This window comes from Holzapfeliella sp. JNUCC 72, from assembly GCF_053668685.1.
The window spans coordinates 692,057-749,727 of sequence record NZ_CM132220.1; the positions used below are offsets into that span (position 1 = coordinate 692,057).

Annotated in this window: 58 protein-coding genes, 2 tRNA genes and 1 other annotated feature (2 of these 61 running past the window's edge); of the genes, 8 read left to right on the forward strand and 52 right to left on the reverse strand. The window is 35.6% G+C overall.

Translation table 11 applies throughout. The features are described 5' to 3' along the window. From ileS to rsmH, 14 genes are all read right to left on the reverse strand, one after another. Positions 1 to 2,013, reverse strand: partial view of an isoleucine--tRNA ligase gene (gene ileS, locus JNUCC72_RS03375; RefSeq protein ID WP_454142895.1) — the 5' portion only. The gene continues 768 nt to the left of window position 1, outside the view; 2,013 of the gene's 2,781 nt are visible here — the first part of the coding sequence; its start codon is at positions 2,011 to 2,013; its stop codon lies off the left edge, out of view. Positions 2,014 to 2,247: 234 nt separating this feature from the next. Continuing rightward, positions 2,248 to 2,937, reverse strand: a complete 690-nt coding sequence (locus JNUCC72_RS03380) for a DivIVA domain-containing protein (RefSeq protein WP_454142897.1) — start codon at positions 2,935 to 2,937, stop codon at positions 2,248 to 2,250. A gap of 7 nt (positions 2,938 to 2,944) precedes the next feature. Next, a complete protein-coding gene (locus tag JNUCC72_RS03385) occupies positions 2,945 to 3,775 on the reverse strand; it encodes a YlmH family RNA-binding protein (protein ID WP_454142899.1) in 831 nt (276 codons plus the stop codon). After that, complete coding sequence (locus tag JNUCC72_RS03390) at positions 3,775 to 4,065, reverse strand: YggT family protein (RefSeq protein WP_454142901.1); 291 nt, start codon at positions 4,063 to 4,065, stop codon at positions 3,775 to 3,777. Before JNUCC72_RS03390 ends, JNUCC72_RS03385 begins: the two co-directional genes overlap by 1 nt. Beyond that, a complete protein-coding gene (locus JNUCC72_RS03395; RefSeq protein WP_056974918.1) occupies positions 4,065 to 4,496 on the reverse strand; it encodes a cell division protein SepF in 432 nt (143 codons plus the stop codon). Before JNUCC72_RS03395 ends, JNUCC72_RS03390 begins: the two co-directional genes overlap by 1 nt. 35 nt (positions 4,497 to 4,531) lie before the next feature. Continuing rightward, positions 4,532 to 5,890 carry a cell division protein FtsZ gene (gene ftsZ, locus JNUCC72_RS03400; protein WP_454142903.1) on the reverse strand — a complete coding sequence of 453 codons (1,359 nt, stop codon included), beginning with the start codon at positions 5,888 to 5,890 and terminating at the stop codon, positions 4,532 to 4,534. Positions 5,891 to 5,910: 20 nt separating this feature from the next. Beyond that, a complete protein-coding gene (gene ftsA, locus JNUCC72_RS03405) occupies positions 5,911 to 7,311 on the reverse strand; it encodes a cell division protein FtsA (RefSeq protein WP_454142905.1) in 1,401 nt (466 codons plus the stop codon). A gap of 78 nt (positions 7,312 to 7,389) precedes the next feature. Next, on the reverse strand, positions 7,390 to 8,265 hold the full coding sequence (locus JNUCC72_RS03410) for a cell division protein FtsQ/DivIB (protein WP_454142907.1): 876 nt from the start codon (positions 8,263 to 8,265) through the stop codon (positions 7,390 to 7,392). Between the two features lie 29 nt (positions 8,266 to 8,294). After that, on the reverse strand, positions 8,295 to 9,395 hold the full coding sequence (gene murG, locus JNUCC72_RS03415) for an undecaprenyldiphospho-muramoylpentapeptide beta-N-acetylglucosaminyltransferase (RefSeq protein WP_454142909.1): 1,101 nt from the start codon (positions 9,393 to 9,395) through the stop codon (positions 8,295 to 8,297). Continuing rightward, positions 9,396 to 10,769, reverse strand: a complete 1,374-nt coding sequence (gene murD, locus JNUCC72_RS03420; protein WP_454144708.1) for a UDP-N-acetylmuramoyl-L-alanine--D-glutamate ligase — start codon at positions 10,767 to 10,769, stop codon at positions 9,396 to 9,398. Continuing rightward, the gene (gene mraY / locus JNUCC72_RS03425; RefSeq protein WP_454142911.1) at positions 10,770 to 11,738 is read right to left on the reverse strand and encodes a phospho-N-acetylmuramoyl-pentapeptide-transferase; all 969 of its coding nucleotides are present in this window, start codon (positions 11,736 to 11,738) and stop codon (positions 10,770 to 10,772) included. It abuts the gene before it with no gap. Between the two features lie 20 nt (positions 11,739 to 11,758). Next, positions 11,759 to 13,927: a penicillin-binding protein gene (locus JNUCC72_RS03430; protein ID WP_454142913.1), complete on the reverse strand. Its 2,169-nt coding sequence runs from the start codon at positions 13,925 to 13,927 to the stop codon at positions 11,759 to 11,761. Continuing rightward, the gene (gene ftsL, locus JNUCC72_RS03435; RefSeq protein WP_454142915.1) at positions 13,924 to 14,310 is read right to left on the reverse strand and encodes a cell division protein FtsL; all 387 of its coding nucleotides are present in this window, start codon (positions 14,308 to 14,310) and stop codon (positions 13,924 to 13,926) included. The genes JNUCC72_RS03430 and ftsL overlap by 4 nt, the downstream gene beginning before the upstream one ends. A 21-nt stretch (positions 14,311 to 14,331) precedes the next feature. Continuing rightward, a complete protein-coding gene (rsmH, locus tag JNUCC72_RS03440) occupies positions 14,332 to 15,285 on the reverse strand; it encodes a 16S rRNA (cytosine(1402)-N(4))-methyltransferase RsmH (RefSeq protein WP_454142917.1) in 954 nt (317 codons plus the stop codon). A gap of 620 nt (positions 15,286 to 15,905) precedes the next feature. Between rsmH and JNUCC72_RS03445 the strand changes: the two genes are divergently transcribed. Continuing rightward, complete coding sequence (locus tag JNUCC72_RS03445) at positions 15,906 to 16,019, forward strand: DUF4044 domain-containing protein (RefSeq protein ID WP_454142919.1); 114 nt, start codon at positions 15,906 to 15,908, stop codon at positions 16,017 to 16,019. Between the two features lie 44 nt (positions 16,020 to 16,063). Here JNUCC72_RS03445 and mreD read toward each other — a convergent pair whose 3' ends face one another. The 10 genes from mreD to JNUCC72_RS03495 form a co-directional block, all read right to left on the reverse strand. Then, entirely contained in the window at positions 16,064 to 16,591 is a 528-nt protein-coding gene (gene mreD, locus JNUCC72_RS03450) for a rod shape-determining protein MreD (protein ID WP_454142921.1), read from the reverse strand. Position 16,592: 1 nt separating this feature from the next. Next, complete coding sequence (gene mreC, locus JNUCC72_RS03455; RefSeq protein WP_454142923.1) at positions 16,593 to 17,453, reverse strand: rod shape-determining protein MreC; 861 nt, start codon at positions 17,451 to 17,453, stop codon at positions 16,593 to 16,595. A gap of 43 nt (positions 17,454 to 17,496) precedes the next feature. After that, positions 17,497 to 18,495 (reverse strand): rod shape-determining protein, encoded by a 999-nt coding sequence (locus tag JNUCC72_RS03460; RefSeq protein WP_454142925.1) that lies wholly within the window; start codon positions 18,493 to 18,495, stop codon positions 17,497 to 17,499. Between the two features lie 91 nt (positions 18,496 to 18,586). After that, the gene (locus JNUCC72_RS03465; protein WP_454142927.1) at positions 18,587 to 19,168 is read right to left on the reverse strand and encodes a JAB domain-containing protein; all 582 of its coding nucleotides are present in this window, start codon (positions 19,166 to 19,168) and stop codon (positions 18,587 to 18,589) included. 53 nt (positions 19,169 to 19,221) lie between these two features. Then, positions 19,222 to 19,878, reverse strand: coding sequence for an HAD family hydrolase (locus JNUCC72_RS03470; RefSeq protein WP_454142929.1), 657 nt, complete (start codon positions 19,876 to 19,878; stop codon positions 19,222 to 19,224). A gap of 12 nt (positions 19,879 to 19,890) precedes the next feature. Beyond that, on the reverse strand, positions 19,891 to 21,153 hold the full coding sequence (locus JNUCC72_RS03475; RefSeq protein ID WP_454142931.1) for a bifunctional folylpolyglutamate synthase/dihydrofolate synthase: 1,263 nt from the start codon (positions 21,151 to 21,153) through the stop codon (positions 19,891 to 19,893). A gap of 1 nt (position 21,154) precedes the next feature. After that, on the reverse strand, positions 21,155 to 23,797 hold the full coding sequence (locus tag JNUCC72_RS03480) for a valine--tRNA ligase (RefSeq protein ID WP_454142933.1): 2,643 nt from the start codon (positions 23,795 to 23,797) through the stop codon (positions 21,155 to 21,157). Between the two features lie 39 nt (positions 23,798 to 23,836). Then, positions 23,837 to 24,058: a binding site (T-box leader), on the reverse strand. Between the two features lie 28 nt (positions 24,059 to 24,086). Then, positions 24,087 to 25,307 carry a tRNA uracil 4-sulfurtransferase ThiI gene (thiI, locus tag JNUCC72_RS03485; protein WP_454142935.1) on the reverse strand — a complete coding sequence of 407 codons (1,221 nt, stop codon included), beginning with the start codon at positions 25,305 to 25,307 and terminating at the stop codon, positions 24,087 to 24,089. A 15-nt stretch (positions 25,308 to 25,322) separates the two neighbouring features. Further along, on the reverse strand, positions 25,323 to 26,471 hold the full coding sequence (locus JNUCC72_RS03490) for a cysteine desulfurase family protein (RefSeq protein WP_454142937.1): 1,149 nt from the start codon (positions 26,469 to 26,471) through the stop codon (positions 25,323 to 25,325). 112 nt (positions 26,472 to 26,583) lie between these two features. Continuing rightward, the gene (locus JNUCC72_RS03495) at positions 26,584 to 28,290 is read right to left on the reverse strand and encodes a septation ring formation regulator EzrA (protein WP_454142939.1); all 1,707 of its coding nucleotides are present in this window, start codon (positions 28,288 to 28,290) and stop codon (positions 26,584 to 26,586) included. Between the two features lie 291 nt (positions 28,291 to 28,581). Between JNUCC72_RS03495 and rpsD the strand changes: the two genes are divergently transcribed. The 4 genes from rpsD (at position 28,582) to JNUCC72_RS03515 (ending at position 31,332) form a co-directional block, all read left to right on the forward strand. Next, a complete protein-coding gene (gene rpsD / locus JNUCC72_RS03500) occupies positions 28,582 to 29,196 on the forward strand; it encodes a 30S ribosomal protein S4 (protein ID WP_339969357.1) in 615 nt (204 codons plus the stop codon). Positions 29,197 to 29,283: 87 nt separating this feature from the next. Beyond that, positions 29,284 to 29,748, forward strand: a complete 465-nt coding sequence (locus JNUCC72_RS03505; protein WP_454142942.1) for a DUF1694 domain-containing protein — start codon at positions 29,284 to 29,286, stop codon at positions 29,746 to 29,748. 2 nt (positions 29,749 to 29,750) lie between these two features. Continuing rightward, complete coding sequence (locus JNUCC72_RS03510) at positions 29,751 to 31,034, forward strand: replication-associated recombination protein A (protein WP_454142944.1); 1,284 nt, start codon at positions 29,751 to 29,753, stop codon at positions 31,032 to 31,034. Positions 31,035 to 31,038: 4 nt separating this feature from the next. Then, entirely contained in the window at positions 31,039 to 31,332 is a 294-nt protein-coding gene (locus JNUCC72_RS03515; RefSeq protein ID WP_454142946.1) for a hypothetical protein, read from the forward strand. A 26-nt stretch (positions 31,333 to 31,358) separates the two neighbouring features. Here the strand turns inward: JNUCC72_RS03515 and JNUCC72_RS03520 are convergent, their stop codons facing one another. The 19 genes from JNUCC72_RS03520 to JNUCC72_RS03610 form a co-directional block, all read right to left on the reverse strand. Further along, positions 31,359 to 32,321: a DUF2785 domain-containing protein gene (locus JNUCC72_RS03520; protein WP_454142948.1), complete on the reverse strand. Its 963-nt coding sequence runs from the start codon at positions 32,319 to 32,321 to the stop codon at positions 31,359 to 31,361. Between the two features lie 26 nt (positions 32,322 to 32,347). Then, positions 32,348 to 33,526, reverse strand: a complete 1,179-nt coding sequence (locus JNUCC72_RS03525; RefSeq protein ID WP_454142950.1) for an FtsW/RodA/SpoVE family cell cycle protein — start codon at positions 33,524 to 33,526, stop codon at positions 32,348 to 32,350. Between the two features lie 33 nt (positions 33,527 to 33,559). Beyond that, a complete protein-coding gene (locus JNUCC72_RS03530) occupies positions 33,560 to 33,790 on the reverse strand; it encodes a DUF2969 family protein (protein WP_454142952.1) in 231 nt (76 codons plus the stop codon). Positions 33,791 to 33,798: 8 nt separating this feature from the next. Beyond that, positions 33,799 to 34,089, reverse strand: coding sequence for a membrane protein insertion efficiency factor YidD (yidD, locus tag JNUCC72_RS03535; RefSeq protein WP_454142954.1), 291 nt, complete (start codon positions 34,087 to 34,089; stop codon positions 33,799 to 33,801). Next, the gene (locus tag JNUCC72_RS03540) at positions 34,089 to 35,072 is read right to left on the reverse strand and encodes a rod shape-determining protein (protein ID WP_454142956.1); all 984 of its coding nucleotides are present in this window, start codon (positions 35,070 to 35,072) and stop codon (positions 34,089 to 34,091) included. The genes yidD and JNUCC72_RS03540 overlap by 1 nt, the downstream gene beginning before the upstream one ends. Positions 35,073 to 35,275: 203 nt before the next feature. Further along, the gene (locus tag JNUCC72_RS03545) at positions 35,276 to 35,701 is read right to left on the reverse strand and encodes a F0F1 ATP synthase subunit epsilon (RefSeq protein WP_454142958.1); all 426 of its coding nucleotides are present in this window, start codon (positions 35,699 to 35,701) and stop codon (positions 35,276 to 35,278) included. An 11-nt stretch (positions 35,702 to 35,712) separates the two neighbouring features. Then, positions 35,713 to 37,149, reverse strand: coding sequence for a F0F1 ATP synthase subunit beta (gene atpD / locus JNUCC72_RS03550; protein ID WP_454142960.1), 1,437 nt, complete (start codon positions 37,147 to 37,149; stop codon positions 35,713 to 35,715). 16 nt (positions 37,150 to 37,165) lie between these two features. Then, on the reverse strand, positions 37,166 to 38,116 hold the full coding sequence (locus JNUCC72_RS03555; RefSeq protein ID WP_454142962.1) for a F0F1 ATP synthase subunit gamma: 951 nt from the start codon (positions 38,114 to 38,116) through the stop codon (positions 37,166 to 37,168). A 15-nt stretch (positions 38,117 to 38,131) separates the two neighbouring features. Beyond that, positions 38,132 to 39,640, reverse strand: a complete 1,509-nt coding sequence (atpA, locus tag JNUCC72_RS03560; protein WP_454142964.1) for a F0F1 ATP synthase subunit alpha — start codon at positions 39,638 to 39,640, stop codon at positions 38,132 to 38,134. Positions 39,641 to 39,661: 21 nt separating this feature from the next. Further along, the gene (atpH, locus tag JNUCC72_RS03565) at positions 39,662 to 40,204 is read right to left on the reverse strand and encodes an ATP synthase F1 subunit delta (protein ID WP_454142966.1); all 543 of its coding nucleotides are present in this window, start codon (positions 40,202 to 40,204) and stop codon (positions 39,662 to 39,664) included. Then, positions 40,204 to 40,716 carry a F0F1 ATP synthase subunit B gene (atpF, locus tag JNUCC72_RS03570; protein WP_454142968.1) on the reverse strand — a complete coding sequence of 171 codons (513 nt, stop codon included), beginning with the start codon at positions 40,714 to 40,716 and terminating at the stop codon, positions 40,204 to 40,206. The genes atpH and atpF overlap by 1 nt, the downstream gene beginning before the upstream one ends. 46 nt (positions 40,717 to 40,762) lie before the next feature. Continuing rightward, a complete protein-coding gene (gene atpE, locus JNUCC72_RS03575) occupies positions 40,763 to 40,984 on the reverse strand; it encodes a F0F1 ATP synthase subunit C (RefSeq protein ID WP_056974883.1) in 222 nt (73 codons plus the stop codon). 39 nt (positions 40,985 to 41,023) lie between these two features. Further along, a complete protein-coding gene (gene atpB / locus JNUCC72_RS03580) occupies positions 41,024 to 41,734 on the reverse strand; it encodes a F0F1 ATP synthase subunit A (protein ID WP_454142970.1) in 711 nt (236 codons plus the stop codon). Positions 41,735 to 41,914: 180 nt separating this feature from the next. Further along, a complete protein-coding gene (upp, locus tag JNUCC72_RS03585) occupies positions 41,915 to 42,544 on the reverse strand; it encodes a uracil phosphoribosyltransferase (RefSeq protein ID WP_454142972.1) in 630 nt (209 codons plus the stop codon). A 33-nt stretch (positions 42,545 to 42,577) separates the two neighbouring features. After that, positions 42,578 to 43,816 carry a serine hydroxymethyltransferase gene (gene glyA, locus JNUCC72_RS03590; protein ID WP_454142974.1) on the reverse strand — a complete coding sequence of 413 codons (1,239 nt, stop codon included), beginning with the start codon at positions 43,814 to 43,816 and terminating at the stop codon, positions 42,578 to 42,580. Positions 43,817 to 43,850: 34 nt separating this feature from the next. After that, positions 43,851 to 44,864, reverse strand: coding sequence for an L-threonylcarbamoyladenylate synthase (locus JNUCC72_RS03595; protein ID WP_454142976.1), 1,014 nt, complete (start codon positions 44,862 to 44,864; stop codon positions 43,851 to 43,853). Between the two features lies 1 nt (position 44,865). Continuing rightward, on the reverse strand, positions 44,866 to 45,711 hold the full coding sequence (gene prmC / locus JNUCC72_RS03600) for a peptide chain release factor N(5)-glutamine methyltransferase (protein WP_454142978.1): 846 nt from the start codon (positions 45,709 to 45,711) through the stop codon (positions 44,866 to 44,868). Next, a complete protein-coding gene (gene prfA / locus JNUCC72_RS03605; protein WP_454142980.1) occupies positions 45,704 to 46,786 on the reverse strand; it encodes a peptide chain release factor 1 in 1,083 nt (360 codons plus the stop codon). The genes prmC and prfA overlap by 8 nt, the downstream gene beginning before the upstream one ends. Before the next feature lie 13 nt (positions 46,787 to 46,799). Beyond that, positions 46,800 to 47,369, reverse strand: a complete 570-nt coding sequence (locus JNUCC72_RS03610) for a thymidine kinase (RefSeq protein WP_454142982.1) — start codon at positions 47,367 to 47,369, stop codon at positions 46,800 to 46,802. A 147-nt stretch (positions 47,370 to 47,516) separates the two neighbouring features. Between JNUCC72_RS03610 and JNUCC72_RS03615 the strand changes: the two genes are divergently transcribed. Continuing rightward, positions 47,517 to 48,869 (forward strand): MurT ligase domain-containing protein, encoded by a 1,353-nt coding sequence (locus JNUCC72_RS03615; protein ID WP_454142984.1) that lies wholly within the window; start codon positions 47,517 to 47,519, stop codon positions 48,867 to 48,869. A 12-nt stretch (positions 48,870 to 48,881) separates the two neighbouring features. Here the strand turns inward: JNUCC72_RS03615 and JNUCC72_RS03620 are convergent, their stop codons facing one another. Together JNUCC72_RS03620 and JNUCC72_RS03625 are read right to left on the reverse strand one after the other, a co-directional pair. Further along, positions 48,882 to 49,889, reverse strand: coding sequence for a serine hydrolase domain-containing protein (locus JNUCC72_RS03620; protein WP_454142986.1), 1,008 nt, complete (start codon positions 49,887 to 49,889; stop codon positions 48,882 to 48,884). Then, entirely contained in the window at positions 49,889 to 50,563 is a 675-nt protein-coding gene (locus JNUCC72_RS03625) for a histidine phosphatase family protein (RefSeq protein WP_454142988.1), read from the reverse strand. Before JNUCC72_RS03625 ends, JNUCC72_RS03620 begins: the two co-directional genes overlap by 1 nt. Before the next feature lie 168 nt (positions 50,564 to 50,731). Between JNUCC72_RS03625 and JNUCC72_RS03630 the strand changes: the two genes are divergently transcribed. Then, positions 50,732 to 50,803: transfer RNA gene (locus JNUCC72_RS03630), tRNA-Glu, on the forward strand. Positions 50,804 to 50,807: 4 nt separating this feature from the next. Further along, positions 50,808 to 50,880, forward strand: a tRNA-Gln gene (locus JNUCC72_RS03635). Between the two features lie 36 nt (positions 50,881 to 50,916). On the opposite strand, the gene JNUCC72_RS03640 is transcribed toward JNUCC72_RS03635, so the two are convergent. The 7 genes in view from JNUCC72_RS03640 to lysA are tightly spaced (at most 26 nt apart) and all read right to left on the reverse strand, a layout consistent with a single transcriptional unit that may run on beyond the window. After that, positions 50,917 to 51,975: an aspartate-semialdehyde dehydrogenase gene (locus JNUCC72_RS03640; protein WP_454142990.1), complete on the reverse strand. Its 1,059-nt coding sequence runs from the start codon at positions 51,973 to 51,975 to the stop codon at positions 50,917 to 50,919. 2 nt (positions 51,976 to 51,977) lie between these two features. After that, complete coding sequence (locus JNUCC72_RS03645) at positions 51,978 to 53,162, reverse strand: aminotransferase class I/II-fold pyridoxal phosphate-dependent enzyme (protein ID WP_454142992.1); 1,185 nt, start codon at positions 53,160 to 53,162, stop codon at positions 51,978 to 51,980. A 19-nt stretch (positions 53,163 to 53,181) separates the two neighbouring features. Continuing rightward, on the reverse strand, positions 53,182 to 53,961 hold the full coding sequence (gene dapB / locus JNUCC72_RS03650) for a 4-hydroxy-tetrahydrodipicolinate reductase (RefSeq protein WP_454142994.1): 780 nt from the start codon (positions 53,959 to 53,961) through the stop codon (positions 53,182 to 53,184). Continuing rightward, positions 53,954 to 54,871, reverse strand: a complete 918-nt coding sequence (gene dapA / locus JNUCC72_RS03655; RefSeq protein ID WP_454142996.1) for a 4-hydroxy-tetrahydrodipicolinate synthase — start codon at positions 54,869 to 54,871, stop codon at positions 53,954 to 53,956. Before dapA ends, dapB begins: the two co-directional genes overlap by 8 nt. A gap of 26 nt (positions 54,872 to 54,897) precedes the next feature. Beyond that, entirely contained in the window at positions 54,898 to 56,043 is a 1,146-nt protein-coding gene (locus tag JNUCC72_RS03660) for an N-acetyldiaminopimelate deacetylase (protein WP_454142998.1), read from the reverse strand. A gap of 23 nt (positions 56,044 to 56,066) precedes the next feature. Further along, positions 56,067 to 56,777, reverse strand: a complete 711-nt coding sequence (dapD, locus tag JNUCC72_RS03665) for a 2,3,4,5-tetrahydropyridine-2,6-dicarboxylate N-acetyltransferase (protein ID WP_454143000.1) — start codon at positions 56,775 to 56,777, stop codon at positions 56,067 to 56,069. Positions 56,778 to 56,799: 22 nt separating this feature from the next. Beyond that, positions 56,800 to 57,671, reverse strand: partial view of a diaminopimelate decarboxylase gene (gene lysA / locus JNUCC72_RS03670; protein WP_454143002.1) — the 3' portion only. Its footprint extends 433 nt past the window's final position; 872 of the gene's 1,305 nt are visible here — the last part of the coding sequence; its start codon lies off the right edge, out of view; it ends in the stop codon at positions 56,800 to 56,802.

Sequence of the window (57,671 nt, forward strand, 5' to 3'; positions counted from 1 at the left end):
ATCTTCAAATGCAACACGATTTTCTTTTGGATCAAAGTCAGTTGTATTTGATAACATGTAACGCATTGTATTACGGATTTTACGGTAAACTTCAGATACTTGTTGCAAGATTTCCATTGAAACAGCAACGTCAGCACTTGAGTCAACTGATGATACCCACAAACGAATAATTTCAGCACCCATTTGTTTAATCACTTTATTTGGTTCAATAACGTTACCCAGAGATTTACTCATCTTACGTCCTTGACCGTCTAGTACAAAACCTTGTGAAAGTAGTGATTTGTATGGTGCTTGTCCATGAACAGCAACACTAGTAATAATACTTGAGTTGAACCAACCACGGTATTGATCTGATCCTTCTAAGTAAAGATCAGCAGGATAACTCACTTCAGGACGTGCTTGTAAAACAGCAGTGTGTGATGAACCTGAGTCAAACCAAACGTCCATGATGTCGTTTTCTTTAGTAAATTCTCCGTTTGGACTACCTTCATGAGTAAAGCCTTCAGGTAACAATTCTTTAGCTGTTCTCTTATACCAAACGTTTGATCCTTCTTTAGCAAACAAGTCTGCTACATGGCTAATTGTTTCTTTTGTAATAATAGCATCGCCATTTTCAGCGTAAAAAATTGGTAAAGGAACACCCCATGCACGTTGACGAGAAATTACCCAATCACCACGGTCACGAATCATGTTATAAAGTCTTGTCTTACCCCATTCAGGTAGGAAACTTACTTTTTCAATTTCATCTAAAATGTTTTGTCTAAATGGTTCAATTGATGCAAACCATTGTGTTGTTGCACGGAAAATAACTGGTTTTTTAGTTCTCCAGTCATGAGGATAACTGTGAGTAAAGAATGATAATTTTAGTAATGAACCATTTTCTTTCAACTTATCAGTTACCATCTTGTTACCGTCATCGTAAAATACGCCTTCAAAACCAGGTGCTTCGTCAGTGTAATGACCAGATTCATCGATTGGTGATAATACAGGAAGATTGTATTTCATACCTGCGATAAAGTCATCAGCCCCATGTCCTGGTGCAGTATGAACAAGTCCTGTACCGCTATCTAGTGTTACGTGATCACCTAAAATCACAAGTGATTCACGATCGTATAGTGGGTGTTTTGCTTTAACATATTCTAAATCTTGACCTTTAACCGTTTTTAGTACTTTTACATCTTCAAATCCTAAAGTTTCACTAACCGTTTCAAGTAGGTCTTGTGCGATTACATATTTGTTACCGTCAGCTTCAACAACCGCATAATCAAAACGAGGATTTACAGCAATAGCTAAGTTTGATGGAATTGTCCATGGTGTTGTGGTCCAAATAATTAATTTAGCATCTTCATCTAAAATACCCTTACCATCAAGTAAATCAAAAGCAACATACATAGAAGGTGACTTAACATCTTTGTATTCGATTTCTGCTTCCGCAAGTGTTGATTCAGAAGATGGTGACCAGTAAACAGGTTTTTTACCTTTGTAAATGTATCCATTTTCATACATTTGACCAAACACTTTAACTTCTTCAGCTTCATATTCAGGTTGTAATGTGATATATGGATGATCCCAATCAGCAGCTACCCCTAAGCGTTTGAAGTCTTCACGTTGCTTGTTAACTTCGTTCATTGCAAAGTCACGACACATGTCACGATATTCTGAAAGTGAAATTTCCTTACGGTTAACACCTTTTTTAGCAAGTTGTTGTTCAATAGGTAATCCATGAGTATCCCAACCTGGAATAAATGGTGTTGAGTAACCTGTCATTGATTTGTAACGGACAACAAAATCTTTACTAATTTTGTTTAACGCATGTCCCATGTGGATATTACCGTTAGCAAATGGAGGGCCATCATGCAAGATGAATTGAGGTTTACCTTCATTTAATTCTAAACGTTTTTCATATAATTTATTTTCGCGCCATTCTTCTTGCCATTGACCTTCACGGTTTGGAAGATTTCCACGCATTGGAAATTTAGTTTTACCTAAGTTTAAAGTATCTTTTAATTTCATGTTAGTTCCCCCTTTAAAATAAAAAAGCTTTCATCCTACATAGGACGAAAGCTTCGCGTTACCACCTAAATTGCATAAAATTATTTTGAAAATCTCATGCCACTTAATTGATATGTATCGTATATCTGTACGCTAAAATGTTACAAACAGCTGATGGACTCTTTAAATCTTTGATTGTTGGACTTTCACCATCACCAACTCGCTTTGCTCGATTCTAAGCCGCTACTGTTCATTTTAGTTGTGTTTCTTATAATCATCAGGAAATACGATTACAGGACCGTCATCGTTCAACTGTTGTGTAGGCGCATCTTCTGATGGTTGATTAGTATGTTCAGATTGTACCCCTTGATTATCATCTGTGTCAAGGTCATTTACCGAAATAGGCTCTTCATCGTTATTTGCTGGATAAATACGTTGACGACCAAAGTATCTATCCAAAAAGTATTGCCAGTCATCACTTTGAAACTCTTCAAGTTGCGTCTGCAACAACTGTCCGTAATTTTGACGTGTTTCAAGTATTCTTTGTTTAAGTAATTCATAATCGTTACTTAATGACTTAATTTTTGATTTTGCTTGTGCTTCTTGTTGTTGCAACCTTTGACTAGTTTCTTCTTTTAGTGATTCAACGTATTGTTTAGCCTCGGAAACAAGCTTATTAGAGTCTGCTTGTGCTTGGTTCTTGATTTGTGTTGCTACTTCTTGCGCACTAATAATAGAGTCATTTAAAGAATTCTTTTTGTGGTCATATTCATCAAGTTGTTGATGCATGATTTGGCGTTCCTGCTTCAACTGCTCAACCTCTTTCAGTAAATCGCCATAATCAACGATAACTTGATCTAAAAACTCGTCTACTTGATCAGGATCATAACCCCACATTTTTCTTTGGAAATCTTTTTCATGAATATCTTTTGGTGTTAACTTCATTTATTTTCTATCCCCTTTTCTTGGTCCTCCATAATTTAATCATTAAGCGATGCTTCCCACGTTTCGTTTCGCCACTTTCACCAATAAATTGGAATCGGCCAAAATGACGAACACTAATATAATCATTCAACGCTACTGACTGCGAAAGTTGTTTAGTTGTCAACGGCACCCAATTACGCTTAACCGCGGATGATTCGACTAGTTGTTTCACAGAAGAGCGACTTTGATTCGTAGCTGAAGCGATTAAATTATCAATTCTTTTTGAGGTTGTTAGAATTGAAACTTCTTCATAACTTTGCTCAGGTATAACAACATCTTTTAATGGTACACTTATTAGTTTGATTTTTACCTTGAAAATTGAATTTAATTCTTGTTTCACGTAGTTTGCTATCGTTTGATCGACGAAAAACTGCCAAACACTACCTTGATTAATAATATCGCCAAACAAGTGAAATTCAACCCCTAATTGGTGAAGTGCTGCATATATTTTACTATGAGACAATTCATTAAATTTGCTATTATAGCTAATTTCAAGTGCGCTTATCTCAAATGAAGCATCATCAATAAAAGTCCGCTCATCGCTGAATAGCAATGCCCTTTTTCGCTCTGCTTCTTCCTCAGAATTTTCATATCCGCCAAAGAAACTAACATGGCATGACGATTTTGAAATTTGCAACAGCTGATTTAAAATAAACTGTTCTCTTAGTGTTAAAAAAGGTGTGAGAACTTCGCCACTATATGAAAAGTGAGTTTGATTAATCAAACCCACTAAATAGTTTATTGTTTTATGTTCATTTGCTTCAAAAAAGCCATAAAAGCTACTTGCTTGTAATTTCATTAACCTAATAACCTTACGATTAATAAAAAGAAGTTAGGCAGAATATAGTTTTGTGCCAAGTATAGTAAAAACAAACCAATAACTGGTGCAAAACTGATACCACCAATTGCTGGAACAAATCGTTCGATAGCACCAATATAAGGATCTACTACTTTACCAAGCAAACGACCAGCAGCACCATTTTTCAGAGCCGGAACCCAACTCAAAAGTGCATCTACCACAATAAGAATGGAATAAATATACAGTACAAATTTTATTATTTGATAAAGAAAAATAATAAAACTAGCCATTAATCTAAGTCATCCTTATTTTGTTCCATCATTTTTGTGATTTTACCATCGATTTCAAATTTAGGAGGAGTAGCTAGAAAAATTTTGTCGCCAACACGTTCAATTTTACCGTTTAATGAGTAAACTGTACCTGTTAAAAAGTCAACAACTCTTTTTGCTTGGTCGTCTTCCATTCTTGAAAAGTTAATAATGCATGCACCATTGTTCAAAACTTGTTCTGCTACATTTTTAGCATCTGAATAAACTCTAGGTTCGAACAAGAAGATCTTGTTTGAAGGTTTTTTATCAGAATTCAAAGGGACTACATTGTCTCTTTTAGTATTGTTAGTTTCGTTTTGATGGTAATCATTTTCTTTTTCATAATCATAAGTTTCTTGTTCAATATCTTCGTCTCCAAAACCAAAGAATTTTTCAAATTTTTCAAAAGCCATAATGATTCCTCCTAAATATTTTCAATCATAATTTATTAAAATTTGTTTTTACGGCGTCTAAAGAATGGTGGTAAGTTATTATCATCATCTTGATGTGTTTCAATATCAGTATTCACTGTATTATCTTGTTTTTCAGTTCTAAAGCTTCCAAAAGGATCACTTTCTTTATCATCGTCTAGATGAACATCGAAAGATTTTGGTTCTTGACTTTCTTTCCAATCAGATGTCGGATCAAAAGTACTTCTTTCTTTATTTTCTTCGTGTCCTGTGTCAAAAGTGAATTCTTTTTTAGGTGCAGGTTTCACTTCAGCTTCAGTTTCTTTTTGCAATTCTTGTTGTGAATATGCGGCATGAGTTTCTGATTGGCTATTTGAGCTTTGAGTTGGTTGTGGACGGGTATTTAGTGATTCTTTCGTCATAGAAGGCTTAACACTATCGCCGTTTTCAATACCTGTAGCAATTACAGTTACCACAACTTCATCGCCTAGGCTTTCATTGATTGATGTACCGAAGATAATGTTGATATCATCACCAGCTGACTGGCTCACAATACTTGAAGCATCTTGTGCTTCAAATAAGGTTAAGTCAGGACCACCTGTAATGTTTAACAACACTTGTTTAGCTCCATCAATTGAAACTTCAAGTAATGGAGATGAGATAGCTTTCTTAGTTGCTTCTACTGTACGGTTTTCTCCTGTTGCATATCCAATTCCCATTAAAGCAGAGCCTTGGTTTTGCATAACAGTTTTAACATCAGCAAAGTCCAAGTTAACATAGTCAGTTGATGTAATTAGGTCTGAAATTCCTTGAACACCTTGGCGTAAGACATTATCTGCTTCTTTGAATGCTTCGAGCATTGGTGTCTTTTTATCAACGATTTCAAGTAGTCGATTATTAGCAATAATTACCAAAGTATCAACAAATTCTTTCATGTTTGAAATACCTTGGGCAGCGTTTTTGCTTCTCTTTGGTCCTTCAAATAAGAAAGGTCTTGTCACAACTCCAACAGTTAAAGCACCTGTTTCTTTAGCAATTTTAGCAACAACTGGTGCAGCTCCTGTACCAGTTCCGCCTCCCATTCCTGCTGTTACAAAAATCATGTCAGCGCCTTTTAATTCATCTTCAATAGCTTGGGCACTTTCTTCAGCAGCGCTTTCTCCAACTTCTGGATTAGAACCGGCACCAAGTCCACGTGTCAATTTAGGTCCTAATTGAATTTTAGTTTCAGCTTTTGAACTTTCTAATGCTTGAACATCAGTATTTGCAACGATGAATTGTACGCCTTGTACATCTTCATCAATCATTCGGTTAACTGCATTTCCTCCAGCACCCCCGACACCAATCACCTTGATGATGGCGTTATTTGTATCTTGTGAATCAAATGAAAAATCCATAAAATATGTGCCTCCAATTATTAGTCAAAAAATTTACTCCAGAAATTTTTGAGTCTTTGTTTTCCTTGCTTAGGTTGTTTCTTGTTTGAATTCTGTTGTTTAGATGAAGAATTATTTTCTGATGACTGATCAGAATTATTATTTACTTGCTCTTGTTCATCGTTAGAATTGCTAGAAGAGTTAGGTTTATTGAACTTACTAAATAAGTTATTATTTCTTTTATCAGAATTTGCACTAACACCTTTATTATCTATATTAACACTAATTAGGTGATTAATTAAACGGTCAATGTCCTTTATTTGAGACATATAATGAATAATGCCATAGACGTTTGTATATTCCGGATGTCTCATACCCATTTGATCTGGACTATAGATACGCGTTTGAATGCCATAAAAGTTTTGAACAAATTCTTCTAGCCCTGCTAGTTCAGCACTTCCACCCGATATAACAATTCCGCCAGGAGCTTCTAGCAAATCGTTTCGGTATAAAGCTGAACCCACGTTATCTAAAATCTGATCGACACGCGCACTGATAATTTGAGATAAATATCTTTCATCTACAATATCGAGATTTTTTTGACCAATCTTTTCGACTGAAAAAGTATCTTCAGGACGAGTTTGTGATTCCATCGCATTACCAAAATCAACTTTTATTTGTTCTGCTGAATTCTTAGAAGTGTTCAAAACAACTGCAATATCATTTGTAATATCGCTACCTGCTTCTAAATCTACGAACGCATATCGCAATTGATTATGTTGGATAACAGAAGCGGTTGTTTGTCCGCCACCAATATCCAAAAGAATTGTGCCGAATTCTTTTTCATCATCAGTTAAAGCTACAGATGAAAAAGCAAGTGGTGCTGCCACAAAACTTTGACTTTGGTAACCCGCCGTCTCTATCGCCTTTTTCAAATTATGCATCAAATATTTAGGTGCCGTCATCATTGTTCCTTTGACAGTAAGGACTTGTCCCATCATACGTCGTGGATCGCCGACATTACCTAATCCGTTAACCTTAAAATATAAAGGCGTAAAGCTAACGACAGCTCTATCTGTTTCAAGATGCAGTTGAAAAGCTTGATTTAAAGCACGTTCAACGTCTTGATTATCAATTTCTCTAGCTTCTTGGTCAATTTGGTATTCTGTTTCAATAACTTTCAACTGAAGCATATTAGCAGGAATAGCGGTAACTACCTGCTTGACATTGTGTGTTCCAGCTTTTTCTTCAACATTACTTAATACTTGTTTAATTGCTTCTGCTGTTTGATTAATATCAACAATATTGCCTTTATCTAGTCCCTGAGTTTTAACAGAGGAAACTCCAATGATACGAATATCATTAGAAGAAATATCAGCAATTGTTGCTTTGACATTTCTGGTTCCGATGTCTAAACCAACAACTAACTTTTGATTACTCAAAATTTATCCCCCTATACCTTAGCGTGGATGCTTAGTCTAAACTAAATTTTATCATAATTTAGAATTATTATGATACTGCTAAATCGAATTATTATAGTTTTTTTCTGTTTCATCAGATAATGGCTGTGCAAAATAGCCTACTTCTAAATCAATTAGGTATTTTTTGCTTTCAAGCTTTTCTTTCATCTTATCGTAATAGCTCATTTTATCAACAATTGTGTCTTGATTTCCTAACACAATATTATTGTCTTTCATTACCAACACGATTTGGTTTTGCTTAAGTCCATCTACTCTTACTTTAGCTAACTGTGATTTAATTTTATCTGGTAATTGATTAACTAGTTTAATAGTTTGAGAGAGTCTTTCTTGTTGATTATCTCCTTGAAAACCGTAGTAAATGGTATGGTCTTTGGGCTCTTTTATATACTCTGGAGAAATTCTACCATCTGAAACAATTCGTTGATAACCGTTAGCATTTTGAAAATAACCAATGACTTCTGCCGGAACAGCAGTCATTTGTAATTCATTATAATTTGTTATCTTTAAATCTAGTCTAGCAATAGATGGGTAAGTTTCATTAACCTTATGGCTTAATGTTCCCTGGTTAATGTAGGCAACTAACACTTTATCGTTTGGATTAAAAACAATTAGCTTTTCAAGTTCTTCTTTCGACACGATATTTTCAGAATTCACTTCAACTTTATTAACATTAGATATCGGTGACATGTAGTAAAGACTTGCTAGTATAACGACTATCGCAATTGTGAAAATTAATAGCAGCTTTTTAATTAAAGAACGTCTTCTTTGAACTTTTAACTGTGTTAATCGATGGCTTGCTTTTTCTGGTTTATTTTTAACATCTTGCTTTTTTTGATTGATCCAACCATCTAGTTCTTGTCTCGGATCTTTTTTTGTGAATTTCTTAGAGTTATCTTTCTTTTTATGACGTCCCATAATTAATCACCACCTTTTTTCACTTGATTTTATTTCGTAATATCGTGCATTAATTCAATTAATCTATCACTTGCATCATTAATACCATGTTTTTTAGCAGCCAATGACATTTTTTTAGCATAAGAAGCATCCAGTAAAATATGATCAATTGAGCTAACAAAGTTGTAATCATTCAAATCACTTTCAGCTAAAACAACTGCTGCCCCTGTTTTTTCTAAATCCTGTGCATTTTTAGTTTGATGATCATGCGTTACGTTAGGACTTGGAATCAAAATAGATGGTGTGCCAACGGCTGTTAATTCAGCTATTGTTGTTGCACCTGAACGTGAAACAACGGCTGTTATCTCTGGTAAAATCGCTGTCATATTATCAATGTATGGCATAATCACAATATTATCTTGAACATCTAATTGTTCTTTAGCTATTGTTTCTTTCACTTCATTATAGTAATGACGACCTGTCACAAACATGACTTGATAAGGCTTTTGATTCAAAACATCAAGCGTGTCTAAAACTTTGTCATTAATAGCTTTAGATCCTTGTGATCCACCAAAAACTAAAACAGTTGGGACATCGTTTTCTAAACCAAAGTCTGTCAACCGAGCAAATTCTGTCATTTCAGCAACTTCTTGTGAACGAGGATTACCTGTTTTGACTAGTTTTTTCTTTTGTGAGAATTGAGAAGCTGCACCGTCAAAAACATACGCTATCTTAGTTGCAAAATGGGATAAAAATTTATTAGTAATCCCCACAACTGAATTTTGTTCATGAATAATAGTAGGGACTTTGAGTCTTGAAGCAGCATAAACCACAGCGCCACTCACATACCCCCCGCTTCCAATCACAACATCAGGCTTGAAATCTTTAATTATTTTCTTTGCTTCGCGTACGCTCTTAAAGAAAAGATTCAATGTTTTAAAATTATCTAAAGTCAATTTACGCTTGAATCCCTGAATTTCTAATGACTTGAAGTCTATGCCTTCTTTTGGAACTAAGTCACTTTCTAATCCTCTTTGACTACCTACAAAAAGAACATCTTCTAATTCGCCGCGTTCTTTCATTCTTTTTATCAAAGCTAGCATTGGATAGATATGACCACCGGTTCCGCCACCAGTAACTAATACTCGCATTTAATTTACCACCAAACTCTTAACATATTTTATAAAACAATCGCCACGTTCTTCAAAACTCTTGAACTGATCCCAGCTTGCTGCAGCTGGTGAAAATAAAATAACTTCCCCAGGAGCACTCTTTTCAAATGCTAGCGGTACAGCTTGCTCTAAAGTATCAACGATACTAATATCAGACAACCCAGCTTGCTTAGCAGCTTTTGCCATTAATTCTTTGGTTTCACCATACAAAACAATCTTGCTGACATGTTCTTTTAACGCTGTAACCAAATCATCAAATTCAAATCCGCGATCTAATCCACCTGCTATCAATACTTCGGGCTTAGCAAATGAATTAATAGCAACTAATGCAGCTTCGATATTAGTAGCCTTTGAGTCATTATAAACTTTTCGGCCGTCAATTTCATCAACATATTGAAGTCGATGTTTAACCCCTGTAAAACTAGTTAAAGTTTTTTGAATAGCTGAGTTTTCGATACTCATTAACTTAGCTATTGCCACTGCAAAACTGATGTTTTGTAAGTTGTGTTGCCCAGGTAATTTGATTTCATCAATATCAATAACCGGTTCACCTCTGTACTGCAAACAATTATCTTCAATTGAAATTGCAGATTGTAACTTACCTTCCAAACTAATTGGTACTAGTGTCGCTTGACTACGTTCTTCTTCAATTTTTAAAATATCGGATTGATCTTGATTAACTAAAAGGAACTGTTCTGCAGATTGATTCTTAGTAATAGACAGTTTAGCATTTACGTAATTATCAAAGGTTTTATGATAATCCAAATGTGTTGGGTAAACATCAATAATTGCTGCAATATCAGGTTTAACTGATGGCATTCCCATCAATTGAAAACTTGATAGCTCTGTCACCAAAACATCATCTTCTGTTGCTTTTTGAACAATATCACAAACAGGTACACCAATATTTCCTACAGCATAAGCATGCCCTTTTTCAAGACCATTGTTTAACATATCCGCAACTAGTGTCGTTGTTGTCGTTTTACCGTTAGATCCTGTTATACCAATAATCTTAGCTTTACAAATAGAAAATCCTATTTCTGGTTCCGTGATAATTGTAATAGCTCGCTTTAATCCTTCTTCTACCATAGGATTATCATATGAAATTCCTGGGCTTTTCACGATAACTTCAAAGCCATAGTTATCATACCAATCAAGCGCTAACTCCCTCGAACGAATGTTTACACCTCTTGCTTGTAACTTTTTGGCATCAACATCATTCGATAAATCTTTTGATTCATTCAAAAAGACCTTACAACCTAAGTCTAACAAGACATTAGCAGCAGAGTAACCACTTTTACCCATGCCTAAAACTAAAACGGTTTTGTTTTTGTAATCTGCATTTTCCAAAATTTAAATTCCCCCAAAAATCAAATAACAAATTGAAGCAACTAGACCAACTGCCCAGAACAAACCATCAACTTGCCATTCATTCATACCTAGCATTTCAAAATGATGATGGATAGGCGACATTTTAAATAGTCTCTTACGAGTCATTTTGAAATAAGAAACTTGTAAAATCACACTTAATGTTTCCAAAACAAATACGATTCCGATGATTAGCAATGACCATGGACGATCTAATAAAATCGAGACTGTCGCTAAAATTCCACCTAATGCTAATGAGCCAACATCACCCATGAATATTTTAGCAGGTTTCTTGTTGAAGACCATAAACCCAATTAAAGCAGCAATTAAAGTCATAATAAAAATAAAGACACTTAAATTGTTTTGATTATAAGCAATAACAGCGTATGTACCAAAGGCGATAATACTCAAACCTGTTGCTAGCCCGTCTAGCCCATCAGAAAGATTCACCGCATTTGAAAAACCAACAATCCAAATTGTATAGAAAACAAATAGAACAACAAGTGATGAAACTGACCCAATGATTGGTAATTGTAAGTTAGGTAAAATTCCAGTAGATGTCGCAATAGTCAAACTAATGACCGCTGCTAAAACTTGTAATGCAAATTTTTGGTAGGCTTTTAATCCTAAATTTTGTTTTTTGAAAACTTTGATAAAGTCATCAAAAAATCCAATTAGACCGTAAACCAATAAAATCACGAGCAAAACATAAAAAGCACTCGTCACTGTATGAAATAGACTTAGATAAACAAAAGAAAAAACAGCCGTAACAACTAAGAAGACTAATCCCCCCATTGTCGGTGTTCCTGCTTTTTTCTCGTGCCATTTAGGCCCTTCTTCTCTAATTTGTTGTCCCTCTTTGTGTCTTCTTAAGTAACTGATATAAGATGGCATAATCACACACATACCTAAGATGGTAAGTATGATTAAGAAAGCCACACTAGCATTAAACATTTAAATCCCCAACCTATCTTTTATTTTAGTGTTACAGTTATTTGACCATTATCTGTTAAAGCTTGCCCTTTAGCGACTGATTGCGCTGTGACAGAACCATTTGAACTTTGACTATTAAAGTTAATCTTTTGTCCTGTAAGTGTTGCAAATTCATCAACAGTATCTTTATCCCATCCAGTCATGTCAGGCATTGTTAACGCACCATTAGTTAATAGCAACAATTTCTTAGACGTTGAAACCATTGTTGAAGGTTGTAAACTTTGACGAACAATTTGTTGACCATCACCTAATACAACAGGCGTAACATTAGCTGTCTTACTCAAGCTAGCAGCTTCCGCTATTGTCTTACCCGTGAAATCAGGAACACTTACGGAAGTGGGTGCTGTATTCGTTGAGCTCAATACACGTGTCATCAGTGGTTTGAAAACATTTGACATTATTGTTTCAGCAGCTGCCGTCATTTTCTGTGGTTGCTTAACAGTGATATACAAGGTGTATTTTGGATCATCAGCAGGTGCCATTCCAACAACTGAGAAAATATAGTTATTACTTCCAGTTAGGTAGCCTCCGCCATTAGGATTCGCAATTTGTGCGGTCCCTGTTTTAGCAGCAATATCAAATCCAGGAACTTTGTATGCTGTCCCTGTTCCATAATTTTGATAAACAACATCCTTCATAGCTGACAGAACTTGACTAGCTGTTTGTTCAGAAATAACGGGTTCACCAACATTTTGAACTTGGTATTGGCTACTGTTCTCGCCCGTATTAGGATTTGTAACGTGATCAATTATTTGTGGTTTAACCATTTGACCCTTGTTTGCAATTGCACTAAATGCTTGCATCATTTGAACAGCTGTTACATTAATACCTTGTCCAAAGGAATTAATCGCAAAATCTAAGTCTGTCTTGGATTGACGACTTCCGACAACCTCACCAGGTAGCGTAATACCAGTTTTTTGATTAATTTGAAATTTTTTCAGATAATCATTAAACACAGTACTTCCCATTTGCTGTTCAAGTTTGACCATTCCGACGTTACTTGACCTTGGAAAAGCTTGCGATAGTGGGATACTCCCCCAACCAGACCAGTTCCAGTCACGGATAACAGAACCATTCACATTAACTGCACCAGATTGATAATATTCATTTGGATTATACGTTCCATTTTGAATAGCCGCCGCTAATGTCAATATCTTCATAACAGAACCCGGCTCATATCCGTCTTCAACCAATGTATTACGCCACGAGTTGTTCAGATTATCTTTCGTTGTAGGATTAAAAGTAGGCCTTTGAGACGCCGCAAGAATTTTACCGGTTTTGGATTCCATCAAAATTGCATTCATTCCTAAAGGCTCATACTTGTTTTGTGTATCCGTTAATAGCTCTTCTAAGTAACTTTGAAGTCGGCTATCAATTGTCAAATGAACATCGCTTCCGTTGGATACTTTTTGAATTTCTTGTTGACTACCTGGCATTTCATATCCTCTTGCATCAACTAGTGCTTTTTTAACACCATCAATTCCTTTTAAAGTATCATTCATGAATTGTTCAATGCCCATGTTCCCCGTTAAATACTGACTGTTATTTTCATTCGTATTAAGTTGAGTTAAGCCAACAATATTAGAAGCAAAAATACCATTGGGATAAAGTCTTGACGGTGTTTCTGTAAAATTAATTCCCGGTAGTTGCAATTCTTCAATTTGCTTTTTCATTTGTAAAGATAGATTCATACCGGCTACACCAAAACTGACTTGAAATGCGTTTTTTGTGTTTAAATAATTAAGCAACTGTTCTTTTGAAGCGGGTAACACTTTACTTAATTTTTCAGCGGTTTCTTCTTTATTCACAACATATAGAGGTGTTTTTTTATCTATTGAAACTTGCGTTTCACTTAAAACTGCATAAATAGAATATAATCTTGAATCAGTCGCGATAACCTGATTATTGTTATCATAAATAGTTCCTCTATTTGCTTTTTCAGTCAACGTTCTATCATAGGCATTTTTAATCAATTGTCCTAAATTCTGACCGTCGACTTTTCCGACAGTTGTAATATAAACAAATCTTAACGCAAAAATGACGAAAACTAAAAAAACAACCAGCTCTAAAAAGATTCCCATAGCTCTACTGTATTTCTTAGCTTTCGTACTTTCTGTTGATGATTTGTTTTTATTAGGTTTCATGCTCATTTTTGAATATTCCTTATATTACCTTCAATTAATTGAAGTTGATTTTGTTGGGCAACACTAGCCAATTTTTGATTATTAGTTAGTTCACCGATATCTTGCTGTAAATCGATATTCTTATTTTGCGCCTGTGTGATTGAACTGTTCACACTTTGTAAGTGTTGCTGTGCTTGTGTACTGAGCACACTCGTAAAGACCAAAGCAATCATTGCAACAAAACCTGTGATTCCTAATCCTAGTAGCATCATTTTTTCGCTGGCAGTATGTTTTACTGACTGTTTTTTATTGGTTTGATTTGGCTGGCTTTGAGTTTTCATTTTGAAATTAGCAGGCTGTTTAGCACGATCATAATCATAGCTATGTTCTCTTAGTGGACTATCTGCCATAATATCCAATTCCTCTCCTTATTACATCTTTTCGGCAACACGTAACTTAGCACTGTGCGCACGATTATTACTTTGAAGTTCAGTTTCAGTTGCAGTAATCGGCTTTCGAGTCACTAGTTTTAATTCCGGCTTAAGATGATCAGGTATAATCGGCATATTGCCTGGAACATCAACTTCTGAGTGTTCTTTAAATATATTTTTAACAATGCGGTCCTCTAAAGAGTGGAACGATATTACACTAATCCTTCCACCTGGTTTAAGCAGTGAAATGGCATCTTCTAATGATTTTTCTAAGGCTTCGAGTTCGTGATTAACCGCAATTCTAATTGCTTGAAAGCTTTTCTTAGCTGGATGACCACCATGTCTTCTAGCAAAAGCTGGAATAGATTCCTTGATAATCTCGCTCAGTTGCGTTGTAGTTTCAATTGGCGCAATTTCTCTTTGCTTTTCGATATTTCTGGCAATGTTTTTAGCAAATTTTTCATCACCATAACGTCTTAAAATGCGATTTAAATCTTGAAACTTCCAAAAGTTAACAACTTGATAAGCATCTAATTCTTGTGTTTGATCCATTCTCATATCTAATCTAGCTTCATATCTGTAGCTGAAGCCTCTCTCAGGAATATCAAATTGAGGAGACGAAACACCTAAGTCATAGTAAATACCATCAACCTGCTCAACGCCTCTTTGATTAAGCTGTTCTTTAACATTTTCAAAATTAGAGTGAATCAAATTTAATTGAGACCCTTGTTCGTTGGTATCCACATCTAAATAATTGTCGTAAACCTGTTTAGCCTTGTCTAAAGCCATTAAATCTTGATCAAAGCCATACACTGATGCCTCTTGTATTTGCGATAATAAGTATTTAGTATGACCACCACCACCAAAAGTACAATCGACATAGATTCCCTTGTTTTTAGGCTTAAGTTGATCAATTGTTTCGTGTAATAATACTGTTGTGTGATTAAATGTCATAGTTTTTAATTCCAAATCTCTTTAGTTTAATTGAGTTTCATCTTTACATCAAATTAAAGTCACCAAATTTGTTTGCAAAAATACTCTCTAATACCTCAAATTTACCATAAATTAAGGCTTTAGACTAGTCGTTTTATACATTTGCTGTTACATTATATTGTTTCTTTAAAAAAATTTGTGAACTATAATCAAAACACTTATCAATAGTAAACAAATTATTGATAAAAATGACTGAAATCGACAAAATTTAGATAAAAAGACTTTCATATAAATGTTCCGATTGACGACCGCTGTATAAACAGCGTAAACGCATAGTGAAGCTGCCAACACGATTAAAATAATCGGCACAGCATGAATAAAATTGTTTTCAAATGATAAATTAATAGTTGCAGTCCAAGCAAAAACCGAAAAAATATCATAACCACTAAAATAATGATTGTTCTTTAACATCATTTCTGCAAAATACGAAACTATTAATCCTGTTACAATAATAATAAAAACCAAAAAAATTCTCCCCCCTCACTTTTTTATTTTTTGTTAGTTCTGTTCACTATTCTTGCAACGGATTGCAATTCATTATTTCATAAGTTACAATTTCAATTAATAAAGGAGTTTTTCATATGAATAAAAAAAAGAGTCCGTTCCAGAAAGTAACGATTGTTGTTGCTATTTTCATGGCATTGCTAATGTTAGCTGGAATAATTATTCCTATCTTTTCTCAAATTTTTAGATAGCATATAAAAAGCAAGTATCCGAATGCACGTAGGATACTTGCTTTTTATGTTGGTTTGATAAACGGATATTTTTTTATATATGAAACAAATAATTTGTCAAAAATTAAAAACAAGATAACTGTTAATACTGCTGTTTTTAAAATCATAGGCAAGCCGTGTACAAAGCCCGACTTAGTTTGTATTCTAAAAACAACCATCATGATACCAAGTGCAATTTGGTACCCTAAAGAACTCAATAGCACAATAAAACCTCTAGCCAACTTGATATCTGGAAACCTTTTAGCATTAATTTGAACAATGTAAAAAATAACAGTATATAAACAAGCATTAATCCCAAGTAAGCCAAAATAAAATATGTCACTAATAAATCCCATAGCAATCATAATGTATATCCAATAATTATTGTTTGTATTATAAAAAGCAATTAGCGATTGGAAAACTAGAAAAAACTGTGTTGAAACAATAATTGTATTGTCTCCTAACAAAGGCGCTAAAGATTTTGATAGCACACCATCTAATATCAAGAAAAGCAAAAGTAACAACGGCAAGGTCCATTTTTTTAACATTTCCATACTATCGGTCCACACTTCTTAACACCACCGAAACTATTGAAAAATTATTAATATTAGCAGCCGGTTTAATTTTGATAATATTTGAAAATCCATAGTCGCCCGCATCGGATTTTTCAACTGTACCAATCAACAAACCTTTAGGTGAAGCATCACCTAACCCACTAGTGTAAACTTGTGTTCCTGGTTTAATTTCATTGCCTGAGCTAACTTGCGTCATTGATAGCGTTCCCGTCTTGGTATCATAACCAGATATCACACCGATATTACTGTCTAATCTATTATCGGTACTAGTTTGAACAGAAAACCGGTTGGACGAGCGTGATGTCGTTGAAATCAGTTCAACTTTTGAGCTGATACTGTCAACTTCTAAAACACGACCAACAACACCCTTATCTGCCATAACGGTCATTCCTTTTTCGATACCACTTCGGCTTCCTTGATCAATAATCACGAGATTCGACCAAGTCGCTGATGGTCTTGAAATAACAGATGCATTAACTAATTTGTAATCGGTTAATGTTTTTTTGAGATCTAGCGCTTCTTTTAATTCTTCGTTTTCATCCGCAACAGCTTTTGATTTTACTTTTGTCTGTGCCAAATCATCTAATTGTTTTTTTAAGTTTTCATTTTCTTGGTAAGTACTAGCTAACTGGTTTACTGTTGAAACACCAGAACTAAACCATGTCACAGGAACATTAATAACTCGCGTTACAACAGAAACACTATCATTTAAAAATGTTTGCAGAAAAAATGGTTTATCTTGTTTTTTTTGCAGACTAGCAGAAGTAACAATCAATCCGATAACTACTACAACTATTGCAAAAATAGACATTAATTTTTTATTCTTTAGTATTTTCTTCATTTGCAATTAGTCCTAAACACTAAAAAGCGACTTAAAGTCGCTTTTATTTTTTGCGCATTACATCAATGCTCTTTAAAGATTCGCCTGTTCCAATAGCTACACAATCAAGTGGTTCTTGTGCAATAAAAACTGGAACTTTAGTTGCTTCAGAAATGACTTCCGGTAAGTGATTTAAGAGTGCGCCACCACCGGTTAGAACGATACCATGATCAATAACGTCAGCTGCAATCTCTGGCGATGTTTCTTCTAACGTTTCTTTAATTGCAACAATAATTTCTTCAACCACTTCATGAATGGCTTCAGCGATATCTTTAGGGGAAATTTCAACAGATTTAGGTAGTCCTGTTAATAAATCTCGACCTCTAATTGACATATCTTCTAATTCTTCTGATTTTTCAACAGAAGCAGAAGCAATGTTAATTTTAATATCTTCGGCTGTTCGTTCACCAATTAGTAAGTTAAAGTGTTGGCGAACATGAGAAATAATTGACTCATTAAAGCGATCTCCGGCCATGCGAGTTGAACGTGAAGACACAATACCCCCTAGAGAGATTGTAGCAACATCAGTTGTCCCACCACCAATATCAACAACCATTGACCCTGTTGGTTCCATCACAGGTAAACCTGCACCAATTGCAGCTGCAAAAGGTTCTTCAAGCACATAAGCGTCACGAGCTCCAGCAACTTTAGTGGCATCAATAACCGCACGTTTTTCAACTTCTGTTACACCACTCGGTACGCAAACCATCACAAAGGGCTTGCTATTTCCGATTGTTTTCTCCATGAAATATTTCATCATTGCAGCAGTTGTATCATAATCTGCAATCACGCCATCTTTCATCGGTCTAATCGCTTTAATGCTACCTGGTGTTCTACCAATCATAGCCTTAGCTTCTGACCCAACAGCTACTATTTCTCCAGTTTTCATATTCTTTGCTACAACAGAAGGCTCTCTTAAAACGATACCCTTACCTTCCATGTAAACAATGGTATTTGCAGTTCCTAAATCAATTCCTATATTTTTTGAACCAAACCCAAACAATAAAATCGCTCCTTTTTCATGCATACATATTCTAAATCAGTATATCATAAGGACTTTACGCGAAAAAGAAATATTAAATGTTTACTAACAATTAAATAAAATCATAAGATTTCAGGCTAATATAATCGCTTTTAGAAACAATAAAATGATCTAAACAAGTAATTCCCACCAACTCACCCGCCGCTATCATTTGTTTTGAAAATTCAATATCAGACGGTGATGGTGTTAACTCTTCACTTGGATGGTTATGCGCTAAAATTATTTTTACACTTTGATTCAATATTGCTAGCTGAAAAATCTCTCTTGGGTGGACGACTGAATGTGTTAGCGTTCCCTTGAAAACGACTTTTTCACTTATGATGTAGTTTTTAACATCCAAAAAAACAACAACCAAAACTTCTTGGTTAAAACGAGCTAAAGAACCCTGAAGGTGCTCACCCATTAGTTCGTTACTAGTATACTTCAACAAGCTTTTCAAACGAACTCTTTTAAAACGATTAACAACTTCTTCAAAAACCAAACTATCTTGATTGTTCTCACTATCGATTAAAGATAACGAAGTCGCGTATTCCTGAAAATTTTTTAAATTGTCTTGGTTTAAAAATCGATCGACAAATAACTTTAATAGTTCTCTGTCTGATTGTTTGACTAGCCTAATTTTATCTTTAACCATAATACTTCTTCCTAACGTTTTTGAATGTAGTATTATTTACGCAAAAATAATCATCAACAGTCAAATTTTCCTAAAGAAGGTAACGTTAATGTAGCGAGTTGGCGTTCTTTTGTCGTTGCATCCCTCAAATTCGGAATCAATACACTAGCAATCCCCGCATATGTTGACGCTTTAACGCCTGGTCCCGAGTCTTCAAAAACAACTAATTGATTATATGGAATTGCCAACTTTTCTTGTGCAGAATCATAAATATCAGGACTAGGCTTTGGCTGGTTAACATCTTCATGGCTCAGCACAACATCGAAGAAATCACGAACGGCTAGTTTAGCCAATACATCATTAATGAATACTTTGTGATTATTTGAAGCAAGTGCCAATTTAACATGGTCTTGTTTTAATTTATTAATAAGTTCAAAAGCACCTGGCATCAAGTGTAGTCGCCCCTCTTGAATAGCCTGTTCAACATAAGTATTTGTCTGATTGATGAAATCATCAAATGTGTTTTCACTAATGTAATTTAAATAGTATTGTTTAAATTGCTCTGATGAATAGCCCTTAATAGCTAGGTAAGCATCCCTTGGAATTGGCAGATTCTCCCTTTGGGCAATCGCAATCCCTGCTTCATAATAAAGTTCCTCGCTATTAATCAAAAGACCATCCATATCAAAAATAGCACCTGTTATTTCTTTGTCTAATTGTGAACTGTACATCTTAAAGCCCCCTTAGTTCTTATTAAAAAACTTTATGACCTCAGATGCAAAGTAAAACGACCCACAAATAATTAAAGTATCACCTAAATCCGCCTGTTGACGCCATTGCTGTATAAAAGATAAATAATCTTCAACATATGTTAAGTTGGATAAATTTAATTTTTCAAAATCAGATTGTTTGGCTGCTCTTGGATTGTCTATTGTCGTAACTTTAATTTTATAGTCTTTTAATAGATTAAAGATACCTTGATAGTCTTTATCTTTCATGACAGCTGTCAAAACTGTCACTTTTTTAGAATTAGGATAATGCGTAACTAAATAATCTTTCAATTCTTTAACAGCCGCAACATTATGTGCACCATCTACTATAATATCGGGTGCTTGATTCACTAGTTGATATCTAGCTGGAATACGAACCGAATTAAGTACTTCAACGACCTCTGTCGTATGAAGTCTTTGAGATACCAGTAATTCATAAGCTTGTGTCGCTATTGCCATATCAATTTGTTCAACATAAGCAACAGGCTTTAACCCTTTATAGTTATTTTTTGATGTTCTAAAGGCGTTTTCTTCTAGCTTAAACGTTTGATTGAACCAATAGTCTTTAGCGTGCATTTCTTGAATACGTGTGAGAAGAACATCAGTTATTTCATCTGGCACATCACCCAGAACCACTGGTCGATTAGCTTTAATAATTCCTGACTTTTCTTTTGTTACATCAGCTAAAGTTGGACCAATAATTGCCTTATGATCCATCCCTATTGACGTAATAATCGAAAGCTCTGGTGTGATGACATTCGTCTTATCGTGTTCTCCTCCAATACCAACTTCAATAATAGCGTAGTCGACTTGATGATTAGCAAAGGCTAGATATCCCAACACTGTCACAAATTCAAACTCAGTTATAACAAAATCTGGTTGTTGAACACGGATTTCATTAAGTGCTGATTTGACTAGTTCAACCAATTTGACTAACTCATCGTCATTAATTGGTTGATTGTTGATTTGGATACGTTCATTGAATTGAATAATAAATGGTGAAACAAATAACCCTACTTTTTGACTTGATGCTGTCAGTAAATGACTCAAGTAATAGCAAGTTGACCCTTTACCGTTTGTCCCTGTAACATGAATGGTTTTTACCTTATTTTGTGGATTATCTAATTTATCCAGCACTAATTTAATGTTTGCCAGTGAGTTAGTGCGTTGCATTTTCGGGAGATTATGAATAAAACTGACCGCTTGATCAGCCGTCAGTTTATTGGGTGTTGCCATATTATTGATTGTCCTTCAATTCTTGAATACGTTCTAAAACGCTATCCAATTGTGATTGATAATCTGCTTTTTTCTCTTTTTGTTCGTTAACAACTTTTTCAGGTGCTTTACTTACAAACCCTTCGTTTGACAATTTCTTATCAATACGTGCGATTTCACCATTTAAGTTTTCAACTTCTTTATTTAATTTGTCAATTTCTGCTGAAATATCCACTAATTCTGCTAAAGGAACAAAAATTTGAGCACCTGTAATCACTGCATTAAGCGCTAATTTTGGTGCTTTAATGTCAGTTGCAATTGCCATTGTTTTTGGATGAACAAAGCGAGCTAAGAATTCTGCATTGTTATTCAAAATGTCAGCTTGTGCATCCCCATCTACACGGATTTGTAAATCAATTGGTGTTGAAAGTGGTGCATTGGCTTCAGCACGAATATTACGGATTGATTTAATAACATCAATCAAGAAGTCCATTTCTTCAATCGCTTGGTTATCTTCGAACTCAGCGTGTGCTGTTGGATATTCTGCAACCATTAGGCTCTTACCTTCATGAGGCATTGATTGCCAAATTTTTTCAGTTACAAATGGCATAATTGGGTGCATTAAGCGTAAAATTTGGTCAATAACGTAAACCAAGTGGTTCGCTTTAATTGCTTTGGCATCTTTATCTTCACCTGTAAAGATTGTTTTACTCATTTCGATATACCAATCAGCAACATCATTCCAAATAAAGTTATACAATGCACGACCAGCTTCACCAAATTCAAATTGATCATTTAGACGAGTAACATCTTTAACTGTCTGGTTTAGACGAGCAAAAATCCAGCGATCTGATAAATCAAAGTTTTCTGGGTTTGGTAAGTGGGCAGCTTTTGTTCCTTCAGGTAAGTTCATGATAACGAAACGGCTCATGTTCCAAATCTTGTTAATGAAGTTCCAGGCAGCATCCATCTTGTCATAGCTAAATCTTGTATCTTGTCCTGGAGTTGAACCTGTTGATAAGAACCAACGCAAGGCATCAGCACCATATTGTTCAATGATTTCCATTGGATCGATACCATTACCTAGTGATTTACTCATCTTACGTCCTTGAGCATCACGCATCAATCCGTGAATTAATGTGTATTCAAATGGACGTTCATTTGTTAGTTCCAGTCCTTGGAAGATCATACGAGCAACCCAGAAAGGAATAATATCGTAACCTGTAACTAATGTGTTGTTTGGGTAGTAACGTTTGAAGTCACTAGCTTCAACATCTGGCCAACCCATTGTTGAAAATGGCCATAGGGCACTTGAGAACCATGTGTCTAGAACATCTTCATCTTGTTCCCAGTTTTCAGCATCTTGAGGTGCTTCTTCACCAACATAGATTTCGCCAGTTTCTTTATGGTACCAAGCTGGGATACGGTGTCCCCACCATAATTGTCTTGAAATAACCCAGTCATGAATGTTTTCCATCCAACGGGTAAAGGTCCCTTCGAAGCGATCAGGAACGAAAGTGACTTTTTGGTCAGTTTCTTGGTTTTTCAATGATTCTTCAGCTAATGGTTTCATTTTAACAAACCACTGTGTTGAAAGTCTTGGTTCAACTGGAACACCTGAACGTTCTGAGTGACCAACATTATGAGCCATTTCTTCAACTTTTAACAAAGCGCCTGCTTCTTCTAAGTCTTTTACGATAGCTTTACGAACATCAAATCGGTCCATACCTTCGTATTTACCAGCATTTTCGTTCATTGTGCCATCAGGATTCATAATATTAATACGTTCCAAATCATGACGGTTACCTACTGCAAAGTCATTAGGATCATGGGCTGGTGTGATTTTTACGGCACCTGTACCAAATTCACGGTCAACGTAAGTATCAGCAATAATTGGTAATTTGCGGTCAGCTAGCGGCAAAATAACTTCTTTACCAATGTAATCTTTGTAACGATCATCATGAGGATGAACAGCAATCGCTGTATCTCCCAGTAATGTTTCAGGTCTTGTTGTTGCAATTTCAATGTAGCCTGAACCATCTACATAAGGGTATTTAATGTGGTAAAACGCCCCTTGGTCTTCTTGATGAATAACTTCAATATCTGAAAGAGCTGTTTGAAGAGCTGGATCCCAGTTAATAATATATTCATCACGATAAATTAAACCTTTGTTGTACATTTGAACGAATACTTTTTTAACCGCATCACTTAACCCATCGTCCAAGGTAAAACGTTCACGTGAATAATCAAGCGATAATCCCATCTTACCCCATTGGTCTTTGATGGTTTTAGCGTATTCATCTTTCCATTCCCAAACTTTTTCTAGGAACTTTTCACGTCCTAGTTCATGACGTGTTAGGCCTTCTTCTTCACGAATTTTACCTTCAACTTTTGCTTGGGTTGCAATACCTGCATGATCCATACCTGGCAAGTATAAAGTATCAAACCCTTGCATACGTTTTTGTCTAATAATCATATCTTGTAAAGTTGTATCCCATGCATGTCCCATATGTAACTTACCAGTAACATTTGGTGGTGGAATAACAATTGAATATGGCTTAGCTTTCTTGTCGCCACTTGGTTTAAATAGGTCTTCGTCTAACCATTTTTGGTATTGGCCTTGCTCCACTTCTTGTGGATTGAATTTTTTGGATAATTCAGTCATATTATTCCTCCTAAATAAAAAAATCCTAGACAACTTAATGTCTAGGACGAATTGATCGCGGTACCACCTAAATTGACCCTGCTTATAAATAACAAACAGAATCCACTTTAATATCAATAAAGATAACGGGGTTTACCGGTTTAATTTACTCATTTCAATTAAACAGCTCGCAAGCTACTTGTCTTTTCTGTCTTAAAATCTTTCAGCGCATCGATTTTATCTCTATCAGTCGAAAAAACATCTCTTGGTCGTTGCTATTGACTATATTCTACTAAATTTATCCCAAATGTCAAAGTAAATCTTCAAACTCATCTTGGTTATTGGTTGAAATAAAGTCTTGGTCGGGATAAATATCAGTAATTTGAATATTATCTAAAGCTTCTTGAATCATGGCTTCTGAATCGAGTGCTTTTTCATATAAAACCGCTTTTTCAGTTTTTGGTCGAGTTTTTGGTCGAGTCGGTGCAAAAATTGTACAGCAGTCTTCAAATGGCATAACAGAAAGATCAAAAGTATCAATTTTTTCAGAAATACGAATAATATCTGTCTTGTCTAAGGTAGCAACAGGACGAATAATTGGTGTATTTGTTACATCGTTAATTGCCATCATGCTCTCAAGTGTTTGTGAGGCAACTTGTCCAATTGATTCTCCGTTTGAAATGGCTAGTCCTTTGCGTTGTTCACGAATAAGATCAGTCAATTTTAGCATAAAACGACGTTGAACCGTCATTAAGTATCCTTCTGGAATGTTTTGTTTAATCTGTTCTTGAATATGTGCGAAAGGAACCGCAATAAATTTAATTTTACCTGAATAAGCAGCTAGTTTACTAGTTAAGGCTTTTGCTTTCGCAAGCGCTTTATCAGTTGTATAAGGAGGTGAATAAAAATGAACCATTTCAATTTCAATTCCACGCTTCATTGTCAAGTAAGAAGCAACTGGCGAATCAATACCACCTGAAAGCATCAACATAGCTTTACCAGCTGTTCCAACAGGCAACCCACCTGCTCCCTTAATTGTTTGATTTGATAAATAAACCGCATCATGACGAACTTCGATTCGCAAAATAACATCTGGATTTTTCATTTTAACAGCAATATCTGGTAGGGCATCCGTAACACTGCCACCGACTAGCTGATTAATTTCGTTAGTATCTAATTCATACTCATGATCACTTCGGCGTGTATTTACCTTGAACGAAAGCCCTTCATGATAGATAGCTTTCATCATTTCAACTGCAGCTTCTTGAATATCTTTAATATTTTTTGAAACCTTAACAGCGGGTGAATAAGTCTCAATTCCAAATACCTTAGATAATTTTTCGTCGACTACCTCCCAGTTTTCGCCATTTAATTTAATGTGCATTCTATCTCTTTTAGTTGAGATATCAAGGTGACTCAAATCATGTAGCGCGCGACTAACATTACCGTGCAGACGGTTAATGAATTCGCGGCGGTTCTTACCTTTAGTTGATAATTCACCGTATCTCACTAATACTTCACTGAATTGCATATATGCAGCTCCTTTTTAATAACTAATATTTTTAAAACGTTTATAAATTTCTTCAAACTTACTGATAAATTCTTTGGCTTCAGCCAGTGTATTATCCGCTGAAAAACTTAAGCGAATAGCACCTTGAGCAATGCGGTCATCAACAGCCATTGCTTTCAGTGTCCCGGATCCAGTCTCATCTTTACTGGAGCAAGCACTTGTTGTTGAAACATAAATCTCTTGTTCTTCCAACAAATGAACAAGTGTTTCACCTCTAACACCTTCTAAAGCAAATGTTAGAATATGTGGCGCAAATTCACTACTATCTGGTGAAAAAATCGAAATACCTGGTTTATCAGTTAAGTAGCTTAACACTTCTTTTTTTATTTCTGCCGTTTGTTGGACGGTTTTTTTCTGGGTTTCGATTGCAAGTCTTAATGCTTTGGCACTGGCAACTATCCCTGGGGTATTTTCGGTTCCTGAGCGCAGATTTTGCTCTTGTCCACCACCGCTTAATAGTGGTTGCAATTGACGATTAGCTTTTTTATATAAAAATCCAACTCCACGAGGACCGTTAAATTTATGCGCAGAAAAGCTCATTAAATCAATACGTGGATGGAAAACCTTGGACCATAAATTTTTCCCAATAGCCTGAACAGCATCCACATGATAGTGAATTGATGGATATGCTTTTAAGATATCGCCAATTTCAGCAATAGGCTGAATAGACCCGATTTCATTGTTAACTCCCATAACCGAAACCAGTATCGTATCTTCTGTGATTGCTTGCTTTACAGAATCAGGACTTACAATGCCCGTTTGATCAACAGGTAAATAAGTCACTTTGAATCCTAATTCTTCGAGCTGTTTCATTGAATTTAAAACCGCGGGGTGTTCAATCTGTGTGGTAATTAAATGGTTACCTAATTTTCTTTTTGAAATGGCGGTACCTTTAATTGCCCAGTTATCAGATTCTGTTCCACTGCTTGTAAAAAATATTTCGCTACCTTTCACACCGAGCAAATCGGCAATCTGTAAACGAGATTGTTCAACTAGCAAAAAACTCTTCTCACCAAATTTGTGCAAACTAGAAGGATTAGACCAATACTTTTGACTAACCGCTTGGTAAGTATTTAGCACATTAGGATTGATTAAAGTTGTTGAACTATTGTCAAAATATATCAAATTATTATCCACCTTTAAAACTAAAAAAGACCAGTAATCTGGTCTAAATTGTTTGAACGTCTAAAGTATTATAGCGGAAAACCCATTAACATTCAACTCGTTAACTTATTTTTTATAAGCCTTTATAGTAATCTTTTTCAATCTTTTGATAAGCACCTGGTTCGACTTTTTCAAGTGCACTTGCGATTGTGTCTAAGGCACCTTCATAATCAAAATCTTGGTTATAAAGTTGATAGGCCTTCTTTACCGCTTGATTAATACTTTGATTATCTTGAATATACTTATTACTATATTGAATTGCAATTTCAGTTAATTCTGAAACCGCCACAATATTTTCAGAATCTGTTGTTAATTTATTTAAATCTTGCTGAGCCAAAATCAAATCATCTGAGATTTGTTTCATATCAATTTTGACTTGATTCAGTTCGTTATAAATTTTTTCAATTTCATCTTCTACTAGTCGATAGTATTCAACAAAGCGTGGTGGGTAGCCTGGTAATTTGTAACGATCGAGTTTTCGTTTCAACATATTAAGATTCAAATTCATTTCTTGAACAGATTGTTGTGCAACCTTTTCGGCTTCAGTTAACCCTTCGATATCTTGTTCAATTTCTTGTTGTCGAATTGAGATTTCATCCAATCGTTGGTTAATTCTTAAGAAATCCGCTTTAATTTCAGAATAAACTGGTGATTCTGTTTCAATTTTTCGAATATCTAAATCAAAATCATTCTTCATTTGACTAATTTCAGAACCAATATGACCACTTTCAGTAATCTCATCATTAGTTAAAATATAGCTTTGATCGATATGAACCAGTAAATCCATCAATTCTGAATTAGCTAACGAAACCTTTTCAAATTGTTCAGACAATCTTTTTTGAAAATCAACTACAAAATTCTTAGCATTCATTTCATTTTCTAAAATCTGCTCAATTTCCATGATTTTGTTATTAATATTATCAATACCATTTTCTACTTCATCCAGCTTAATTTCGTTTAACTGCTGGTTGGTTTGATTCAAAGCAGCGTTTAGGTTATCAATTAAAGTTTGAACGTTAACATTTGAAAAACGATAGCCTTGACTGAGCAAGTGCGCATACTCATTACTTAGCTCTTTAACCTGTTGTGGCAATTTTTCACTTAATTTTTCATAACTTTTTTTGATTCTTGGTAGTTTTTGATCAAGTTGTGTTAATTGTAATTTCAAATAACTCAATACGCGATGTGTTTCGATGTGGTTCCCAACACTATTGAGCGCTCTCACATCTGTAAACTTATTTTCTAGTCCAAGTAAATAATCTTCTAAAAAGTTAATTGTTTGACCATAATTGTAAGATTTTGATAAAATATCTTTCCTTATTTCAGCATATTTATCATAAATTTGTTCAATTTCTTTTTCTGATTCACTATTAGCAACAATTAGTTGATCAAAAACTGATTCAACATCTTCAACGTCTTGTTCAGCTTCAAAAACTTCTTGTTTTAAGTCAGCTAACAGTGAATTAGCTGTCAAGAGTCTTAAGTGATTGGTCGTCTGAGCAACTTTTTGATTCTTTTGTAGCAACTCTTCTGACCTAGATTCTAATCCTAGATAGACTTTCTCCCAATTATTAAACGTTATCAAACTCGAGCCAGATAGCGTGATTTCTTTTAAATGTTGATACTTTTCAGCCAGTTCAACCGATTGAAAAGAGTCAATAACTTCGCTAATGTGACCCGTAACACGTTTGTTTTTGATGAAGTTCATTAATAATTGAATGACAACTGCAAGTATTATCAAAATACTTATTGAAAGCACAACTGTTTGTCCTACTGACATAAAAGCTTCCCCCAATATTCCATATAAGTATTATTGTATCAAAAAATTCACCCTTTGAAGAGCTTTTTTGGGAAATAAATAGACTTGATTTAAGAACACATCTCATCTATAATAATAAAAGTGTAAAATATTGCAGCAATAAGTGGCAAGAACGTCAACATTTTATGGCGCTTTAAGTGAACGAGTACCCCGCGGCTGCACGTGGTGAAAGTATCAACATAAAATGCACGAATGCCGAACTTATTTCTTATATTTTACTCCAATAATCAAATTTTATGGAGGAACATTTTTATGTCAAGATATACAGGTCCTAGTTGGAAAAAATCTCGTCGTCTTGGAATTTCTTTATCAGGTACTGGTAAAGAACTTGCACGTCGTAACTACGCACCAGGTGACCACGGTCCAAACGCTCGTCGTGGTAAACTTTCAGAATACGGTTCACAATTACGTGAAAAACAAAAACTACGTGTGATGTACGGTTTAACTGAACGTCAATTTATGAACCTTTTCGTTAAAGCTGGTAAAATTCGTGAAGGTAAACACGGTGTTAACTTCATGGTATTACTAGAACGTCGTTTAGATAACGTTGTTTACCGTTTAGGTCTAGCAACTACACGTCGTCAAGCTCGTCAATTAGTTAACCACGGTCACGTGACTGTTGATGGTCAACGCGTTGATATTCCTTCTTACGAAGTAAAACCTGACCAAGTTATCGGACTAAGAGAACGTTCACAAAACTTGGCTATCGTTAAAGAAGCAGTTGAAGCTACAGTTGCTCGCCCTGCTTTCGTTTCATTTGACGATAACAAATTAACAGGTTCATTAACTCGTCTACCAGAACGTGATGAACTTGAACCAGAAATCGACGAATCACTTGTTGTTGAATTCTACAACCAAAAACTTTAATATTTATATATTTTGTTTATTCCCCGGTATCCTTATCGGGGATTTTTTAATACACTTTTACTATAACAATCAAAGGAGGAATTTTAATTGTCAGATAAATTAAATGAACGCTTAGAACAAAATGGGTTAACCTCTACCCCACAAACCAATCCTGATGAAAGACGTCAGTATTTAGGCTCATTACGCGAACGTGTATTAGTCAGATTGTCCGTAGCTCAGCTAAAAGACAAATCCATTGTTGAAACCTTAGTTAATCATATTCAAAGCTATCAAAACTACCAAGTTTTAATTAATAACAAAGTTAACACACCAAACGCTTCACTGATTATTAGAGCTTGTTCTCAAAATAATATTAAATTTTCATTGATTAGTGATCAATCAGCACAGACCGCTGATGATAAAACGGGAGTTCTTGTTGTTTCAAGTGATGCAATCAATGAGCCCGTCATTGATATTAGTCAAAAATATCAAGAACAACCAACTGAGTCTAGCGCCAAACCAGAAAAATCATCTGTCTGGTCTAAGTTTAAAAAGTTAATTAAAGGAGATTAATAATGACTGCTCCCCTAGCCTTTCGTATGCGTCCAAAAACAATAAGTGATATTGTAGGACAACAACATTTAGTGGGACAAGATAAAATTATTTATCGCATGGTTAAGGCCAAAAAACTAACCTCCATGATTCTGTATGGCCCTCCGGGAATTGGCAAGACAAGCATTGCAAGTGCGATTGCAGGTAGTACAAAATATGCTTTTAGACAGCTAAATGCAGCTATTGATGGCAAAAAAGAATTAAAAATTGTCGCTGAAGAAGCTAAAATGAGTGGTACTGTCGTGCTATTACTTGATGAAATCCATCGACTAGATAAAACTAAACAAGATTTTTTACTGCCCATGCTTGAATCTGGTAAAATCATCTTAATCGGTGCTACAACAGAAAATCCTTACCTTTCTATTTCGCCGGCTATACGCTCTCGGACAGAGATCTTTGAATTATATCCTTTAGAAGCTGAAGATATTAGCAAAGCTATTAATCGAGCCTTAACTGATGAACAAGACGGTTTAGGTAGCTATCATGTTCAGTTGACAGATGAAGCTAAAGAGTTACTGATAACACGAAGCAACGGTGACTTGAGAAATGCTTTAAATGGTCTTGAATTAGCCGTATTGTCTTCTAATCCAGATGAGAATCATATTATTTTAATTGATACTCCCGTAATTGAAGACTCTATTCAAAAACAAAATATCTCTGCTGATAAAAACGGTGATAGCCACTATAACTTACTTTCAGCCTTTCAAAAATCAATTCGAGGTTCTGATACTGATGCAGCACTTCATTACTTAGCTCGGTTAATTCTGTCTGGTGACTTACAAAGTATTATTCGACGCCTGACAGTCATCGCTTTTGAAGATATTGGGCTTGCTAATCCACAAGCTTGGATGCACACAATGACCGCAATTGAAGCAGCAGAAAAAGTTGGACTTCCTGAAGCAAGAATACCTTTGAGCAATGCTGTAATCGAACTTTGCTTATCTCCAAAATCTAACGCTAGCTTAACTGCTATTGATGAAGCAATTTCTGATATTCAAAACAAACGAATTAGCGACATTCCAAACCATATTAAAGATGCACACTACAGTGGTGCAGAAAAATTGGGTAGTGGTGTCGGTTACTTGTACCCCCATGATTTTGATAATGATTTCGTCGCACAGGACTATTTGCCCAATAGCTTACGCAATTCACATTATTTTCACCCTAAAGGTAACAGTAAGTTTGAAGTTGCCTTTAAGAACCAATACCAAAAATTAAAAGATTTACAAAGAAAAGGACGTTATTAAACCTATGATTATAAAAATTATCATGATGGCTTTTATTGCAGTCATTTGTTACATCGGTGGTTGTTTAATTTATACCAAAGATAAGCCGTTTTTAGTTTTTCATCCTGAAAAAGATCGCTTTTTAAGTCGCTCACTGATTGTATTTGCTATTATTTTATTTGCTATTGCAATTATTGGCATGATTATATTATTCACTTTACCTACCGTGTACAACATCATTACACTGATTTTAACTAGCGTAACTTTAATTATTTTATCCATCATTTTATCTGTTTCAATTAACACTAATATCAAATAAAAAAAGCCATTTAATAAATGGCTTTTTTATTTGATTTCATTTTTGATTAAGTTACGAATAGATTCTGGTAAATCATCTAGCACTAATAAACTATCAATTAAACGTTCACTATTGTACACTTGATGCCAAAACCCTAATTGTTCATTAGAACTATAGTCATCTTTATACTGATCATTCCACTGTGTCAAAAGCATCACAATAAAGTGATTGTAAAAGTTATCCCTTAATGAAAAACTTAAAACTAAATCTGCCAGTACCTGATTTTCACCAAAAATAAGTGGCACATCTGTTTGTAAATATGCAAATAAAATTGCTGTCATTAAGTAAACTTTCAATGCTCGATGGACAGGTGCCTCACAGACTTTTTTTGTTGCTTCAACAATAAGACTGTAAGTTTGTATCCAACCCATTTTGGAATTATAGCCTTGATAATCTTGTTCAAGTAATGCATACGTTGATAATTTTAACGCAACGGTTTGACAATCTTGCGGTGATAATAAGTTATAAAACTTTTCATCTTCAACCAAAATCGCGTTTAAAATTAATAAAGCACCGCTTCTAACTAAAACAGCGTCATTTTTAGGCTCTAAAATGTGTGCGTACAAATTATCTGGATTCAAGACAAAATCTCTTAACCAAATAAGCTGATTTTCATTATAATAGTGTTTTTTGATACACTCCACAATCGTTTTTAAAACGTATTTTTCCCGGATATCAACATCCGTAACGCCAATGAATTGCGCTAGAAATTGCAAATCATCCATCTTAGGTGACTGAATATTTTTTTCTTGAGCAAGAAACTTGATTTTTTCGCGATTATCATCAGTTAATTCTGCTATCTGAACTGGACGACGTCTTTTTTGATAGTTGACCTGCTCTTTTATCTTGTTAAATTGTTGATAAAGCGTGTTGTAAAAGTCCCCTGTTTCAAAACGTTTGAACAGATTATTGACATTTTGCTCAACTTCAACTATTTGACTGCTAGTCATTTAGCCACTCTCCTAACTGATAAATACTAAAATTCACCTTTTCCACTGAAAATATAACTCTTATGATGATATTTCATTGAAAGAATTAATCCAACACCAATCATATTTCCCAGTAAGGCTGACCCCCCGGAAGAAATAAATGGTAAAGGAATTCCCGTTAGTGGTAAAAGATCGATGCTCATTCCGATATTTTCAAAAACATGGAACAAAATCATCATGATAACACCGGTTGAAACATATGAGTAAAAGGCGTTACGTGTTTGAAAGGCAACCTTGACCATATTGAAAATCAAATAGAAGTAAGTCAAAATTACACCTATTACACCTACAAACCCAAAACTTTCCCCGATAATTGAAAAAACCATATCGGTTGTTTGAACGGGAACATTAACAACTCTTACACCAAATCCGCGACCAAATAATTCTCCTGAACCAATTGCTTTCATACTCTGCCATAGCTGCATCGAATTATTCGCAGTATCTCCAGACGGATCTAACCAACTATTAATTCTCTCAAATTGATAAGCTTTGAAATTGAATTGTCGTAGAATTTCCTGACCATTAGGTGTCGAAACCAATAAAATAGCAATAGTCCCAATCACTGCCACTGATAAGAAAACCGGTAGTAAAATTTTCCATGTTACACCAGATACCAAGATTGCACCACCTAAAATAGCAAAGAAAACTAACATTGTCCCAAAGTCATTTTGCAATTTCAATAACACAGCAACCGGTAGCATGACTAAGATGAGTTTTCCAATTAAAATACTATCATTTCGAACAGTATGTTCACGATATAGTTGATTATGTCGATAGGTTAAACGACCTAACATCAAAATAAATGCTGGCTTCATAACCTCAGAAGGTTGGAACGTAAAGGGCCCTGCCTTAAACCAACTCATCGCCCCAGTATCTGCAGCTAGCGATCGATCATGAAATATTAAAACCAAAAACAGCAACGTCAGTCCCGCAGCATAAGCATATGGCGAAACTTTGAACAACTGTTCTGAGTCAAATTGCATGATAACAGCAACAATTAAAAAGCCTACAAAATACCAAATCACTTGAGATATGATAGCTCTCAAATTAGCACCAGAAGCTAACCAAATAGCGTACATTCCCACAACTGCTAGGATTAATACAGGAACAATAATTCCAAAATCTAGTCGATCAATTAGGCTTGGCTTTTCATCTACTTGTGCCATAATTTGTACTCCCCTAGATTGTTATTTCAAAATTTAGATTTTGCCATGCAAGTTAAAGTAAACAAGCAAATCATTAATCGCACTTTCTAAATTATTTGCAAATAGTGTTTTATTCGATTTTTCAATATCTATTTGATAGCGCGATTCCACTTTTTTAATTGTTCCAATCACTTGTTTGTTTGGAATAGCCACTTCATAGTAATTTTCATTTTTATTATTAATTTCGTTAACTTCTACATTAATGTTTTTAACTTTTTTAGACATAAAATTCTCTACTCACTACTTTTTTTATTTTTGTTAATTATTTCGTCACCAATTTTATTAGATTTTTTATTTCGAAACAGTGTAAACTTATCCGGAACAAAATCAAGTCCCCCTTTATTAAAAGGCTGACATCTTAAAATTCTTGAAACTCCCATAATTGTGCCTTTAATCACACCATGCTTTTCAATTGCTTTGAAGGCATATTGAGAACATGTTGGGTAAAATCGACAGCGCTTTGGTAACAATGGAGAAATTCGGGTTTGATAAAATTTAATACACCCTAAAAAAATAAATCGCATTATTTTCTCTTTGCAATATTATCTAATAAAACGCCTGTTCCAATAGCTACAGCATCTAGACTATTATCTGCAACAATTACAGGTACTTTTAAGTGGTGTGCTAACAAACGGTCTAAGTTGTTTAATAAAGCACCCCCACCAGTTAGCATAATACCACGATCAATAATATCAGCAGCTAATTCTGGCGGTGTTTGTTCTAGAACTTCTTTTGCAGCATCAATAATACTCATAAGGCCTTCAGATAAAACTTGTTCAACTTCAACAGCATTGATTGTCATTACTTTAGGTAAACCATCAATCATATCACGACCACGAACTTCAATTTCTTGTGATTCTTCTGCTTCAAAAGCTGATCCAATTTCTTTTTTGATTGTTTCAGCTGTTCTTTCACCGATTAACAGATTATATTTTTGTTTAACATAAGCCACAATATTTTGATCCATTTTGTTACCAGCATAGTGTAATGAACGGCTTGTTACCACTTCACCCATTGAAAGTACAGCAATATCACTAGTACCCCCACCAATATCAATAACCATATTTCCTTGAGGCTTGAAGATATCTAGACCTGCACCAACGGCAGCCACTTTAGGTTCAAATTCTAAGTAAACTTTATTTCCGCCTGCTTTTTCAGCAGCTTGAATAATCGCCTTTTGTTCAATATCAGTCACGTTTGTAGGTGCACAGATTAGAATATTTGGCTTAGATAAAAATCCTTTTAAATTCAGCTTTTCAATAAAGTAAGTTAGCATTGCTTCTGTAATATCAAAATCAGCAATAACACCGTCTTTTAAGGGTCTAATTGCCTTGATATTTCCTGGTGTACGTCCTACCATGCGGTAAGCTTCGGTACCTACAGCAACAACTTCATTATTCTTTGTATCGATTGCAACAACAGATGGCTCGTTCAAAACAATACCGTCTCCAGCCACATTAATTAGAACATTAGCAGTTCCCAAATCGATTCCTATATTTTTAACCACGATTATCTTTCCCTTCACATGTCAATCATGTCGAATTTTAATATATTATATGATGATTACAAATTCACCAATATTATTTATAAAACTCCCTCTTCATATAATATCATAAATTAAGACGCTAAATATCAATTATTAACTAACAAAAACAGAAATTTAATAAATATTACTCATAAAAAAAGTGAACACAAAATGTGTTCACTTTTTTATAGATGTTTAGAAACATTAATTCTATTCATCGCTTTCTTCAATGCGACTTCAGCACGACGTTGTTGATCAATATCGTGTTGTGATTCAGCCTCATGAAGTTTTTGCTCAGCTTCACTTTTTTCTTGTTCAGCCTTGCTCAAATCAATATCTCTAGCACGTTCAGCACCGTCAGCCACAATTGTTGCAACATTATCTTGAAATTCGATAAAGCCACCGTTTACTGCAATTGCGTCAACATGAGTTGTGTTGTCAGTTCTTTTTACCCTAACTTCACTAATCTTTAGTGGGGCAACGATTGGTTCATGGTTAGCCATGATACCTAAATCTCCATCAATTGACTTCACACTTACCATATGTGCACGGTGACTATACTGAATTCCATAAGGAGTAACAACAGTGACAGTTATAATATTATCTGCCATGATTTTCACTCCTATTCTTCAACTGAAGTTGCTTCAGTCGTTTGATGTTCATATCCCATTGATTTTGCTTTTTCAATTACATCTTCAATTGGTCCAACACCACGGAAAGCATCTTCTGGAAGATCATCCAGTTGTCCATCTAAGATTTGTTTAAATCCAGATACTGTATCAGCAACTGATACGTATGAACCTTTTACACCAGTAAATTGTTCAGCAACGTGGAAGTTTTGTGATAAGAAGAACTGAATCTTACGTGCACGTTGCACGATTAGTTTTTCTTCATCAGATAATTCATCCATACCTAAAACAGAAATAATATCTTGTAATTCGCGGTAACGTTGTAAGATATGTTGAACTTCTGTAGCCACTTCGTAGTGTTCTTGACCAATAGTTTCTGGATCTAACGCATTAGATGAAGATTCTAGTGGGTCAACAGCAGGGTAAATCCCTTGTTCTACTAAACGACGTTCTAGGTTAGTTGTTGCATCCAAGTGAGCAAACGTTGTTGCAGGAGCAGGGTCAGTGTAGTCATCAGCAGGAACGTAGATAGCTTGAATAGATGTGATTGATCCATTCTTAGTTGATGTGATACGTTCTTGAAGTTGACCCATTTCAGTAGCAAGAGTTGGTTGGTAACCAACAGCTGAAGGCATACGACCTAGTAAGGCAGAAACCTCTGAACCAGCTTGTGTAAATCTAAAGATATTATCGATAAATAGTAGCACATCTTGACCTTCAACATCACGGAAGTATTCCGCAATTGTTAGCCCTGTTAGCGCAACACGCATACGAGCTCCAGGTGGTTCGTTCATTTGACCAAACACCATGGCTGTTTTTTCTAGAACACCGGATTCTTTCATTTCAAAGTACAAGTCGTTACCTTCACGTGTACGTTCTCCAACACCAGTAAAGACTGAAATACCACCGTGTTCTTCAGCAATATTATGGATTAATTCTTGGATTAAAACAGTTTTACCAACACCGGCACCACCGAATAACCCAACTTTACCACCACGAGTATATGGGGCAAGTAAATCGATAACTTTAATACCAGTTTCTAAAATTTCGCTACCAGTACTTAAATCATCATATTTTGGTGCATCTTTGTGAATTCCTTCACGTTTGAAATCAGCAGGGAATTCTTCCCCACCGTCAATTGTTTGACCTAAAACATTAAAGACACGTCCTAGAGTTTCTTTACCAACAGGCACAGAAATCGGAGATTTTGTATCTTCAACGATCATTCCACGTTGCAAACCATCAGTTGATTCCATGGAGATTGTTCTTAAAACACCATCACCAAGTTCAAGGGCAACTTCAAGAATGATTGAGTCGTTATCGTTTTTAGTTACTTTTAAAGCGTTATTGATATCGGGCAGATCATTATCTAATGGAAAGGCCACGTCAACAACGGGTCCAATAACTTGGACAATTTTACCTTGACTCAAACTGTCAACCTCCTTTTTATTCTTGTGCGGCTGCACCACCGACGATTTCGGTGATTTCAGTCGTAATTTGAGCTTGACGCGCACGGTTTAACTGAGTTGTTAAATCCGAAACAACGCTATCAGCATTTTTAGATGCATTTTGCATCGCTGTCATAGAACTAGCATGTTCAGCGGTTTTGGAGTCTAAAATAGCACCGTAAATCATACCTTGCGCAAACTGAGGTAGTATTCTATCTAATACTGCTTCAGTTGACGGTTCAGTAATAAATTGGGCTTTAGGTCCTTCGTGAACAGCGTCTTGGACATCAATATCAGAAATAGGTAACATTTTTTCAGTTCTAAATTCTGACGAAATTGTATTAACATGGTGAGTATAACAAACGTAAAGTTCATCATACACGCCATCCATATACATGTTTACAGCAGTTGACACAATCTCGCGAGATTCTTCAAAAGTCGGTACATCACTAATTCCACGATATTCGTAAACTAAGTTCATGCCTTGTTTTTTGAAGAAATCCGCACCAACGCCACCAACAGCTAAGATTTCAGCTTCGCGGCCTTCTTCTTCAGCTTTTTTAGCTAGTGACATCATTTGTTTAATTGCTGTACTGTTGTATGAACCAACTAATCCACGATCTCCGGTGATTACCAAGTAACCAGTCTTTTTAACTGGACGATGGCTAATCAAATCACTCATATCACTATTATGAAATAGTGACGCATAATCAAAGTTTTCATCATCAACTACACTACTTGAACTAACACCTAGTTCATTCGTAATACGTGATGCCATCAAATGCGCAACTGTATTATATAGCATGTCTTGATAGTGCATGTAGCTTTGATTAATCTTTTCAGTTTGATTTAATTTAACACCTGAAACCATTTGCATAGCTGTCGTAATTTGACCAGTTTTGTTAATTGAACTAATTTTTCGCTTTAGTTCAAGTGTTGAGTCAGCCATCTATATTCCTCCCTCTTATTTTGATGTAAAACCATCAACAAAGTCGGAAATTGCTTGATTTAGTTCATCAAGGTTTTCTGGTAAATCTCCTGTTTTTTCAATTTGTTCTAGAATTGAAGCATGGTTACTATCGAAGTAATCAAATAGTTGTGCTTCAAATTCTAAAATTTGGTCAACTTCTACTTTATCTAAGTAACCTTTTGTCAAGGCATAAAGAATTAAAGCTTCTTTTTCCATTGGAATAGGTTTGTGAAGTGGTTGTTTTAAGATTTCAACTGTACGACGACCACGGTTCAACTTAGCTTGAGTAGCTGAATCCAAATCAGATCCAAATTGAGCAAAAGATTCTAACTCACGATATGAAGCAAGATCCACACGAAGTGTACCGGATACTTTCTTCATCGCTTTTGTTTGTGCTGAACCCCCAACACGAGAAACAGATTCCCCAGCGTTAATAGCAGGACGAGTTCCAGCAAAGAATAAGTCACTTTCCAAGAAAATTTGACCATCAGTGATGGAAATTACGTTAGTTGGAATATAAGCAGAAATATCTCCGGCTTGAGTTTGAATAATTGGTAAAGCAGTCATTGAACCGCCTCCCATTTCATCACTCAACTTAGCAGAACGTTCTAGTAAACGTGAGTGTAAGTAGAAAACGTCACCAGGGTAAGCTTCACGACCAGGTGGACGACGAAGTAGCAAGGAAATTTCACGGTATGAAGCAGCTTGTTTTGACAAGTCATCAAACACGATTAAAACGTGTTTACCGTTATACATGAATTCCTCACCCATAGCAGAACCTGCATAAGGTGCAATGTAAAGTAGTGGTGCTGGTTCACTAGGACCCGCTTCCACAACAATTGTATAATCCATTGCACCATATTTTTTCAATGATTCTACTTGTCTTCTAACAGTTGATTCTTTTTGACCAATAGCAACATAGATACAAACAACATCTTTACCTTTTTGGTTCAAGATTGTATCAATAGCAATAGATGTTTTACCTGTTTGTCTGTCCCCGATAATCAACTCACGTTGACCACGTCCAATTGGCACTAGCGAATCAATCGCTTTTAAACCTGTTTGCATTGGTTCTGAAACAGATTGACGTTGCATAACGCCAGGTGCTTGTCCTTCAATAGGTCTAGTCTTAGATGTTTTGATTTCACCTTGACCATCTACGGGTTGTCCTAATGGGTTAACAACACGTCCAATTAGTTCTTCACCAACTGGCACTTCCATGATTTTACCTGTACGTTTAACTTGGTCACCTTCACGAATATCAGCATATGATCCTAAGATAATAATACCAACATCATTTGTTTCCAAGTTTTGAGCAATACCGTATGAACCATTAGAAAATTCAAGTAGTTCACTACTTAACGCGTTATCAAGCCCATGAGCACGAGCAATTCCGTCACCAATATAGGTTACTGTACCAACTTCATCAACTACTAATTTATCTTGGTAGTTTTCTAGTTGCTTTTTAATTAATGCACTAATTTCTTCAGCCTTAATGCTCAATGGGGTCACCTCTTTTTATCTTTATTTTTGTAACGATTGTTTAACTCTTTTTAGTTTTGTTTGAACTGAACCGTCAATAACTTGTCCTTGAGCTTCAACGATTACACCACCAATAAGTGATGGATCGATTTCATTTTCAAACTCAAAAGATTTTAAGCCAAATTTCTTAGCATAAGCTTTTGATAAGTTTGCTTTTTGTTCATCATCTAAAGCTACCACGCTGGTTACTTTTCCAGTTGCTTTTTGGTAGTACGCATTGTAGTACTCGTTAAAAGCATCAATAATAAACTCAATTTTATCAAATCGTTTGTAATCTTGAATTAGACTTAAAAAGTCTTGGATGTTTTGACTAAATGGTTGTGAAAATGTTGTAAGCAGTTCATGTTTTTCGGAATCAGTTAATCTTGGATCAGTTAAAACTGAACCAAGTTCTGGATTCTCTTTAACTAATTGCATTACTACGGACAGTTCTTCAAAATCTGTGTCTAATGTCTTTCTTTCAAGAGATAACTCATAAAAAGCTTTGGCATATCTTTGACCGATTGTTTTATTATCCAATTTCATTAGTCATCCAGCCCCTTAATATAATTGTTAATCAAATCTTTTTGATCGTCGGCTGTCAAATTCTTTTGAATAAGTTTTGAAGAAATTGCCACTGCAATATCTGCAATATCAGCTTGAGCACTATTTAAAGCGTCAGTTTTTGACTTCTTAGCTTCTTGTAAAGCGTTAGTTTTAATAACTTTTGCTTCATTGTTTGCTTCATCAAGCATTTGTTGCTGTGTTGCTTTCCCATGAGCTTTAGCATTTGAAACAATTTCAAGTGCTTCACTTCGTGAGTTTTTCAAAGCATCTTCACGCTCTTGCGCAAGGCTTTGCGCTTTTTGTTTAGAAGCCGCAGCATTGTCCAAATCGTTTGAGATTTGAGAACGACGCTTTTCTAACATATTGTTAATTGGTTCCCAAGCAAAATGTTTGATGAGGAGCATTAAAACAACAAACATAACAAAGTATAAAATAACGTCACCTAGCTCAAGTGATGAAAGTTTCAATCCGGTTAATGGATGTAGACTCATTTATCTGCTCCTTTCTTTGTCAGGTTTTGACTCACTAATACTTATACTAACCTTTAAATACGAATAGGATTAGAAGTGAGATAACGATTGACAAGATAGGAACTGATTCAACTAGCGCAACCCCAACGAACATTGTACTTCTTAATGAACCTGAGTTTTCTGGTTGGCGAGCCATTCCTTCGATTGTTTTTGAAATAAGTAGACCGTTACCGATACCACCACCAAGGGCAGCTAGTCCGGCAGCTAAAGCAGCAGCTAATAATTGCATAGATAAATCCTCCATATATTTTATATATACTGATATATATTATTCTTTTTCGATTTTATGTGATATGTAAACCATTGACAATGTCACAAAAACATAGGCCTGAATTGCACCTATAAAAACAGAAAATCCTTGCCATAGTAGCGTCAAGGGCATTGCGACAACGTATGTTAATGCTCCGTTACTTTGGGCAAGCTGTCCAATTAATCCTAGGACAATTTCACCTGCATAAATATTACCGTATAAACGTAGAGCAAGTGTTAAAAAGTTACTAAACTCTTCAAATATATTTAATGGTAAAAGAAATGAAACCGGTTTTGTGTAATTCTTCAAATAGCCACCAAAACCTTGTTTTTCAATACCATAATAAAAGGCCATTAGCAATACAAATGTTGCTAGAGTCATCGTAATTAACGGACTCGATGTTGGCGATTTAATTAAAACATATTCTCCAAATTTAGGTTCTAAAAATAATCCCAATTGGTTTGAGAAGAAGATGAAAAGAAATAGAACAAATGAGAATAAATAGAATTTCTTTCCTTCTTCACCGGGTATTGATTGTTTCACAATACTATTTGTAAACTCAATGATTCTTTCAAGCACGTTTTGCTTTCTTGTTGGTCTAAGCTGTGCTTTTCGAGCCAAAAGATATACAAATAAAAAGACCATGATACAGACAATCAACCCTGAAATAATGTTCGTGAGATTAAAATTTAGTCCCATGAACTGAACAACAACCGGTTTTTCGCCCACTTCGTGACCTCCCCTCTAAAAATAAAATCTTATATAAATCTTTAAAAAGACAATCAAATGATACCACCACATGTTCGAAAAGACAAAACAAAAAAGACACTTTTTTAAAATATTTCCTAATTTGTCTATTAATTTAGGAAAATATTTAAAATAAAGAGACCTACCTCTTTGAGTAAGTCTCTATTTTGTCCCGAACAGACGGTCTCCGGCATCCCCTAGTCCTGGGAAAATATAACCGCTATCAGTCAATTCAGTATCTAACGATGCTGCGTAAATATCAACATCAGGATGTTCTTTTTGAATAGCCTCAACACCTTGAGGAGAAGCTACTAAAACAACTAAACGAATATTTGTTGCGCCACGCTTTTTAAGGGCGTCAATTGCCATATTAGCAGAACCACCTGTTGCAAGCATTGGATCCACAACAAATAACTCACGTTTGTCAATGTCTGCAGGCAGTTTGACAAAGTATTCGTGAGGTTGCAACGTCTTTTCATCACGGTACATCCCAATATGTCCAATCTTGGCTGCTGGGATTAATTCTAAAACACCATCAACCATTCCAAGACCAGCTCTTAAAATTGGAATAACAGCTAGTTTTTTACCAGCTAATACTTTTTGCATTGATTTACCCATTGGTGTTTCGATTTCGATACTTTCCATAGGTAAGTCGCGCGTAATTTCGTAAACCATCAATTCTGCTATTTCATTAGCAATTGATCTAAAATCTTTGGTCCCTGTGTTTTTATCACGAATCATTGTTAATTTGTGTTGAATTAACGGATGATCTAAAACTGTAAATTTACTCATCTTAAAAAAGACTCCTTTTAATACTTATTTTACTTAAAAGTCCAAAGGAAATTGACTCGTTAAAGCAAGCACTTGCTCTTTAACTTCAGCTAGCTTTTCTTCATTATCGAAGTTTTCAATTGCCTTCAAAATTAAGTGTGCTACTTCTTTAACTTCTTTTTCTTTGAACCCTCTTGTTGTAACTGCGGGTGTTCCTAAACGAATCCCACTTGTTTTGAATGGACCATTTTGGTCATTCATAATTTGATTCTTGTTCAATGTAATTAAAACAGTATCAAGTAGATCTTGAATTTCTCGTCCATTATGACCTGTTTTCAAAATATCTAATAGTAGAAGATGATTATCAGTTGTTCCTGACACAATTCTAACTTGGTCACTCTCTTTGAAGACTTGAGCCATTGCTTTCGCATTTTTGATTACTTGTTTTGAGTATTCTTTAAAGGCTGGTTGCATCGCTTCATGAAGTGCAACTGCTTTACCAGCAATAACATGTTCCAACGGTCCACCTTGATTTCCAGGGAAAACTGCTGAATTAATTGCTTTAGCATACGCTTCTTTAGCTAAAATCAAGCCACCACGAGGTCCTCTCAATGTTTTATGTGTAGTTGTTGTCACAACATCAGCATAAGGAACTGGATTTTGATGAAGGCCACTTGCAACTAATCCGGCGATATGTGCCATATCAACCATTAATTTAGCATCAACTTCATCGGCAATTTCTTTGAATTTTTTAAAATCAATTGAACGACTGTAAGCTGAAGCACCCGCAACAATTAACTTAGGTTTAACTTCAAGTGCAGCTTCGCGAATTTTATCGTAATCTAACACTTCTGTTTCAGGGTCTAAACCATAGCTGTAAAAGTGGTAAGTACGACCGCTAAAGTTCACTGGTGAACCATGTGTTAAGTGTCCGCCAGCAGACAAGTCCATTGCAAGTACACGATCTCCGTGGTTAAGTAGCGCATAATATGCAGCCATGTTAGCACTGGAACCGGAATGAGGCTGAACATTAGCATATTCAGCTCCAAATAATTCTTTCGCACGGTCAATCGCTAAGTTCTCAACGATATCGACATACTGTGTACCACCGTAGTAACGTTTACCAGGATAGCCTTCAGCATATTTATTAGTTAGGGCACTCCCCTGCGCGTGCATAACACCTTGGGAAACAATGTTTTCAGAGGCAATTAACTCAATATTCTGTCTTTGACGTTCCTCTTCTTTTGCGACTGCATCCCATAACAATGGATCTTGTTGTTTATAATCGGTCATTCCTACATCTCCTCAAATTCTATTTTCAATAAAATCAAGCTTGGTAATGTTGCCCACTGGCTGCCTTATTCAAACGGTTCATATACGCTTGTTCTAAGTCATCACCAGAAAATCCTTGAACAAAAATTTCATTGATATCTTGATTATCATCGAAAAATCTTAAAGCGTCAAACAGTTTATTGGCTGCTTCAGCAACACCCTGCCCTAAAACATAGTGAAAGCGCGGGTTTTGAGGTTTTAATTTTTTTATAATATTTTTTTCAGCTACAAAAGCTGTGTGATTTAAATCTTTCGTTTTAACGATATTTAAAAAATCATCAGCATTATCAACAACATAAACAGATGCACTTGGTGCATAATGACGATATTTCATCCCTGGTGCCTTGGGAATAGCATTATCACTCGGTTTCAAATGATTCATTAAAACTGGCTGATTGAGCACTTCTTGTAATTCTTTTTGGCTAATCTTACCTGGACGTAAAATAACCGGATGTTCAACTGATAAATCGATTACAGTTGATTCGAGTCCAATCTGAGTTTGTCCGCCATCTAAAATTGCAGAAATTTTGCCATTTAAATCGTGATAAACATGTTTAGCTGTTGTCGGACTAGGCTTGGTAGACGTGTTAGCAGATGGTCCAACAATTGGTCGATTAAACTGTGTAATTAAATCAAGCGTTAGCTTACTATCAGGCATTCTAAAAGCGACTGTTTGAAGTCCGCCTGTTACATGTTGGGGCAGGCTATTAGGCTTAATTGGCAAGATAATAGTCAATGGTCCTGGCCAAAAAGTCTTCATCAACTGAAGCGCTTCTTGTGATAATTCATTAGCATAGGATTTCACCATGTCCGTTGAATTAACATGAACGATTAGTGGATTATCACTTGGGCGCCCTTTTGCACGATAAACATTTTGAACGGCTTCGTCGTTTGTCGCATCAGCTCCCAACCCATAAACCGTTTCTGTTGGAAAAGCCACTAATTGGCCTTCAGCTAATAGCTCAACTGCTTGATTAATCTGTTCTTTTGTCAAAATTTTAGTTTCCATACTACTGTTTAACTCCTCTCACCATTCGTGGATGACCCGCTAAATCATTTTTAAATGTGATGTCATAATTAGGTAAATAATGACTCAACAAGGCTTGTAGCGCTTCTTTTTGCTCATACCCAAACTCTAAGTAAAAAGCCCCGTTTTTGTTTAGGTGATTATCAACTTGCTTAGCAAACTCACGATAAAAATCTAGTCCATCAACTCCAGCAAATAACGCAATTTCGGGCTCATTGTTTAAAACAGTCTCATCCATAACAGCTTTTTCAGTTGTTTTAATGTAAGGGGGATTTGACACAATGACATCAAATCGACCTTCAATTGCTTCAAATAAGTCACTTTGAATCGTTTTAATCTCACAATCATAATGCTCAAAATTAGCTTTAGCAATTGCTAGCGCTTCTTTTGAAATATCACTAGCCTTGATTTCCCAAGAAGTTGGTAGTTCTTGCCTTAAAACCAAACTGATTGCACCAGATCCTGTCCCAATATCTAACAGTTTTCCCGTTGATTGTGCTTTATAATCCGAAGTCACAAAAGCCACGAGTTCTTCTGTTTCATATCGCGGAATTAACACATCAGAAGTCACAGTTAGCTTTCGGCCATAAAAATAACTGTACCCTAAAATATATTGTGGTGATTGTCCTTGAACAAGCTGATTAATATCTGCTTTAAATTGTTGATATTGAGCGGTTGATAAAACTGTTTCTTGGTTTAATTTTAGTTGCGTAGGCGAATAATCCAAACGTTCACCTAATAAAAAAGCAATGTCTTCTGGATAACTCCCAGCTTCTATTACTTGAGGAGTTGCCCAGTCAATTGCTTCTTTTATTGTCGGATTAGTCATTTTGTAACTGCTCCAATTTTTCTGTTTGATCATAAACGATCAAGGCATCAACAATTTCACCTAAATCGCCATTCATTACACGATCAAGTTTGTTTAAAGATAATCCAATACGGTGATCAGTCACACGGTTTTGAGGGAAGTTATAAGTTCTGATACGTTCTGAACGATCACCTGTCCCCACAGCAGATTTTCTTTCAGCATCATAAGCTTCTTGGTTTTGGCTTTCATAGAAGTCATAAATACGTGCTTTCAAAATCTTCATTGCTTTTTCTCTGTTTTGTTGTTGTGAACGTTGATCTTGCATAGCCACAACAATTCCTGTAGGCAAGTGAGTCAAACGAACAGCAGATGAGGTTTTGTTAATATGTTGTCCACCAGCACCACTCGCACGGTAAACATCGGTACGAATGTCTTTTGGATCAACATCAATTTCAACTTCATCATATTCTGGCATAACAGCAACTGTTGAAGTTGAAGTGTGAACACGCCCCTGAGATTCAGTTGAAGGGACACGTTGTACACGGTGAGCACCATTTTCATATTTTAATTTTGAGAAAACATTCTCACCATTAATCATAAAGGCAACTTGCTTGTAGCCACCCACTTCTGTTTCAACTTCATCAATTAATTCAATTGACCATTTTTGACTTTCAGCATACTTTTGGTACATATGGAAAAGATCTTTTGCAAATAGGGAAGCTTCATCTCCACCTGCTGCCCCTCTAATTTCCATAATAATGTTTTTGTCATCATTAGGGTCTTTAGGTAGCATCAAAATGGTTAGATTTTCTTCAAGTTCTTTCTTTTCGTCTGAAAGTTCACTTAGTTCAGCCTTAGCTAGTTCTGTGATTTCAGCATCACTATCATCTCTAATTAATTCTTCATTATCAGCAATCGCTTCTGTAACCTCTTGATAACGTTTGAATTTAGAAACAATTTCACGAAGACTTGCTTCTTCTTTGGTGATTTCCATGTAACGTTTAGTATCGTTAATTACTTCTGGATCAGACATCATTTCTTGTAATTCTTCATAACGGCTTACAAAAACCATAATTTGTTCGATTATTTTATCCATAATAATTCCTTTCTTAAATCGGCATATTTTGATAGTGAACACGACATACTGGATAGTAAGATTCGTTGCCCCCTATTTTAATTTGTTGACCTTCATAAACCGGTTTGCCATCTTCTACTCGCACAACCATTGTTGCTTTTTTGCGACAGAACCAACAAATTGTTTTCATTTCTTCAATTTTATCAGCATATAGTAATAAATAATAGCTTCCCGTAAATAACTCGTTTCTAAAATCATTTTTTAGTCCAAAAGCCATGACGGGTATGCCTAACTTATCTACTATTTTAGCACACTGTAAAATATGATTTTTACCCAAAAACTGTGCTTCATCAATTAATACGCAAGCCGCATCTGGATTGGTACTCTTGACTTTTTCATAGATATTCATGTTTTCATCAATTGCAATAGCGGGACGGCTAATGCCAATACGTGATGAAATCACACCAACGCCAGCACGATCGTCCATCGCACTTGTTAGCAAAATTACTGATTTATTTTGTTCCTCATAATTGTGAGCAACCTTTAGTATTTCAATTGTTTTACCACTGTTCATTGACCCATATTTAAAAAATAACTGTGCCACATTATCACCCTACTTTGTACTTTTTCACAATTTAACAGTATAACGGAATTTCAGCAAAAAATCATAAAAAATTGTAATGTCATATCCACCTTCATTGAGATTATGGTATATTTAAACTTAACGTACGCGCAAAAAGGGAGACTGATTATGAGCCTGAGATCACAATTTGCAGTAACTAGCGGTAAGTTAAGTTACTGGTTCTTAAACAACTTTAGAAATGGTGGGACTTCCCTTCCAGGAAAGATTGCCTACAAACTCGATCCGACCGTTCTTAAAAGTTTAGCTAAAAATTATCAAACAATCATTGTTACGGGTACAAATGGTAAAACTATGACCACAGCTTTGATTGTTAAAACATTCGAACAACAATTTGATAACGTCTTAACTAACCAATCTGGGTCCAATATGATTCAAGGGATTACAAGTTCATTCTTATCCTATAAATCAAAAAAATCAAACCAAAAACCGATTGCTATCTTGGAAGTAGATGAAGCTAACGTTGCTGAAGTTACACGTTGGACTAACCCAAAAGCATTTGTATTGACCAATATTTTCCGAGATCAAATGGATCGTTATGGCGAAATTTATACAACTTATGAAAAAATACTTGAAGGTATTCGCTTAGCTCCAAATGCGACAGTTATTGCTAACGGTGATGCTAGTATCTTTAATTCCAAGCCACTACCTAACAAATTTGTTTATTATGGCGTGAATTCTGATAAACAACAAACACCTTTTAAAGCACCAGTTAATACAGATGGTGTGTTGTGTCCAAAATGTCAGCATATCCTACTGTACCATTCAATGACTTATGCTAATTTAGGTGACTACTTCTGTCCCAACTGTGACTTCAAAAAACCAGAACTAACTTATAAGGTCACACAAATTAATGACTTAACAACTCAAAGTTCTGATTTCAAAATCGAACAAACGCCTTTCCACCTTAATATTGGTGGTCAATATAACATCTATAATGCACTCGCTGCTTTTGCAACAGCCAGAGAATTTGGTATTGGGGAGTCAGATATCAAAAAAGCATTTGACTTGAATAAGCGTGTTTTTGGTCGACAAGAAATGATTCACTTCAATGATAAAGTGGCCAATTTAATTCTAGTAAAGAATCCTGTTGGTTTAAATGAAATTATTGAATTAATTCAACGTGAACAAGATCCGTTCACACTGGTCACTATCTTAAATGCTAATTATGCCGATGGAATTGATACCAGTTGGATTTGGGACGGCGATTATGAGAAATTTGCTAACCAAAACATCCAACAAGTGATTGTCAGCGGACATCGTCATCAGGACATGGCCTTTAGATTACAAATTGCTAATCTACCACTTGAAAAAACAGTCGTAGTTCCTGAGATAGCTAATCTTATTGAGGCTTTAGAAAAAGCCCCTACTAAAAAAATATACATCTTATCTACTTACACAGGAGTTTTAGAATTCCGTAAGTATTTAGCTGATAAAGGCATTATAAAAGCAGGACTTAATTAAAAGTCCTGCTTTTTATTTATTCTCATCTAAAAAAGTCTCGATAATTAACTCTCTTGCTGCAAGAAAAGCTTGATTATTAGAAGTTGGGTGTACACGATTAGTTAAGACAACTAATCCTGTTTGTTTCCGACGATCTATTATCATAAAAGTTCCTGTAAAACCTGTATGGTACAGTAGTGGATAATTTGATTTTGGATCATGTAACAAGTCCCAACCATAGCTTCTTGGCTTCAATCTACTGGGAGTCTTACGACCAAACAACAAGTTAATTGTCTGATTATCCAGTAATTGATTAGGTGTCACTCCAGTTAAATACTTTACAAATTTTGTTAAATCATACAACGGCGAAAATAAACCACTAGACCCACATTGTTCTTGCAAAATCCTAGCTTTTGGATCGTGAACAATACCTTGAAGTAGACCTGTTCCTGGGATGTAGTTTGTTGGAACCGTCTTTTCTTTAACTGGATTAAAACTCGTGTAATTTAACTGCAATGGTTTTAACACTTCTGCTGTAATCACTTCTTGAATTGGTTTTTGATAAATTTCCTCAATGATTAAGCCCAGCAAAATAAAATTAGTATCTGAATAAACAACTTTTTGATTAAAGTCTTCTGTCACAGGTAAATTCAAAATTGCTTCTATTAATGCTTGTTTTGACAGCTGATCTCGATTAGGAATATAGCCTTTTATTCCCGAAGTATGTGTCAATAAATGAGAAATTCTAACCGGCGTCCCTTTGAAAGATATCAAGTAGTCCCCTATTGGCTCTGTAAAATTCAATCGGCCCTCTTGATACAACTTCAAAAAGATAGTCGTTGTGCCAATTACCTTTGTTAATGATGCAATATCATATTGCATCAAAGGTGTTAACTGCTTCTTTTTAGGAATCCATTGTGCATATCCTAAAGTTCCAGCAGTTACTTGTTTTTGATCTATAATCGCAAAATTAAGACCGGGCACAATCTTATCATGATACAATTTTTCAAGTTGTACCTGCGTATTATAAAACTTCTCCATTAGTCTACCTTTAAGTCTTTTACGTCTGACGCATTGACGACTTTAACTGTCCAATCACCGTCTCGATAATCTAAAACTGAAACGGATCCATTCTTTAAGAATCCTTTAGGTAAGGCATTGGGGTCAACCAAATAGATTAGCATACTTAATACTAGTGCGTGTGCCACAATTAAAACATTACCTTCATGGTCTGTCATTTCAGCAATAATTTTCTTCATTTGTTCTACTACACGCTGTTTAAGTAATTCAAAGTTTTCAGCCTGTTTCGTTTGGTCGAGATTATATAAGTTGTTCAACAAGGCAACCAAAAAATCAGGATCTTGATGCATTCGGTAGGTTTGACGCAAACCATGCTGCTTAATTACTGTCCAATAAGCCTTGACGGCCGAAGAACCCTCTAAATTTCCAAAATAAAACTCACGTAGTCCTGAACGATAAGTAAAGTCAAACTTTTGGTGGTTATATCTTCTAATAATCTCACCTGTTTGCTTTACCCGGCCACTATCACTGCTATAAGCCTTCAAAAAAGGGACATCAGCAATAAGTTCACCAGCTTTAGCTGCTTGCTTTTTCCCTTTATCAGTTAAGGATGAATCCATCACACCTTGTAATTTTCTTTCAGCATTTAATTGCGTTTGACCATGTCTAATTAAGTAAAAAGTCAAATGCGTCATTTATTTTCACCGCTCTTTCACGTCGCTATCTTATATATCCAGCCTAAACATCCTATATGTAAAATGCAATCATTATTTAAAATATTAAACGTCTTTTACAAAAAATAGAACCATTCACTTGATTTTATGAAACCATAGGAATACAATAAGCACTGTTGAAAGCAATATTGCCCGTTGGTCAAATGGTTAAGACGCCACTTTCTCAAAGTGGAATCATGGGTTCAATTCCCATACGGGTGATTACTGGGATATAGCCAAATTGGTAAGGCACTGGACTCTGAATCCATAATCTGAAGGTTCGAACCCTTCTATCCCAATCAAACAAAAAACACCGACAATATTGTCGGTGTTTTTTATTTTACTAATTGTCTTTTTACTAATTCTTCTGCAATTTGGACTGTATTCCATGCTGCACCTTTTAGTAAATTATCAGACACAATCCACATATTAAACGCACCTGGATTTTCTTTATCCGGTCTAATGCGTCCAACAAACGTTTCACGTTTACCCTCAGCGGTTAATGGCTGTGGATATAACTGTTCTGCCGGATTGTCTTCAACAACTACACCCGGACTGTGGCTTAGTAGTTCTTTGATTTCGTCTGCGGTCACATCTTTATTATCCATTTCAAAGTAAACAGATTCACCATGTCCAATAACTACTGGTACACGTACACAAGTTGCCGTTACTTTTAATTCAGCATCATTCATATCATTTTTCATGATTTTTTTAGTTTCATGAATCATTTTCCACTCTTCGTGTGAGTAGCCGTCTTCTTCAAAGACATCGATCTGTGGTAACAAATTGAAAGCTAATGGGAAGTGTTTTTGATCTGATTTAACTGGCATAATATCAGCTGACATTTCTTCACCCTTAACATAAGCTTTAACTTGCTCGATTAATTCATCAATAGCAGCTTGACCAGAACCTGAAGCGGCTTGATATGTAGAAGTAATAATTTGTTTTAAACCAAATTTTCTTCTAATTGGCTCTAAAGCTACCATCATTTGAATTGTTGAACAGTTAGGATTTGCAATAATACCATGGTGATTTTTGAGTTGGTCTGCATTAACTTCTGGTACAACCAACGGTACATCTTCATCCATTCTAAAAGCACTTGTGTTATCGACACAGACTGCACCACGCTTAACGGCTTCAGGTAGCAATTCTTTCGATACTGCACCACCTGCAGATGCTAAAACAATATCAACACCTTCAAATGATTCTGGTTTTGCTTCTTGAATTTCAACAGGTTGTCCTTTGAATGTCACGGTTTTCCCTGCTGATCGTTTTGAAGCAAGCGGTTTTAGTGATGACACCTTAATCTCGCTTTTTTCTAATTGCTCAATAATTCTTGTTCCAACGGCTCCTGTCGCTCCTAAAATCGCAACATGGTATCCTTGTTCACTCATTGTTAATTAATCCCCTTTGATTGTAAAAATTCAGCTATATTTTTAACGGCTTGCTGTAAGTCTAACATAGATGCTGCATATGAAATACGTAAGTAACCTTCACCACCGTCTCCAAAGACATAACCTGGCATGGTTCCTACTTTTGCTTCATATGCTAAATCTAATCCAAACTGTTTGTCATCATTTTGATAAGCCTTTGGTACTTTAACGAATAAATAAAAAGCACCTTCTGGATTGGTTACTTCAAACCCTAAGTCAACTAAAGACTGATACAAAAAGTCTCGTCTATCTTGATAAGCTTGTCTCATTTTAGGTGGTTCATCTTGCGCGTTTTCTAGTGCTTCTAATGCTGCGTATTGTGCTGGATTAGAAGCTGACGTAACCATCAGTCCATGTAGTTTAGTCAATAATGACATAAATTCTTGTGGTCCTGCCACATAACCAATTCGATAACCTGTCATAGCGTGTGACTTTGAAACACCATTAATCAAAATTGTTCTTTCTGGTAACAATTCTGCAATTGAAACGTGTTTACTTGTGTAAGTTAACTCATTATAAATTTCGTCAGATATAACAAATAGATCATACTTTCTAATCACATCTGCTAATTCAGCAAGTTCTTCTCGACTATAGGTTACGCCAGTTGGATTGCCAGGATAATTCAACAGAACAGCTTTAATACTTGAATCATTTTTAGCATATTCTTCTAATACAGCTGGCGTTAATTTGAATCCTTCATTTGCCGTATTAACCATGACACACTCAGCTTGAGCTAATTCCGTTACTGGAAAATAAAGTGGGAATGTCGGAGTTGGGATAACAATTTTTTCACCCGCATTTAACATTGTCGTTAAAGCAGCAAATATAGCTTCAGTTGCGCCGACCGTAACTACAACTTCTGATTCAGCATCATATTGTAAGTTATATTTTTTTAGATAACTGGCGATTGCTTGTCGTAATGGCAAAATTCCAGGCGTTGCAGAATAATGAGAATGGTTTTCTTCAATACTTGAAATAGCTGCTTTCTTTACCGTATCAGGAACATTAAAATCGGGTTCCCCAATTGTTAATTTAATTAATCCTGGTATTTTAGAGATTTCATTGTTGAACTGTCCTATTGCAGGTGCAGCAATTCCTTCTAGATGATGATTTAAGTTAGCAGCTAAACTTGAACTTAATTTAGGCATAAGGCTACCCCCCTTTTTCTTATAGAATATTTTCTAAACCAACAGTAATTTCAGTCAAGTTCATGACCTCTTTAATAGCTAGTCTAACACCTGTCATAAATGATTGACGGTCAAATGAATCTTGACGAATAGTTAGCGCTTCACCCGGTGCACCGAATAGAACTTGTTCGTGTGCAACGTAGCCTGGCAATCTAACAGAATGAATTTTCATTCCTTCATAATCACCACCACGTGACCCTGGTAGCGTTTCTTTTTCATTTTCAGCGCCTTGAACATGAGCTTGTCGCTCTTGACTAATCATTTCGGCTGTCTTAATAGCAGTACCTGACGGTGCATCTTTTTTGTTAGGATGATGCATTTCAATAATTTCTACATCTGGAAAGTAGGCAGCAGCTTCTTTGGCAAACTTCATTAATAATACAGCCGACATCCCAAAGTTAGGTGCAATCAAACCACCTAATCCATTCTTTTGAGCTAAGTCATTTAAATTATCAATTTGTTCAGCTGTTAATCCTGTTGTTCCAACAACAGGTCGCATCCCTTTCTTGATAGCAAATTGAATATTATCGTTAACCACATCTGGCAATGTAAAATCAACCCACACATCAGCCTCACAGTTAATTTCTTCTAATTGACTATAGACTTGCGTACTATCAGGCAAGTGATAATCAGCAGGTGACTGATGAGCAGCACTTGGCGCAAATACGCCGGCTAGCTCAAAGCCTTCAGTTTCTAAAACCATATTAATGGTGTTTTTACCCATTTCTCCAGTAAATCCTGCAACAAATACTTTAATCAATTACTGACATCTCCTTTGATAATTCTTTTGTTAAGGCATCTCTTGATAAACCTAATTTCAACGCTAAATTTTCTTTTTCTGTTTCATCTAACGGTACCATTGGTAAGCGACAACCACCCACCTTGAATCCTTGTTGATTCAAGATTGCTTTTACAGGTGTTGGTGAAGGATACATAAAGCAAGCTTGCATCTTTGGCAATAAGCGGCGTTGAATTGTTCCGGCCAATTTAACATCTCCCGCTTCTAACGCATGGTACATCGCTGACATATCACTACCGTAAATGTGAGATGTAACCGAAATAACACCTTGAGCTCCTAAAACTTTAGCAGCTAGCGCTTGATTGTCTTCACCCGTATAAACTAAAAATTCAGGTAGTGTTTCAACTAATTCTGCCAAATCTTCCAATGGTCCACATTGTTTAACACCAATAATATTTTGATGTTGCGCAAGTTCAATAACTGATTCATTTTCTAAGTAAACACCGGTTCTTCCAGGAATGTTATAGATAATAATAGGAAGTGCTGTTTGATTAGCTACCATTTCAAAGTGTGCGCGAATACCCCTTTGACTAGGTTTTGTGTAATAAGGAACAACGACTAATGCTGCATCAATTCCATCAATTTGTTGAACTTCTTGAGTAAACTCAATCGTTTGTTGTGTATTATTACTTCCTGTTCCTGCCACAACTGGAACACGACCCTTAACCATCTTGACAAATTTTTGATAAAGCTCAATTTTTTCATCGTGTGTTAAAGTGGCTGTCTCACCTGTTGTTCCACCTATAACAAATCCTTCTGATCCATTTTCAAGTAAATGTTCAGTTAACGTTTCTAGTGCATCAAAATCAATTTGGTCATTTTGATCAAATGGGGTAATAATCGCTGTTAAAATAGCCGCATTAGTTAACATGTTAAATCCTTCTTCCTATTATATTATTATCTAGACATTCTCCAATTTAGAAAACTGATGATATTTTCTGGTGCTGTTTTTAAAGCTTCTTCATTTGGCGAAAAATATTCTGAATGCAGAGGATGTGAATCATCTACTCCTAGCCAAAACATTGTCCCTGGAATTTTTGAAAGCAAATAACCAAAATCTTCACCCGTCATAGCGGGTGTTGTTTCAACAAAATTCACGTCTTCACTTTGCGTCATAAATTCAATGAACTGTGCCGTTAATTCATCATCATTTTCAACGGGTAAGTAACCACCTTGATTGAGTGAAACTTCAACATCAGCGTCAAAGCTTTTAGCTGTAAACTCACAAATCGTTCTAATTCGATCATTGATTGACTCTATCATCGTTTGAGTTAATCCACGAACGGTTCCCTGAATTAAAGCTTTGTCAGCAATAACATTTCGAATCGTTCCAGATTCAATCCTTCCAAGTGTTAGCACACCACTTTCTAGTGGATTAATATTCCTTGAAACAATTGTCTGTAGTTGTGTGATTAAGTAAGCACTAGCCACTACCATGTCATTAGCTGTATGAGGAAAGGCTGCATGACCGCCTTTTCCTTTGAGTTCAATATCAACTTCGGTCGTTCCAGCAAATAATGTTCCCTGACAACATCCGATTGCGCCTGCTTCTAAATCTGGATTATCATGTAATCCATAAAACTCATCTGGACGCCATTTCCCTTCAAAAGCACCTAGTTCATAAGCTATCTTTCCACCATTTTCACTTTCTTCGGCTGGTTGAAAAAAGAATACTAAGTTGTCTTCAGGTTGATTGTCAGCATAATAACTTAAAATACTTAGAGCGACAGTTAAATGAATATCATGACCACAGGCATGCATTTTATTTTCGTTCTTAGAAGTAAATTCAAGTCCTGTCTTTTCAGTAACAGGAAGTGCATCCATATCTGCTCGGTAACCAATTGTTCGTTTAGGACGAGTTCCTTTAACATGAACAAGCAAGGCTGTTGGCAATTCTTTTAAATGCTTAAAACTCAAAAAGTCTTGTTTAAAGCCAGCAATAATTTTTTTGATTCTTTGCTTGGTTTCTACTTCTTGTAAAGCAAGTTCTGGATACTGATGAAATTCTCTTCTAATAGCGACTCTTTGCGTCTGTGGTAACATTTAACTTTCCCCCTCAAGTTTTTTTACATTTTTCTTAATGCTTCTTCAAGTCCTGTTTTTGATTTAGTTTGATCATCAATTTTTTTCAAGACTCTTGCGGGTACGCCCCCAACAACAGTGTACGGTTCAACATCTCTAGTTACGATTGCACCTGCAGCAACAACAGCACCTTTACCAACACGAACGCCTTCAATCACAACGGCATTAGCCCCAATCACAACATCATCTTCAATCACAACCGGTGTTGCTGATGCTGGCTCAATGACACCCGCTAAAACTGTTCCGGCACCAATGTGAGCATTCTTACCAACAGTTGCACGCCCACCTAGGATTACTCCCATATCAATCATTGTACCTTCTCCAATTTCAGCACCAATGTTGATTAAAGCGCCCATCATAATAACAGCGTTATCTCCAATGTAAACCTGGTCACGAATGATAGCACCTGGTTCAATACGCGCATTAACTTTCTTCATATCTAATAGTGGAACCGCTGAATTTCTCATATGGTTTTCAATTTCGTATTCTGTAATTAAAGATTGATTATCAGCTAAGACTTGTTCAACATCAGCCCAGTTACCAAATAGTGTCCCTGTTTTTGATTCTACAAAAGCTTTAATTGTATTTGGAAAATTAATCTCACTTAATTGTCCCTTGATATAAACCTTAACAGGTGTTTGTTTTTCGGCATTTCCAATAAAGTTAATAATTTCTTGTGCGCTTTTTCTTTCCATTATATAGTCTCCTTTTTGATAATTAATATAAACTGTTTTCTAATTTGATTAAGTCTTGGTAACTTTGTCTTTTAATTGCTAAGTCATCTTTTCCGTTTTCAACAAAAACAACTGCGGGTTTTAAATTACGATTATAATTTGACGCCATTGAGTAACCATAAGCACCCGTATTAAGCATTGCAACAATATCGCCCGGTTGTGTTTTTGGAAAAGCTGCTTTTTGAATCAAAATGTCTCCTGATTCGCAATATTTACCTGCCACACGGACATTTTCTACTGGTTCTTGATCCATTTTATTAGCAATTGCAGCTTCATATTCTGCTTGGTAAAGTGCTGGTCGAACATTATCTCCCATACCACCATCAACACTCACATAAGCAGATTTTCCTGGGATTTCTTTACGAGAACCGATTGTATATAAGTTATAACCTGCAGGTCCTACAATCGATCTTCCAGGTTCTATCCAAATCGCTGGCATTTTTAAACCAAAATCTGCTGTTTTTTCTTTGATTTTTTTGATGATTGCATCAACAAATACCTCAGGTGCTAGCGGTTTATCATCATTTGTGTAAGCAATTCCAAAACCACCACCAACGTTAATCACATCTGGTTGATAACTATATTTTTGATACCAATCATTGGCTAAATCAATCAGCTTTTCAGCTGCCATTTCAAACCCATTAACTTCAAATATTTGTGATCCAATATGTGAATGGAATCCTTTCATAGTCAAGTTAGGATTGTTTAAAACCGTTGTCAAAGCTTCTTCAGCTTGACCAGAATTTAAATCAAAGCCAAATTTACTGTCTTCTTGACCAGTTTGAATATAGTCATGTGTATGTGCTGATATTCCGGGTGTGATTCTCAACATCACATCAGCTTGTTGCTGGGTAT

What these genes read in the sequence shown, in the direction of transcription:
- JNUCC72_RS03470 (WP_454142929.1), bottom strand. Translation starts at nt 19,878, where the DNA reads ATGTACAGTTCACAATTAGACAAAGAAATAACAGGTGCTATTTTTGAT.
- JNUCC72_RS03465 (WP_454142927.1), bottom strand. Translation starts at nt 19,168, where the DNA reads ATGGTTAAAGATAAAATTAGGCTAGTCAAACAATCAGACAGAGAACTA.
- dapA (WP_454142996.1), bottom strand. Translation starts at nt 54,871, where the DNA reads ATGTTAACTAATGCGGCTATTTTAACAGCGATTATTACCCCATTTGAT.
- upp (WP_454142972.1), bottom strand. Translation starts at nt 42,544, where the DNA reads ATGAGTAAATTTACAGTTTTAGATCATCCGTTAATTCAACACAAATTA.
- mreD (WP_454142921.1), bottom strand. Translation starts at nt 16,591, where the DNA reads ATGGAAATGTTAAAAAAATGGACCTTGCCGTTGTTACTTTTGCTTTTC.
- JNUCC72_RS03545 (WP_454142958.1), bottom strand. Translation starts at nt 35,701, where the DNA reads ATGGCAGATAATATTATAACTGTCACTGTTGTTACTCCTTATGGAATT.
- JNUCC72_RS03385 (WP_454142899.1), bottom strand. Translation starts at nt 3,775, where the DNA reads ATGAAATTACAAGCAAGTAGCTTTTATGGCTTTTTTGAAGCAAATGAA.
- JNUCC72_RS03390 (WP_454142901.1), bottom strand. Translation starts at nt 4,065, where the DNA reads ATGGCTAGTTTTATTATTTTTCTTTATCAAATAATAAAATTTGTACTG.
- rsmH (WP_454142917.1), bottom strand. Translation starts at nt 15,285, where the DNA reads ATGACATTTAATCACACAACAGTATTATTACACGAAACAATTGATCAA.
- prmC (WP_454142978.1), bottom strand. Translation starts at nt 45,711, where the DNA reads ATGACTAATCCGACAATAAAAGAAGCAATTGACTGGGCAACTCCTCAA.
- JNUCC72_RS03530 (WP_454142952.1), bottom strand. Translation starts at nt 33,790, where the DNA reads ATGTCTAAAAAAGTTAAAAACATTAATGTAGAAGTTAACGAAATTAAT.
- JNUCC72_RS03640 (WP_454142990.1), bottom strand. Translation starts at nt 51,975, where the DNA reads ATGAGTGAACAAGGATACCATGTTGCGATTTTAGGAGCGACAGGAGCC.
- JNUCC72_RS03625 (WP_454142988.1), bottom strand. Translation starts at nt 50,563, where the DNA reads ATGACGCATTTGACTTTTTACTTAATTAGACATGGTCAAACGCAATTA.
- JNUCC72_RS03445 (WP_454142919.1), top strand. Translation starts at nt 15,906, where the DNA reads ATGAATAAAAAAAAGAGTCCGTTCCAGAAAGTAACGATTGTTGTTGCT.
- JNUCC72_RS03660 (WP_454142998.1), bottom strand. Translation starts at nt 56,043, where the DNA reads ATGTTACCACAGACGCAAAGAGTCGCTATTAGAAGAGAATTTCATCAG.
- JNUCC72_RS03430 (WP_454142913.1), bottom strand. Translation starts at nt 13,927, where the DNA reads ATGAGCATGAAACCTAATAAAAACAAATCATCAACAGAAAGTACGAAA.
- murG (WP_454142909.1), bottom strand. Translation starts at nt 9,395, where the DNA reads ATGCGAGTATTAGTTACTGGTGGCGGAACCGGTGGTCATATCTATCCA.
- JNUCC72_RS03475 (WP_454142931.1), bottom strand. Translation starts at nt 21,153, where the DNA reads ATGGCAACACCCAATAAACTGACGGCTGATCAAGCGGTCAGTTTTATT.
- yidD (WP_454142954.1), bottom strand. Translation starts at nt 34,089, where the DNA reads ATGCGATTTATTTTTTTAGGGTGTATTAAATTTTATCAAACCCGAATT.
- atpH (WP_454142966.1), bottom strand. Translation starts at nt 40,204, where the DNA reads ATGAAATTGGATAATAAAACAATCGGTCAAAGATATGCCAAAGCTTTT.
- JNUCC72_RS03510 (WP_454142944.1), top strand. Translation starts at nt 29,751, where the DNA reads ATGACTGCTCCCCTAGCCTTTCGTATGCGTCCAAAAACAATAAGTGAT.
- JNUCC72_RS03495 (WP_454142939.1), bottom strand. Translation starts at nt 28,290, where the DNA reads ATGTCAGTAGGACAAACAGTTGTGCTTTCAATAAGTATTTTGATAATA.
- JNUCC72_RS03480 (WP_454142933.1), bottom strand. Translation starts at nt 23,797, where the DNA reads ATGACTGAATTATCCAAAAAATTCAATCCACAAGAAGTGGAGCAAGGC.
- glyA (WP_454142974.1), bottom strand. Translation starts at nt 43,816, where the DNA reads ATGACCGATTATAAACAACAAGATCCATTGTTATGGGATGCAGTCGCA.
- atpF (WP_454142968.1), bottom strand. Translation starts at nt 40,716, where the DNA reads ATGAGTCTACATCCATTAACCGGATTGAAACTTTCATCACTTGAGCTA.
- JNUCC72_RS03410 (WP_454142907.1), bottom strand. Translation starts at nt 8,265, where the DNA reads ATGGGACGTCATAAAAAGAAAGATAACTCTAAGAAATTCACAAAAAAA.
- JNUCC72_RS03615 (WP_454142984.1), top strand. Translation starts at nt 47,517, where the DNA reads ATGAGCCTGAGATCACAATTTGCAGTAACTAGCGGTAAGTTAAGTTAC.
- prfA (WP_454142980.1), bottom strand. Translation starts at nt 46,786, where the DNA reads ATGGATAAAATAATCGAACAAATTATGGTTTTTGTAAGCCGTTATGAA.
- thiI (WP_454142935.1), bottom strand. Translation starts at nt 25,307, where the DNA reads ATGCAATTCAGTGAAGTATTAGTGAGATACGGTGAATTATCAACTAAA.
- JNUCC72_RS03620 (WP_454142986.1), bottom strand. Translation starts at nt 49,889, where the DNA reads ATGGAGAAGTTTTATAATACGCAGGTACAACTTGAAAAATTGTATCAT.
- JNUCC72_RS03525 (WP_454142950.1), bottom strand. Translation starts at nt 33,526, where the DNA reads ATGGCACAAGTAGATGAAAAGCCAAGCCTAATTGATCGACTAGATTTT.
- rpsD (WP_339969357.1), top strand. Translation starts at nt 28,582, where the DNA reads ATGTCAAGATATACAGGTCCTAGTTGGAAAAAATCTCGTCGTCTTGGA.
- JNUCC72_RS03395 (WP_056974918.1), bottom strand. Translation starts at nt 4,496, where the DNA reads ATGGCTTTTGAAAAATTTGAAAAATTCTTTGGTTTTGGAGACGAAGAT.
- ftsL (WP_454142915.1), bottom strand. Translation starts at nt 14,310, where the DNA reads ATGGCAGATAGTCCACTAAGAGAACATAGCTATGATTATGATCGTGCT.
- ftsZ (WP_454142903.1), bottom strand. Translation starts at nt 5,890, where the DNA reads ATGGATTTTTCATTTGATTCACAAGATACAAATAACGCCATCATCAAG.
- dapD (WP_454143000.1), bottom strand. Translation starts at nt 56,777, where the DNA reads ATGGAAAGAAAAAGCGCACAAGAAATTATTAACTTTATTGGAAATGCC.
- JNUCC72_RS03595 (WP_454142976.1), bottom strand. Translation starts at nt 44,864, where the DNA reads ATGGAAACTAAAATTTTGACAAAAGAACAGATTAATCAAGCAGTTGAG.
- JNUCC72_RS03555 (WP_454142962.1), bottom strand. Translation starts at nt 38,116, where the DNA reads ATGGCTGACTCAACACTTGAACTAAAGCGAAAAATTAGTTCAATTAAC.
- JNUCC72_RS03645 (WP_454142992.1), bottom strand. Translation starts at nt 53,162, where the DNA reads ATGCCTAAATTAAGTTCAAGTTTAGCTGCTAACTTAAATCATCATCTA.
- mreC (WP_454142923.1), bottom strand. Translation starts at nt 17,453, where the DNA reads ATGAAGAAAATACTAAAGAATAAAAAATTAATGTCTATTTTTGCAATA.
- atpE (WP_056974883.1), bottom strand. Translation starts at nt 40,984, where the DNA reads ATGCAATTATTAGCTGCTGCTTTAGCTGCCGGACTAGCTGCCCTTGGT.
- JNUCC72_RS03515 (WP_454142946.1), top strand. Translation starts at nt 31,039, where the DNA reads ATGATTATAAAAATTATCATGATGGCTTTTATTGCAGTCATTTGTTAC.
- JNUCC72_RS03520 (WP_454142948.1), bottom strand. Translation starts at nt 32,321, where the DNA reads ATGACTAGCAGTCAAATAGTTGAAGTTGAGCAAAATGTCAATAATCTG.
- mraY (WP_454142911.1), bottom strand. Translation starts at nt 11,738, where the DNA reads ATGTTTAATGCTAGTGTGGCTTTCTTAATCATACTTACCATCTTAGGT.
- JNUCC72_RS03380 (WP_454142897.1), bottom strand. Translation starts at nt 2,937, where the DNA reads ATGAAGTTAACACCAAAAGATATTCATGAAAAAGATTTCCAAAGAAAA.